This is a genomic window from Pseudomonas sp. SAS7, assembly GCF_052112345.1.
Classification (GTDB): Bacteria; Pseudomonadota; Gammaproteobacteria; order Pseudomonadales; family Pseudomonadaceae; genus Aquipseudomonas; species Aquipseudomonas putida_Q.
Genome location: NZ_JBEGGO010000009.1, coordinates 112453 through 166543, shown reverse-complemented (window position 1 = coordinate 166543; position 54091 = coordinate 112453). Strand labels below are relative to the sequence as shown.

General features: G+C 61.6%; 61 protein-coding genes and 2 tRNA genes (2 of these 63 running past the window's edge). 29 read left to right on the top strand and 34 right to left on the bottom strand.

Features of this window, described 5'->3' with window-relative positions; all coding sequences use genetic code 11:
* Window positions 1-113: the start of a FadR/GntR family transcriptional regulator gene (locus ABI582_RS16345; RefSeq protein WP_016487986.1), read on the bottom strand. 634 nt of this gene lie to the left of the window's left edge; the window shows 113 of its 747 coding nt (coding positions 1-113); its start codon is at window positions 111-113; its stop codon lies beyond the left edge, outside the window.
* 96 nt (window positions 114-209) lie between these two features.
* Between ABI582_RS16345 and ABI582_RS16340 the strand changes: the two genes are divergently transcribed.
* Both ABI582_RS16340 and ABI582_RS16335 read left to right on the top strand, forming a co-directional pair.
* Complete coding sequence (locus tag ABI582_RS16340; protein ID WP_442119709.1) at window positions 210-929, top strand: FadR/GntR family transcriptional regulator; 720 nt, start codon at window positions 210-212, stop codon at window positions 927-929.
* A gap of 170 nt (window positions 930-1099) precedes the next feature.
* Complete coding sequence (locus ABI582_RS16335) at window positions 1100-1738, top strand: TetR family transcriptional regulator (protein WP_016487984.1); 639 nt, start codon at window positions 1100-1102, stop codon at window positions 1736-1738.
* A 3-nt stretch (window positions 1739-1741) separates the two neighbouring features.
* On the opposite strand, the gene ABI582_RS16330 is transcribed toward ABI582_RS16335, so the two are convergent.
* The 4 genes from ABI582_RS16330 to ABI582_RS16315 all read right to left on the bottom strand — a co-directional run bounded on the left by ABI582_RS16330 (window position 1742) and on the right by ABI582_RS16315 (window position 7502).
* Entirely contained in the window at window positions 1742-5299 is a 3558-nt protein-coding gene (locus ABI582_RS16330; RefSeq protein ID WP_442119708.1) for a molybdopterin cofactor-binding domain-containing protein, read from the bottom strand.
* A complete protein-coding gene (locus ABI582_RS16325; protein ID WP_016498881.1) occupies window positions 5296-5769 on the bottom strand; it encodes a (2Fe-2S)-binding protein in 474 nt (157 codons plus the stop codon). Before ABI582_RS16325 ends, ABI582_RS16330 begins: the two co-directional genes overlap by 4 nt.
* Window positions 5770-5902: 133 nt before the next feature.
* Complete coding sequence (locus ABI582_RS16320; RefSeq protein ID WP_258653233.1) at window positions 5903-6379, bottom strand: MarR family winged helix-turn-helix transcriptional regulator; 477 nt, start codon at window positions 6377-6379, stop codon at window positions 5903-5905.
* A gap of 70 nt (window positions 6380-6449) precedes the next feature.
* Complete coding sequence (locus ABI582_RS16315; RefSeq protein ID WP_016498883.1) at window positions 6450-7502, bottom strand: 2,5-dihydroxypyridine 5,6-dioxygenase; 1053 nt, start codon at window positions 7500-7502, stop codon at window positions 6450-6452.
* A 323-nt stretch (window positions 7503-7825) separates the two neighbouring features.
* On the opposite strand from ABI582_RS16315, the gene nicC reads away from it, so the two are divergent.
* The 6 genes from nicC (at window position 7826) to ABI582_RS16285 (ending at window position 14154) form a co-directional block, all read left to right on the top strand.
* Window positions 7826-8974, top strand: coding sequence for a 6-hydroxynicotinate 3-monooxygenase (gene nicC, locus ABI582_RS16310; protein ID WP_442119707.1), 1149 nt, complete (start codon window positions 7826-7828; stop codon window positions 8972-8974).
* On the top strand, window positions 8971-9777 hold the full coding sequence (gene nicD / locus ABI582_RS16305) for an N-formylmaleamate deformylase (protein WP_442119706.1): 807 nt from the start codon (window positions 8971-8973) through the stop codon (window positions 9775-9777). The genes nicC and nicD overlap by 4 nt, the downstream gene beginning before the upstream one ends.
* Window positions 9778-9790: 13 nt before the next feature.
* The gene (locus ABI582_RS16300; RefSeq protein ID WP_442119705.1) at window positions 9791-10543 is read left to right on the top strand and encodes a maleate cis-trans isomerase family protein; all 753 of its coding nucleotides are present in this window, start codon (window positions 9791-9793) and stop codon (window positions 10541-10543) included.
* Window positions 10544-10559: 16 nt separating this feature from the next.
* On the top strand, window positions 10560-11201 hold the full coding sequence (locus ABI582_RS16295) for an N-carbamoylsarcosine amidohydrolase (protein ID WP_442119704.1): 642 nt from the start codon (window positions 10560-10562) through the stop codon (window positions 11199-11201).
* 207 nt (window positions 11202-11408) lie between these two features.
* Window positions 11409-12722, top strand: a complete 1314-nt coding sequence (locus tag ABI582_RS16290) for an MFS transporter (RefSeq protein ID WP_016498888.1) — start codon at window positions 11409-11411, stop codon at window positions 12720-12722.
* Between the two features lie 139 nt (window positions 12723-12861).
* Complete coding sequence (locus tag ABI582_RS16285; protein WP_442119703.1) at window positions 12862-14154, top strand: OprD family porin; 1293 nt, start codon at window positions 12862-12864, stop codon at window positions 14152-14154.
* A 172-nt stretch (window positions 14155-14326) separates the two neighbouring features.
* On the opposite strand, the gene ABI582_RS16280 is transcribed toward ABI582_RS16285, so the two are convergent.
* The gene (locus ABI582_RS16280; RefSeq protein WP_258653226.1) at window positions 14327-14512 is read right to left on the bottom strand and encodes a hypothetical protein; all 186 of its coding nucleotides are present in this window, start codon (window positions 14510-14512) and stop codon (window positions 14327-14329) included.
* Window positions 14513-15185: 673 nt separating this feature from the next.
* Between ABI582_RS16280 and ABI582_RS16275 the strand changes: the two genes are divergently transcribed.
* Window positions 15186-15380, top strand: a complete 195-nt coding sequence (locus ABI582_RS16275; protein ID WP_258908964.1) for a hypothetical protein — start codon at window positions 15186-15188, stop codon at window positions 15378-15380.
* A gap of 131 nt (window positions 15381-15511) precedes the next feature.
* Here ABI582_RS16275 and ABI582_RS16270 read toward each other — a convergent pair whose 3' ends face one another.
* On the bottom strand, window positions 15512-16417 hold the full coding sequence (locus ABI582_RS16270; protein ID WP_442119702.1) for a LysR substrate-binding domain-containing protein: 906 nt from the start codon (window positions 16415-16417) through the stop codon (window positions 15512-15514).
* 98 nt (window positions 16418-16515) lie between these two features.
* On the opposite strand from ABI582_RS16270, the gene ABI582_RS16265 reads away from it, so the two are divergent.
* Window positions 16516-17277 carry a sulfite exporter TauE/SafE family protein gene (locus tag ABI582_RS16265; RefSeq protein WP_016498893.1) on the top strand — a complete coding sequence of 254 codons (762 nt, stop codon included), beginning with the start codon at window positions 16516-16518 and terminating at the stop codon, window positions 17275-17277.
* Window position 17278: 1 nt separating this feature from the next.
* Here ABI582_RS16265 and ABI582_RS16260 read toward each other — a convergent pair whose 3' ends face one another.
* The 4 genes from ABI582_RS16260 to ABI582_RS16245 all read right to left on the bottom strand — a co-directional run bounded on the left by ABI582_RS16260 (window position 17279) and on the right by ABI582_RS16245 (window position 21447).
* Window positions 17279-18703 carry a diguanylate cyclase gene (locus ABI582_RS16260; RefSeq protein ID WP_442119701.1) on the bottom strand — a complete coding sequence of 475 codons (1425 nt, stop codon included), beginning with the start codon at window positions 18701-18703 and terminating at the stop codon, window positions 17279-17281.
* Window positions 18704-18840: 137 nt separating this feature from the next.
* A complete protein-coding gene (locus ABI582_RS16255; protein ID WP_442119700.1) occupies window positions 18841-20670 on the bottom strand; it encodes an SLC13 family permease in 1830 nt (609 codons plus the stop codon).
* A gap of 125 nt (window positions 20671-20795) precedes the next feature.
* The gene (locus ABI582_RS16250; RefSeq protein ID WP_016498896.1) at window positions 20796-21188 is read right to left on the bottom strand and encodes a glycine zipper domain-containing protein; all 393 of its coding nucleotides are present in this window, start codon (window positions 21186-21188) and stop codon (window positions 20796-20798) included.
* A 73-nt stretch (window positions 21189-21261) separates the two neighbouring features.
* Window positions 21262-21447, bottom strand: coding sequence for a hypothetical protein (locus tag ABI582_RS16245; RefSeq protein ID WP_016487966.1), 186 nt, complete (start codon window positions 21445-21447; stop codon window positions 21262-21264).
* A gap of 224 nt (window positions 21448-21671) precedes the next feature.
* On the opposite strand from ABI582_RS16245, the gene ABI582_RS16240 reads away from it, so the two are divergent.
* Entirely contained in the window at window positions 21672-22823 is a 1152-nt protein-coding gene (locus ABI582_RS16240; protein WP_442119699.1) for a GGDEF domain-containing protein, read from the top strand.
* Between the two features lie 10 nt (window positions 22824-22833).
* Here ABI582_RS16240 and ABI582_RS16235 read toward each other — a convergent pair whose 3' ends face one another.
* A complete protein-coding gene (locus ABI582_RS16235; RefSeq protein WP_016498899.1) occupies window positions 22834-23124 on the bottom strand; it encodes an RcnB family protein in 291 nt (96 codons plus the stop codon).
* A 116-nt stretch (window positions 23125-23240) separates the two neighbouring features.
* On the opposite strand from ABI582_RS16235, the gene ABI582_RS16230 reads away from it, so the two are divergent.
* Window positions 23241-23591 (top strand): hypothetical protein, encoded by a 351-nt coding sequence (locus ABI582_RS16230; protein WP_258908972.1) that lies wholly within the window; start codon window positions 23241-23243, stop codon window positions 23589-23591.
* A 260-nt stretch (window positions 23592-23851) separates the two neighbouring features.
* Window positions 23852-24673, top strand: coding sequence for a class I SAM-dependent methyltransferase (locus ABI582_RS16225; protein WP_442119698.1), 822 nt, complete (start codon window positions 23852-23854; stop codon window positions 24671-24673).
* Here ABI582_RS16225 and ABI582_RS16220 read toward each other — a convergent pair whose 3' ends face one another.
* The 4 genes from ABI582_RS16220 to ABI582_RS16205 form a co-directional block, all read right to left on the bottom strand.
* Window positions 24674-25441: an SDR family oxidoreductase gene (locus tag ABI582_RS16220; protein ID WP_338744533.1), complete on the bottom strand. Its 768-nt coding sequence runs from the start codon at window positions 25439-25441 to the stop codon at window positions 24674-24676.
* A gap of 36 nt (window positions 25442-25477) precedes the next feature.
* Window positions 25478-26545: a phosphotransferase family protein gene (locus ABI582_RS16215; protein ID WP_442119697.1), complete on the bottom strand. Its 1068-nt coding sequence runs from the start codon at window positions 26543-26545 to the stop codon at window positions 25478-25480.
* 185 nt (window positions 26546-26730) lie between these two features.
* Window positions 26731-27048, bottom strand: a complete 318-nt coding sequence (locus ABI582_RS16210) for an SCP2 sterol-binding domain-containing protein (RefSeq protein WP_016487959.1) — start codon at window positions 27046-27048, stop codon at window positions 26731-26733.
* 56 nt (window positions 27049-27104) lie between these two features.
* A complete protein-coding gene (locus ABI582_RS16205; protein WP_338744531.1) occupies window positions 27105-27815 on the bottom strand; it encodes a histidine phosphatase family protein in 711 nt (236 codons plus the stop codon).
* 198 nt (window positions 27816-28013) lie between these two features.
* Here ABI582_RS16205 and sohB point away from each other — a divergent pair, with 198 nt between their 5' ends.
* From sohB to ABI582_RS16190, 3 genes are all read left to right on the top strand, one after another.
* On the top strand, window positions 28014-29033 hold the full coding sequence (sohB, locus tag ABI582_RS16200) for a protease SohB (RefSeq protein ID WP_019470684.1): 1020 nt from the start codon (window positions 28014-28016) through the stop codon (window positions 29031-29033).
* Window positions 29034-29187: 154 nt separating this feature from the next.
* Window positions 29188-29261, top strand: a tRNA-Cys gene (locus tag ABI582_RS16195).
* Window positions 29262-29798: 537 nt separating this feature from the next.
* Window positions 29799-30269 (top strand): hypothetical protein, encoded by a 471-nt coding sequence (locus tag ABI582_RS16190; RefSeq protein WP_442119696.1) that lies wholly within the window; start codon window positions 29799-29801, stop codon window positions 30267-30269.
* Window positions 30270-30712: 443 nt separating this feature from the next.
* On the opposite strand, the gene ABI582_RS16185 is transcribed toward ABI582_RS16190, so the two are convergent.
* From ABI582_RS16185 to ABI582_RS16170, 4 genes are all read right to left on the bottom strand, one after another.
* The gene (locus tag ABI582_RS16185; RefSeq protein WP_442119695.1) at window positions 30713-31330 is read right to left on the bottom strand and encodes a hypothetical protein; all 618 of its coding nucleotides are present in this window, start codon (window positions 31328-31330) and stop codon (window positions 30713-30715) included.
* An 814-nt stretch (window positions 31331-32144) separates the two neighbouring features.
* On the bottom strand, window positions 32145-32456 hold the full coding sequence (locus ABI582_RS16180) for a hypothetical protein (RefSeq protein ID WP_442119694.1): 312 nt from the start codon (window positions 32454-32456) through the stop codon (window positions 32145-32147).
* A gap of 162 nt (window positions 32457-32618) precedes the next feature.
* Entirely contained in the window at window positions 32619-32948 is a 330-nt protein-coding gene (locus tag ABI582_RS16175) for a hypothetical protein (protein ID WP_338744527.1), read from the bottom strand.
* A gap of 28 nt (window positions 32949-32976) precedes the next feature.
* Window positions 32977-33696 carry an SOS response-associated peptidase gene (locus ABI582_RS16170; protein WP_338747516.1) on the bottom strand — a complete coding sequence of 240 codons (720 nt, stop codon included), beginning with the start codon at window positions 33694-33696 and terminating at the stop codon, window positions 32977-32979.
* Between the two features lie 102 nt (window positions 33697-33798).
* Between ABI582_RS16170 and ABI582_RS16165 the strand changes: the two genes are divergently transcribed.
* Together ABI582_RS16165 and ABI582_RS16160 are read left to right on the top strand one after the other, a co-directional pair.
* The gene (locus tag ABI582_RS16165) at window positions 33799-34227 is read left to right on the top strand and encodes a LexA family protein (RefSeq protein ID WP_338744526.1); all 429 of its coding nucleotides are present in this window, start codon (window positions 33799-33801) and stop codon (window positions 34225-34227) included.
* Entirely contained in the window at window positions 34217-35491 is a 1275-nt protein-coding gene (locus ABI582_RS16160; protein WP_338744525.1) for a Y-family DNA polymerase, read from the top strand. The genes ABI582_RS16165 and ABI582_RS16160 overlap by 11 nt, the downstream gene beginning before the upstream one ends.
* Before the next feature lie 95 nt (window positions 35492-35586).
* Here the strand turns inward: ABI582_RS16160 and ABI582_RS16155 are convergent, their stop codons facing one another.
* The gene (locus ABI582_RS16155; protein ID WP_442119693.1) at window positions 35587-35826 is read right to left on the bottom strand and encodes a hypothetical protein; all 240 of its coding nucleotides are present in this window, start codon (window positions 35824-35826) and stop codon (window positions 35587-35589) included.
* 615 nt (window positions 35827-36441) lie between these two features.
* Between ABI582_RS16155 and ABI582_RS16150 the strand changes: the two genes are divergently transcribed.
* A complete protein-coding gene (locus ABI582_RS16150; RefSeq protein WP_338744524.1) occupies window positions 36442-36696 on the top strand; it encodes a hypothetical protein in 255 nt (84 codons plus the stop codon).
* Window positions 36697-36829: 133 nt separating this feature from the next.
* Here the strand turns inward: ABI582_RS16150 and ABI582_RS16145 are convergent, their stop codons facing one another.
* The 3 genes from ABI582_RS16145 to adhP all read right to left on the bottom strand — a co-directional run bounded on the left by ABI582_RS16145 (window position 36830) and on the right by adhP (window position 38993).
* Window positions 36830-37099 (bottom strand): YceK/YidQ family lipoprotein, encoded by a 270-nt coding sequence (locus tag ABI582_RS16145; RefSeq protein ID WP_338744523.1) that lies wholly within the window; start codon window positions 37097-37099, stop codon window positions 36830-36832.
* Between the two features lie 442 nt (window positions 37100-37541).
* Window positions 37542-37748, bottom strand: coding sequence for a DUF6434 domain-containing protein (locus tag ABI582_RS16140; protein ID WP_442119692.1), 207 nt, complete (start codon window positions 37746-37748; stop codon window positions 37542-37544).
* Window positions 37749-37982: 234 nt separating this feature from the next.
* A complete protein-coding gene (adhP, locus tag ABI582_RS16135) occupies window positions 37983-38993 on the bottom strand; it encodes an alcohol dehydrogenase AdhP (RefSeq protein ID WP_442119691.1) in 1011 nt (336 codons plus the stop codon).
* A gap of 381 nt (window positions 38994-39374) precedes the next feature.
* Here adhP and ABI582_RS16130 point away from each other — a divergent pair, with 381 nt between their 5' ends.
* Entirely contained in the window at window positions 39375-39572 is a 198-nt protein-coding gene (locus ABI582_RS16130) for a hypothetical protein (RefSeq protein ID WP_063425561.1), read from the top strand.
* A gap of 1 nt (window position 39573) precedes the next feature.
* Here ABI582_RS16130 and ABI582_RS16125 read toward each other — a convergent pair whose 3' ends face one another.
* A complete protein-coding gene (locus tag ABI582_RS16125) occupies window positions 39574-39987 on the bottom strand; it encodes a DoxX family protein (RefSeq protein WP_016498950.1) in 414 nt (137 codons plus the stop codon).
* A gap of 104 nt (window positions 39988-40091) precedes the next feature.
* Window positions 40092-40176, bottom strand: a tRNA-Leu gene (locus tag ABI582_RS16120).
* A 201-nt stretch (window positions 40177-40377) separates the two neighbouring features.
* On the opposite strand from ABI582_RS16120, the gene ABI582_RS16115 reads away from it, so the two are divergent.
* From ABI582_RS16115 to ABI582_RS16100, 4 genes are all read left to right on the top strand, one after another.
* Complete coding sequence (locus tag ABI582_RS16115; protein WP_338744520.1) at window positions 40378-40653, top strand: hypothetical protein; 276 nt, start codon at window positions 40378-40380, stop codon at window positions 40651-40653.
* A gap of 82 nt (window positions 40654-40735) precedes the next feature.
* On the top strand, window positions 40736-41896 hold the full coding sequence (locus ABI582_RS16110; protein ID WP_442119690.1) for a two-component system sensor histidine kinase NtrB: 1161 nt from the start codon (window positions 40736-40738) through the stop codon (window positions 41894-41896).
* Window positions 41897-41901: 5 nt separating this feature from the next.
* On the top strand, window positions 41902-43347 hold the full coding sequence (locus tag ABI582_RS16105) for an ATPase domain-containing protein (protein WP_442119689.1): 1446 nt from the start codon (window positions 41902-41904) through the stop codon (window positions 43345-43347).
* An 11-nt stretch (window positions 43348-43358) separates the two neighbouring features.
* A complete protein-coding gene (locus ABI582_RS16100) occupies window positions 43359-43712 on the top strand; it encodes a response regulator (protein ID WP_016498954.1) in 354 nt (117 codons plus the stop codon).
* Window positions 43713-43754: 42 nt separating this feature from the next.
* Here the strand turns inward: ABI582_RS16100 and csrA are convergent, their stop codons facing one another.
* From csrA to ABI582_RS16060, 8 genes are all read right to left on the bottom strand, one after another.
* A complete protein-coding gene (gene csrA / locus ABI582_RS16095) occupies window positions 43755-43952 on the bottom strand; it encodes a carbon storage regulator CsrA (RefSeq protein WP_012051904.1) in 198 nt (65 codons plus the stop codon).
* 253 nt (window positions 43953-44205) lie between these two features.
* Window positions 44206-45228, bottom strand: a complete 1023-nt coding sequence (locus ABI582_RS16090) for a DNA topoisomerase IB (RefSeq protein ID WP_442119688.1) — start codon at window positions 45226-45228, stop codon at window positions 44206-44208.
* Between the two features lie 57 nt (window positions 45229-45285).
* The gene (gene modC / locus ABI582_RS16085; protein ID WP_442119687.1) at window positions 45286-46377 is read right to left on the bottom strand and encodes a molybdenum ABC transporter ATP-binding protein; all 1092 of its coding nucleotides are present in this window, start codon (window positions 46375-46377) and stop codon (window positions 45286-45288) included.
* A gap of 1 nt (window position 46378) precedes the next feature.
* Window positions 46379-47059, bottom strand: coding sequence for a molybdate ABC transporter permease subunit (gene modB / locus ABI582_RS16080; protein ID WP_442119686.1), 681 nt, complete (start codon window positions 47057-47059; stop codon window positions 46379-46381).
* A complete protein-coding gene (gene modA, locus ABI582_RS16075) occupies window positions 47059-47817 on the bottom strand; it encodes a molybdate ABC transporter substrate-binding protein (protein ID WP_258653202.1) in 759 nt (252 codons plus the stop codon). Before modA ends, modB begins: the two co-directional genes overlap by 1 nt.
* Window positions 47818-48005: 188 nt before the next feature.
* On the bottom strand, window positions 48006-49082 hold the full coding sequence (locus ABI582_RS16070; protein ID WP_442119685.1) for an NAD(P)H-dependent flavin oxidoreductase: 1077 nt from the start codon (window positions 49080-49082) through the stop codon (window positions 48006-48008).
* Between the two features lie 23 nt (window positions 49083-49105).
* On the bottom strand, window positions 49106-49276 hold the full coding sequence (locus ABI582_RS16065) for a hypothetical protein (RefSeq protein WP_016498959.1): 171 nt from the start codon (window positions 49274-49276) through the stop codon (window positions 49106-49108).
* A gap of 7 nt (window positions 49277-49283) precedes the next feature.
* A complete protein-coding gene (locus ABI582_RS16060; protein WP_016487931.1) occupies window positions 49284-49586 on the bottom strand; it encodes a DUF1883 domain-containing protein in 303 nt (100 codons plus the stop codon).
* 160 nt (window positions 49587-49746) lie between these two features.
* Between ABI582_RS16060 and ABI582_RS16055 the strand changes: the two genes are divergently transcribed.
* From ABI582_RS16055 to gorA, 5 genes are all read left to right on the top strand, one after another.
* Window positions 49747-50109, top strand: a complete 363-nt coding sequence (locus tag ABI582_RS16055; RefSeq protein ID WP_063425577.1) for a hypothetical protein — start codon at window positions 49747-49749, stop codon at window positions 50107-50109.
* A 77-nt stretch (window positions 50110-50186) separates the two neighbouring features.
* Window positions 50187-50837, top strand: coding sequence for a c-type cytochrome (locus tag ABI582_RS16050; protein WP_442119684.1), 651 nt, complete (start codon window positions 50187-50189; stop codon window positions 50835-50837).
* Window positions 50834-51748: a c-type cytochrome gene (locus ABI582_RS16045; RefSeq protein ID WP_338744510.1), complete on the top strand. Its 915-nt coding sequence runs from the start codon at window positions 50834-50836 to the stop codon at window positions 51746-51748. The genes ABI582_RS16050 and ABI582_RS16045 overlap by 4 nt, the downstream gene beginning before the upstream one ends.
* Before the next feature lie 236 nt (window positions 51749-51984).
* Window positions 51985-52824 carry a UTP--glucose-1-phosphate uridylyltransferase GalU gene (gene galU / locus ABI582_RS16040; protein WP_016487927.1) on the top strand — a complete coding sequence of 280 codons (840 nt, stop codon included), beginning with the start codon at window positions 51985-51987 and terminating at the stop codon, window positions 52822-52824.
* A gap of 99 nt (window positions 52825-52923) precedes the next feature.
* Window positions 52924-54091 carry the 5' portion of a glutathione-disulfide reductase gene (gene gorA, locus ABI582_RS16035; protein WP_442119683.1) on the top strand. It continues 188 nt past the right edge of the window, so 1168 of the gene's 1356 nt are visible here — the first part of the coding sequence; it begins with the start codon at window positions 52924-52926; its stop codon lies off the right edge, out of view.

Here is a 54091-nt window from a genome sequence, read left to right as displayed (position 1 = left end):
AGCTTGTCGCCACGCTTGAGTGTGCCTTCGCGCATGCGCTCGGCGAAGCGTTCGACCAGCGCTTCGGCCAGGCGGCGGGGCGGTTGAGAGGGGCTGGCGGTGTGGTCTGGCATTGCTGTGCTCGCGTCTGAACAGCGGCCAGTATAGTGCGTTTTGGCACCAGGCTGCGGGTATACTCCGGGGTCTTCCGCTTATCAAGGGTTCACACAATGGCATCCGCCACCCCGGAAAAACGCCTGAATCTCGCCCAGCAACTGGTGCATGACCTGTCGCAGCAGATTCGCTCGGGTGAATTGCCAGCGGGTAGCAAATTGCCCACCGAAGAAGCTGTGACCAAAGCGCGAGGCGTAAGCCGTACCGTGGTGCGTGAAGCCATTTCTCGGTTGCAGGCCGAAGGCCTGGTCGAAACCCGCCGTGGTATCGGCACCTTCGTTGTAGACGCCATCCCGGCAGGTGACTTCCAGAGTACCAGCCCTGGAATGGGCGATGCTTACAACGAGGTGGCGATCATCGAGCTGCGGCTTTGCCTGGAGGTCGAGGCGGCTGCCATTGCTGCCCAGCGTGCCACCCCAGAGCAACTGGCTGCCATGCGGGCGGCGCTGGATGAGGCTGTTGATACGCAGTCAGCGCCCTGCATGCGAACCGACTTCGAGTTTCACCTGCAGATAGCCCAATGCACGGGCAACAGTTTTTTCATCGACACCATGACCCACCTTGGGCATACCTTGTTGGCGGTGGCACAGCAGGCCATGCCGGCGTGCGATGCCCAGCAGCGGGCACTGGAGGCGCTGGAGCGCGAGCAAGTGCATGCCGCGATCACCCGCAAGGATGCCGGTGCTGCCCGTGCTGCCATGCGGCTGCACCTGGTCAACTGTCTGACACGCGCCCAGCGAAGCATCACCCAAGACGAACGGTGTGCCGAGCCGTAGGTGGCAGCACGGTGCACCGCCACACCGTGTCCCCGGCCCTGGCCCGTTGCCGTGCCTTGTCGCCTGTTCAGCTCCCCCGCGTATATCGTGTCAGCCCAGCCGAAAAAGCCGCGCAAAGGCCCAACGTCTGTGGCAGTGTTGGTTATCTGGCCAGCCCCTCAGGGACCGACATGCAAACTCGCAAAACCGGTGTTCGCGCCCAACAGGCCGACCGCACCCGGGACAACATTCTCAAGGCTGCGGTGAAGGTCTTCAGCAAGGAAGGCTTCACCGGTGGGCGCATCGAGCAGATCTCCACGCTGGCCAAGTCCAACGACCGGATGATCTATTACTACTTCGGCAGCAAGGAAAAGCTGTTCATCAGCGTGCTGGAGCATATCTACGCCAGCTTCAACCAGGCCGAGGCCAAGCTGCGCATCGACCTCGGCGACCCGGAACAGGCCCTGCGTGAGCTGGTGGCGTTCATCTGGGACTACTACGTGCGCCACCCCGAATTCGTCACCATCCTCGCCACCGAAAACCTTCACCAGGGCCAGCACGCGCGCAAGTCGCAGAACCTCAAGGCGCTGTCCGGTGAAGCGGTCGGCGTGCTGCGGCCGATCATTGAAGCAGGCCAGGCCAAGGGCCTGTTCCGCGACGACATCGACATCACCCACGCCTACCTGATGATTGCCTCGCTCTGCTATTTCTATAATTCCAACCGGCATACCCTCAGCTCGTTTCTGGCCGTGGACCTGGCCGACAAACAGGCCAAGGCCGACTGGCTGGTATTTATCAGCGACCTTGCCCTGCGCGGCCTGCGCCGCTGACGCTCAGTGGCTGCCGGGGTTGGCGCGCACCTGCGCGGCCTTGGCCGCCAGCCCTTGCCAGGCCGGCTTGTCGGCAGCGAAGCGCTGGCGCAGGTAAGCTGCCAGGTCGGCGACCTGGCGGTCCGACAGGCTGTCCTTGAAGCCGGGCATGTAGCCCAGGTCACGGGTGGCCGGGGTGGCAATGCCGTGCAGCACCACGCGCAGCAGGTTGTCCGGCAGGGCGCTGTGGACGTTGCTGTTGACCGCCATCGACGGGCTGACCCCAAACAGCTTCGGCCCCAGCCCATCGCTGTGGCAGGCCATGCACGCGCCTTTGAATACCCGCTCGCCGTTGCTCAGCGACACCTGCGTGTCCACCTGGGGCGCGGCCTTGGCGGCCACTGCCTGCGGCTCGCCGTCGAGTGAACCGAGGTAGTGGGCAATGGCACGCACGTCGCTCTTTGGCAGGGTGGCCAGTTCGCTGACCACCGGGCCCATGGGGCCGGCCGCCACACCGTGCTTTTCGGAGAAGCCGGTGCTCAGGTAGTTGAACAGTTCGTCTTCGCTCCACGGCGTGGATGATTTGCCCAGCGCATTCAGGGCCGGGGCTTCCCAGCCATCGACCATGCCGCCGGCCAGGTAGCTGCTGCCGCCTTTTTCTGCGCCCATCAGGTTGCGCGGCGAGTGGCAGGCGGTGCAGTGGCCCAGGCCGTCGACCAGGTAGGCGCCGCGGTTCCACTGGGCACTGCGCTGCGGGTCGGGCTGGTATTCGCCGCGTTGCAGAAACAGCGCATTCCAGCCGGCCATCAGTGGCCGCTGGTTGAACGGGAAGCGCATCTGGTTGGCGGGTGCTTGCTGGCGTACCGGGGTTTGCGACATCAGGTAGGCATACAGCGCCTGCATGTCGGCGTCGTTGATGTTGCGAAACGAGGTGTAGGGAAACGCCGGGTACAGGTGCCGACCGTCGCGGCTGATGCCTTCGCGCATGGCCCGCTCGAAGGCGCCGAACGACCAGCGGCCAATGCCGGTTTCCGGGTCGGGCGTGATGTTGGTGCTGTACAGCGTGCCGAACGGTGTTTCCATCGCCAGCCCGCCTGTATTGACCTTGCCGCCGCTGACCGTATGGCACACGGCGCAGTCACCGGCCGCCGCCACCTGGCGCCCACGCTCGAGCATCGCGGCGCTCCAGCTGCCAGCGCCTGGCGGGGTGACCGGGGCGATTTCGGCGCGCCAGGGCAGGGCTGTGGCGAGTACGCCCAATGCAGCGCCGAATACCCCGGCCAGCGAGCCGAACCACCACTTCGAACGCTTGGGTGTCGGCTGCGCTGGCGCTTCAGGGCCCTGACCTTGGCCATCGAGGGCGGCACGCACCCGCTCCGCCGTGATTGGCAGCTCGCGAAAACGAATGCCTGTCGCGTCGAAAATGGCATTGGCGATGGCCGCCGCGCTCGGTACCGAGGCCGACTCGCCACTGCCCATCGGCGCTTCGTGCTGACGCGGCAGCATCATCACGTCGATGGCCGGCAGTTCGGGGAAGGTCAGGATCGGGTAGCCACCCCACTCCTTGCTGGCCACGGTCGACTCTTCGAAGCTGACCTGTTCCTTGAGCACCCGGCTGGTGGACTGGATGACGTTACCGTGGATCTGGTGGCGCACGCCCTCGGGGTTGACCATCATCCCGGCATCGTGGCCGATCACCACGCGGGTGACGGCCACTTCACCGGTGCGCCGGTCAACCGCGACATCGGCCACCCATGCCGCCCACGCCGCGCCAAAACCGGGGAACTTGCTGTGGATGTAGCGTGCATAGGCAAAGCCTCTGCCGCGCAGCACATCGCCTTCGGCCTGCGCCTGCATGGGCCGGGTATGCGGCTGCCATTCGGCGCGTTCGGCGGTGGCCTTGACCAGGTCGATGGCGCGCGGGTCGGACAGGTGCCTGAGGCGGTATTCGACCGGGTCGACGCCAGCGGCAAAGGCCAGCTCATCGATGTACGACTCGTGGGCGAAGCTGTTGGGCATGGCCGACACGCCACGCATCCACGAGGCACGTACCAGTGGCGTCATGTCGTTGATGGTGACGCGCATGTGTTCGTAGTCATAGGGCGGTATAGAAGTGCGGTCGCCCATCTCGAACAGGGCCGGCACTGGCTCCACGGCGCCGGTCAACAGCAGGGCCAGGGTAGGTGCGCCATTGGACGGGTAGCTGGTCTGGAAGTCGTAGGCGGCCACGCTGCCGTCGGCGTTCAGGCCACCGTCGATTTCCATCAGCTGCGCGGTGCCCTTGGGCTCCCACACATGCTCCTGCTCGCGGGTCAGCTGCACCCGCACAGGGCGCTGTACCGCGCGCGACAGCAGCACCGCATCGGCGCACACGTCATCGGCACAGTTGCGGCCGTAGCAACCGGCGGCCTCCATGCGAATGATCTCGATGCGCTCCTCTGTGCACTCCAGCAGCCAGGCGAGGTCGGCGCGCAGCAGGTGCGGGTTCTGCGTGCCGGACCACACGCGGATTGGCCCATCGGTGAAGTCGGCCAGCGCGCATGACGGGCCGATCGATGCGTGCAGCTGGTACGGCCACAGGTAGCTGCGGCTCAGGCGCTGGGTGGCATTGGCGATGCCGCCGTCGACATCGCCCTGGTCCAGCACAGTGCGCTGTACCCGCGGGTTGTCGCGGATGGCCTGGGCGACATCGCTGAGGTCGGGCAGCTTGCCTGTGAATGGCTTCCAGCTGATTTTCAGCGCCTGGGCCGCGCGGATCGCTTGTTCTTCGCGCTCGGCCACCACGCCGACAAAGTCGCGAATGACGACCACGGCCACCACGCCGGGCAAATGGGCGATGGACGATTCATCTACCGCCAGCAGGCTGTTGCCGACGAAGTCGCCGCTGTCATGACCGGCGTAGGGCGGGCGGATCACCCGGCCGTGAAGCATGTCGGGCAGGCGCATGTCATGCACATAGGTCAACTCGCCGGTGGCCTTGCCGGGAATGTCTACCCGTGCAGCGCTGCGGCCGACCAGGCGGTAGTCGTCGATGGCCTTGAGCGGGGCATCGTCGGCAATGTGCAGCTGGTGGTTTTCGCCCTGTACCAGTTCGGCAAAACTCAGCGTGCTGCCGTTGCTGGCGATGACCGCGCCGTCTTCGATGCGCAGCACTTCGGGCGCGCAGCGAAGGCGTTGCGCGGCCTGTTGCAACAGGTGGCGACGCGCTGTGGCGGCTGCCTTGCGCAGGGGCACGGCGGAAATCTGCAGGGTGGCGCTGGCGATGGTCGCGCCCTGGTTGGGTGCCCGCTCGGTATCGCCCAGCACCATGTGTACCTGGTCCATGCGCAGGTCCAACTCTTCGGCGACGATCTGCGCCAGCGAGGTGCGGATGCCGGTGCCCAGGTCGACGTGGCCGTTGAAGGCGTAGACCATGCCGTCGTCGCTGACAGCGATGAACAACGCCAGCTCGCGCGCCTTGACCACAGGCGTCACACCCTTGGCCACCGGGCCCGAGGGTGGGGTGATCTGGTCGACGATCAGCAACACGCCAGTCTTGGCCAGCAACTGGTCGCGGCTGGGCACCTGTTGTGAGTGGTTCATGCTTTTCTCCGGGTCTCGGCGGCGCGGCGCACGGCGCGCAGGATTTCGACGTGTGTACCGCAGCGGCACAGGTTGCCGGACAGTTCCTGGCGAATCTGTTCGTCGCTGGGGTCGGGGATGCGGTCGAGCAAGGCCTTGGTGGTCATGATCATGCCGTTCATGCAGTAGCCGCACTGGGCTGCCTGTTCGTCGATGAACGCCTGTTGCACCGGGTGTGGCGCAGCCTTGCTGCCCAGCCCTTCGAGGGTGGTGATGTCGCGGCCGGCAGCGCCGGCCAGGGGGATGACGCACGAGCGTGCGGCCACGCCGTCGATGATCACCGTGCACGCCCCGCATTCGCCCAGGCCGCAGCCGTATTTGGGGCCGTTCAGGCACAGGTCGTTGCGCAGGATAAGCAGCAGCGGAGTGTCGGGCATGGCGCTGACTTCGACAGGCTGGCCGTTGACCCGCAGGGAGATGGTTGTTTGCATTGTTGGCTCATCTCTGGAGGTTGCTTGCGCTACCAAAGGACTCACATGACGCGAGAGTTTCGGTAAGTACTCACTACATGAAATGAGCGAGCAAGAAGCAGGCCAGAGATGGTTTGCCGGGCACCTCAGCTTGTCAGCCGGGGTTTTCGTCGCTGTCGATCATCTTGCGCAGGAGGTACAAAATGGCCACGCGTTCGCCGGCATTCAGGCTGCCCATGCTCAATTCGCTGATCTGCCGGGCGCAGGGGATCATTGCGTCGAGCAATGCCGCGCCGCTGTCGGTGAGTTCGACAATGACCTTGCGCCGGTCGCCCGGGTCTGGTGACAGCTGCACCAGCTCGCGAGTTTTCAGGCGCTCGACGATGCCGCGGATGGTTGCCTGGTCCACCGCGGTGGCCTTGATCAGTTCGGCCTGGGAGCTGGGGCCGTGGTCGCGCAGGGCACACAGGGTAACGAACTGGATCGAGGTAAGCTGCGGGTCGCAGGCCTGCTGCTGGAAGATTGCCGTGTGCCGTTGGTAAGCCTTGCGCAGCAGGTGGCCGACCTGTTCGGTGACGTCATAGGGGGTGGTGTCGAGCGGGGCGCTGCTGGGGGTGGTTTTCTTTGGCATGGGATGGCTTGGGCTGGGTGGAAAGGTGCTGGCCGGCCGCCAATAGCGGAGCGCCCGGCCAGTATAACCACTATCGCGCCCGCGATTCCTCTGGTGCGACCACGTCGCCGGCCAGCACCACGGCCTTGTCATCCAGGTAGATATCGCAGTTGCGCAGCGGGATGTCCAGGTGGCAGGGGGTCTTGCGCTTGCCGCCGACCTCGGTGTTCGGGCCGGTGGAGAACAGGAAGTTGCCGTAGAACGCGCGGGCGTCCATGCACATGCCGTCGTTGCGGTCGTGCAAGCCCATAGCCGTCCACTGCGCGCGCGGCTGCAGGCCCCAGCCGATGTGTGAGATGCCGTAGACCTCGGGGTCGTTGAAATACTTCATGTAGTCGCGCAGGTACTCGGCCTCGAAGCCGCCGTGGATGCCGGTGATAAAGCCTTTTTCAATCTCCAGGGTGATGCGCTCGCGGCAGTAGTTCTTGAACGGCAGGATGATGTCGCCCACGTCCAGCACCAGCGTGCCCTCGGCACTGTCCTCGTTGGGCCAAGTGAACAGAAAACCGCTGGGCCAGTGGTCCCAGCGCCCTGGTTCGTCGGCATAGCCGTACTCGGTCACGGCCGGGTACTGGCCGAGCGGGGCGTGGAAGTCGCTGCCAGCCTTGGACCGCACATGCATGCTGCGCGCCTGTTTCAGCAAGGTTTCGGCGGCCAGCACCCGGCGTTTGTCGTCTTCGCTCGGCAGCATGCGCGCCAGCACTTCGGGTGGCTCCACCGCCAGCAGTATGCGCGTGCCGGTCTTGAGGATCTGCTCCTGCTCGGGCGAGTGCAGCAGCATCATGGTATCGACGACCAGGTCGGCCGCTTCCAGCGCCCGCTGCGCCGCCAGGTTGCCGGTCAGTGCGGTGTCGCCGCAGTAGGCAGTCATGTCGTTACCCATGGCGGTCGGGTGGTTGAACGCCGGCAGCTCTACCGCATACACCTTCGCCTTCAGGCGCTGCGCGGCCTCCATCGCGGCGTTGACCGTGCGCGGGTCGGAGTAGTGGCTCTTGAGTACGGCCACGCTCTGCGTCTCGTCCACGCGGGACAGCTTCAGTACATGCTCGAACATCTGGGTCAGTTGTGCATTGCTCACCGGCATCGGGGTTCTCCTGGGTGGCGTTGGCAGGGGGTGCACCATGGCAGTGCCTGGCGCTTCATCTCGGTGCAAAATAATAGTGTGTACACCCTACTTTTGCAGATGAAAGCGCATCCGGACGGCGAGCGCAAGTTATCTATAAAACGTTACCTATTCACACAAATCGCCAATGTTTACGGTAACAGGTTGCCTGTATTGGTTTTCGCTCAGGTGTTTGAAAAATATTTTACCGGGCCTCTATCCAAAGTTCATTTACAGCGTATACGCTCTAAATCGTCAGGCGGTCGAACCGCTGGCCACATATCAGAACAAGAGGAGAGATACCCATGCGGGGTAGGCAGAAAATCGCAATCGTCGGTGCGGGTCTGGGTGGGGCGGCCGCCGCAACGTTGCTGCAGCAGGCCGGGTTCGATGTCGAGGTGTTCGAACAGGCGCCGGAGTTCACCCGCCTGGGGGCGGGCATCCATATCGGCCCTAACGTGATGAAGATCTTCCGCCGCATGGGGCTGGAGCAGAAACTGGAACTGATGGGCTCGCACCCGGACTTCTGGTTCAGCCGCGATGGCAATAGCGGTGACTACCTGGCGCGCATCCCGCTGGGCGAGTTTGCCCGCCGCGAGTACGGCGCGGCCTATATCACCATTCACCGTGGCGACCTGCACGCCCTGCAGATCGAGGCGATCAAGCCGGGTACCGTGCACTTCGGCAAGCGCCTGCAAAAGATCGTCGACGAAGGCGAACAGGTGCGCCTGGACTTCGCCGACGGCACCCACACCGTGACCGACATCGTCATCGGTGCCGACGGCATCCACTCCAGGATTCGTGAAGAACTGCTGGGCGCTGAAGCGCCGATCTACAGCGGTTGGGTCGCCCACCGTGCGCTGATCCGCGGGGTAAACCTGGCGCAGCATGCCGATGTGTTCGAGCCCTGCGTCAAGTGGTGGTCCGAAGACCGCCACATGATGGTCTACTACACCACCGGCAAGCGCGACGAGTACTACTTCGTCACCGGCGTACCCCATGCGGCCTGGGACTTCCAGGGTGCCTACGTCGACAGCAGCCAGGAGGAAATGCGCGCTGCCTTCGAGGGCTACCACCCCACCGTGCAGAAGCTGATCGACGCCACCGAGTCGATCACCAAATGGCCGTTGCGCAACCGCAACCCGCTGCCGCTGTGGAGCCGCGGCCGCCTGGTGCTGCTGGGTGATGCCTGCCACCCGATGAAGCCACACATGGCCCAGGGCGCGTGCATGGCCATCGAGGATGCAGCCATGCTGACCCGCTGCCTGCAAGAAACCGGGCTGTCCGACCATCGCACCGCGTTCGCCCTGTACGAGGCCAATCGCAAGGAGCGGGCATCCCGGGTGCAGGCGGTATCGAACGCCAACACCTTCCTCTACAGCCAGGAAGACCCGGCCTGGGTCTACGGCTATGACCTGTACGGCCAGGCGCTGAAAAGCGGGGAGGCGGCATGAGCACCTTCGTCGCCGGCGGCAACGTCTGCGCCAATGGCATCCGCCAGCATTACCTGCGCTATGGCGGCAAGGGCCATGCGCTAATCCTGGTGCCCGGCATCACCAGCCCGGCGATCACCTGGGGCTTCGTCGCCGAGCGCCTTGGGTTGTACTTCGACATCTACGTGCTGGATGTGCGCGGGCGCGGCTTGTCTTCAAGCGGCCCCGAACTGGACTACGGCACCGACGCCTGTGCAGCGGACATTCCGGCCTTTGCCGCAGCGCTGGGCCTGGACAACTACCACCTGGTCGGGCACTCGATGGGCGCGCGCTTTGCCATTCGTGCGGCTGCCCAGGGGGCACCGGGGCTGCAGCGGCTGGTGCTGGTCGACCCACCGGTGTCCGGGCCAGGCCGTCGTGCCTACCCGAGCAAGCTGCCGTGGTATGTGGATTCGATCCGCCAGGCCACTGTGGGCATGAGCGGCGACGACATGCGCGCATTCTGCGCCACCTGGAGCGACGAGCAGCTGGCGCTGCGAGCCGAATGGCTGCACACCTGCCACGAGCCGGCGATCGTGCGGGCGTTTGATGATTTTCACAACGTGGATATCCACCAATACCTGCCCGCGGTACGCCAGCCGGCATTGCTGATGGTGGCCGGGCGAGGTGGGGTGATCGAGCCCCGTGACATCGCTGAAATACGCGAACTCAAGCCGGATATCCAGGTCGCGCATGTCGACAACGCCGGCCACATGATCCCATGGGACGACCTGGACGGCTTCTTCGCCGCCTTTGGCGACTTCCTCGACCAACCCCTCGTCTGATGGAGCACGAGACATGACCAAGCTATACCGCATCGGCCAGATCGTGCCGAGCTCGAACACCACGATGGAAACCGAAATCCCGGCGATGCTCAACGCGCGCCAGGCGATCCGCCCCGAGCGCTTCACCTTCCATTCCAGCCGCATGCGCATGAAGCAGGTAAAAAAGGAAGAGCTGGCCGCCATGGACGCCGAGTCCGACCGCTGCGCAATGGAGCTGTCCGACGCCAAGGTAGATGTGCTGGGTTACGCCTGCCTGGTGGCGATCATGGCCATGGGCCTGGGCTATCACCGGCAATCGGAAAAGCGCTTGCAGCAGGCCACCGCCGACAACGACGCGCTGGCACCGGTAATCACCAGCGCCGGGGCGTTGGTCGAGGCCTTGCATGTGATGAAGGCCAAGCGCATTGCCATCGTCGCGCCGTACATGAAGCCGTTGACCGAGCTGGTGGTGAACTATATCCGCGAGGAGGGCTTCGAGGTGCAGGACTCGCGCGCGCTGGAAATCCCCGACAACCTCGCCGTGGCCCGCCACGACCCTGCCAACTTGCCAGGCATCGTCGCCGGCATGGACCTTGAGGGCGTCGATGTGGTGGTGCTCTCGGCCTGCGTGCAGATGCAATCGCTGCCGGCAGTGGCCAAGGTCGAGGCGCAAACCGGCAAGCCGGTGGTCACTGCTGCTATCGCCACTACCTACGCCATGCTCAAGGCGCTGGACCTGGAGCCGATCGTGCCGGGCGCCGGTGCGCTGCTGTCGGGCGCCTACTGAAAAGGGGGAGACGGACATGAGCGACGCACAAAGTGCCCGTGACAACTACCAGGGCGTATGGGGCCAGCGCATCGGCTTTGGCCGCAAGCCAGCCCTGTTGATGATCGACTTCATGCAGGGCTACACCACACCCGGCGCACCGCTGTTCGCCCCGGGCGTGGTGGTGGCGGTCGAACAGGCCGCCGGCCTGCTGGCGCTGGCCCGCGACTGCGGTACCTTGGTGGTGCATACCAATATCCGCTACCAGCCACCGCATTTTGCTGACGGCGGCGTGTGGGTACGCAAGGCGCCGGTGATGAAGGACATGGTCGAAGGCAACCCGCTGGCGACGTTCTGCGAGGCCGTTGCGCCACAGGCAGGGGAGGTGGTGCTGAGCAAGCAGTACGCCAGTGCCTTCTTCGCCACCAGCCTGGCCCCGCTGCTGCATGCTCAAGGCGTGGATACCGTGGTACTGGCTGGCTGCTCTACCAGCGGCTGCATCCGCGCCAGTGCGGTGGATGCCATGCAGCACGGGTTTCGAACCATCGTGGTGCGCGAGTGTGTCGGTGATCGCCACAACGACCCGCACGAAGCCAACCTGTTCGACATCGACAGCAAGTATGGCGATGTCGTCAGCCGCCAGGAGGCCATGCAGCAACTCAGGCACCTGGCCGGCTGAATGCCGGGTAGCCGTTACCAATAACAATCAAGGACCGGTGCGGGAAGCCCGTCCATGACCGCCTGCTGTCCGGGTGGTCGCCCCGCAGGAGCACTCGGGGTCTTCAGGCGCTGCCCCGGCACGCCGCGTATAGTGCGCGGGGTGCCCGGCGCGTCGAAAACTGCTGGCCTTAAAACAACCACAAAGTCGCCCGCCAGGAGACAGGAAATGCCAATTGCGAATGCAACCACGGTCCACAGTGACATCGACCATGGCACTAAAGCGCTGTACAGCAAGATCACCTGGAGGCTCATCCCCTTCCTGTGCTTCTGTTACCTCGCAGCTTATCTGGACCGCATCAACGTCGGCTTCGCCAAGCTGCAGATGCTCGAAGACCTGCAGTTCAGCACAGCGGCCTATGGCCTGGGTGCCGGGCTGTTCTTTGTCGGCTACATCATTTTCGAAGTGCCGAGCAACCTGATCCTGCAGCGCGTTGGCGCCAAGCTGTGGATCGCACGCATCATGATCACCTGGGGCCTGCTGTCGGCCTGCACCATGTTCGTTTCCACCACCACCCAGTTCTATGTCCTGCGTTTTCTGCTGGGTGCTGCCGAGGCCGGCTTCCTGCCGGGCGTGTTGTACTACCTGACCATGTGGTACCCCACCTATCGGCGCGGGCGCATCATTGCCTTGTTCATGATCGGGCTGCCTTTGTCGAGCGTGATCGGCGGGCCGATTTCTGGCTGGATCATGGGGCATTTCGACCAGGTGCATGGCCTGCACGGCTGGCAGTGGCTGTTTTTGCTGGAAGCGATCCCCAGCGTGCTGCTCGGCATTCTCACGTTCTGGGCATTGCCTAACCATTTCCAGCAGGCCAAGTGGCTGTCGGCTGACGACAAGGCGCAGTTGGCAGCGGACCTGGCGGCTGACGATGCCGAGGGCAAGGACAGCAAGCACAGCTTCCGCGATGGCTTTTTCAACCTGAAGGTGTGGATGCTCGGGGGCATCGACTTTTCGATTTTGCTCAGCGCCTATGCCATGGGCTTCTGGATGCCGACCTTCATCCGTGATGCTGGCGTCAGCGACACCTTCCACATCGGTCTTCTTACGGCCATTCCGAGCCTGGCCGCACTGGCCGGCATGCTGATGATCGGGGCCAGCTCCGACCGCCACCGTGAGCGCCGCTGGCACATCATCGTGCCGTTCATCATTGGTGCAATCGCCATGGCCAGCAGCACCTTGTTCAGCCAGAACCTGGTAATGACCGTGGCGCTGTTCGCCATTGCCTCGGCAGCGATCATCGGCGCGGTGCCGGTGTTCTTCAGCCTGCCGGCGACCTTCCTCAAAGGCACTGCGGCTGCCACAGGCTTCGCCCTGGCCTGCTCGGTGGCCAACATCGCAGGCCTGGTGAGCAACTCACTGATGGGCCTGGTCACCGACCTCACCGGTACCTCGCACGCCGCACTGTGGGTGTTTGCCGGCTGCCTGATCCTCAGCTGCTTCCTGGTCATCGCCTTGCCGGCGAAGCTGGTCAACCGCTAGCGGCCCAGCGCTTCAAGCAACGGCAGGGCAGGCGGGCCGGGTGCCCGCCTGCCGACCCTCTCTCGATGCAACCCGCACGTTGGCGGCCATACACGGCCGCCGCGCCGGGTTGCTGTTGCCCGAATCCAGGAGTAGCTCCATGCAAGGTTCCACTGCACCGCGTTTTTCTTCATCTGCGTGCCTGGCCGGCGGGTGTATTGCCGCCGCGTTGTGCGCCGAGGCCTCGGCAGAAGAGGCCGGTTTCATCGAAGGTGCCCGCGCCACGCTGCAGGCGCGCAATTACTTCTTCAGCCGCGATTATGCCGATATCAAGGGCGCGAGCACCCAGTCGCGTACCCAGGAATGGGCGCAGGGTTTTATCCTGAACGCAAGCTCTGGCTACACCCAGGGCACGCTCGGCGTCGGCGTGGATGTGACCGGCCTGCTGGGGTTCAAGCTCGACAGCAGCCCGCAGCATGCCAGGTCGGGTTTGCTGCCCAGCCTGGACAGCGGCAAGTCGGCGGACGAATACAGCCGCCTGGGGGCGGCGATCAAGTTCAAGGTCTCGCAAACCGAATTGAAGGTGGGTGAGTTGATGCCCAACCTGCCTGTGCTGCTGTTCAGCGATTTGCGCCTGCTGCCGCCGACCTATCAGGGCGCAATGCTGGAGTCGCGCGAGTTTGCCGGGTTGACCCTGAATGCCGGCCAGTTCCGCTCCACCAGCCTGCGCGACTCGTCCAACAGCCAGAAAATGTACGCGCTGGTCAACGACCCGATCAACCCGGCGCGGCTGGCGCGTTTCACCAGTGACCGCTTCAACTACGTTGGCGCCGACTATGCCTTCAACGGCAACCGTACCAGCGTCGGTGTGTGGCAGGCGCAACTGGAGGATATCTACCAGCAGCGCTTCTACAGCTTCAAGCACGCCGAGCCGCTGGGGGACTGGACGCTGGGGGTCAATGCCGGCTATTTCGATGCCCGCGAGGACGGGCGCAAGATTGCCGGTGACTACGACAACCATGCGCTGTTCAGCCTGTTCTCGGCCAAGACCGGCGGGCATACCTTTTACGTGGGCTACCAGCAGATCGGCGGCGATGATGGCTTTATCCAGGTGGGTGCCAACACCAACCCGATGGGTAATACGCTGCCGACCTATGAGTTTTCGGCGCCTGGCGAACGCTCGTGGCAGGTGCGGCATGACTACAACTTTGTCGCGTTGGGGCTTCCGGGACTGACTTCGACCCTGCGGTATGTGAAAGGGCGCGACGTGGAGACCGGGCTGGGCTTTGAAGGGCGGGACCGCGAGCGTGACCTGGACTTGGCCTACGTGGTGCAAAGCGGGCCGCTGGCCGGGCTTGGGGTGCGCGTGCGCAATGTGATGGCGCGCTCCAACTACCGCACCGACATCGATGAGAACCGCTTGATCCTCAGTTACACGGTCAAGCTGTTCTAAAGCCGCCCCCGCTGCGCGGCTTTTGTAGGAGCGGCCTTGTGTCGCGAAGGGCTGCGCAGCAGCCCCAGAGTTTCAGCGAAAATGCATAAATTGCTGGGGCTGCTACGCAGCCCTATCGCGACACAAGGCCGCTCCTACAGGTCCGGGGCATGCTTTGCGGGAGCAGTAGGGGTCACTGCAAGGTCACGGGCTTCAGGCTGTCCGGCAACTGCCTGATAGCCGCTTCAATCCGCGCTATAGGGCCAGCCAGAAGGTCCGCTTCCACGTCCTTGCCCTCACTTCTCAAGCGGTCACACTCAAGGCGCAGGTCCAGCAATTTTTTTTGTAGCTTCAGGGCCGAAGTATTGAACGGGTCCATGCTTCTCTCGTGCTGTAGGCTTCCGTGCCGTTGTAGGAAAAATGGACCGTAGCAGCTCGAATTAACTGGAGAAACTGATGTTTCATACAGGTTGGTGCCCCGACCGCGATACCTCCTACATCGCACAGTAAAAAGTCCTACAAACTGCGTTTCAATTCATGTGCTCCCAATCGAGCTCGACTTCCCGGGTCAGCTGGGTTTTGTCACCTTTCAAAGGGCATGCCATCCTCTGCGGTTGCAGCCGGAGCCTGTAACCCGTCTTGAAATCTCATGTAGCAATAATGTATCTGCGCCGCATCTGATCCGCTTTTTTTCCACAAACCTGAATCTGTAACCGTATCAGCCCAAGCCCGACAATATGTTCATCCCCGCATCACAACTGTAGAGGTTCCAATGGGCAAGCTGGCGCTGTTCCTGGGTGGTTTTCTGCTGCTGACCATTCTGATTGGTATTCTTGGCACCATTCCGCCAAGCTGACTTCAACTGCGTTCTTCCTGCGCGGCCCGTCTATTTCAACTGACGGGCCCAATGCCTGACCAATTGGCCAGTATTCCCCCTGCTTGCACTGCTGGACCAGCGGTAGCTGCAAGTCATTCTCAAGTGCAAAAGCCTCGTGTAGTCTGCCGCCGCCGCTCATTCGGGCCGGTCTTTTTGCCTTGGAGTCGATACATCAATGGAATACAAGAAAGGCACTTCAGCCATGCTGGAGTGGCGTAGCCGTTTTCTTGCCGAAGGCACACTTGATGAGCAGGGATATGACCAGGCATTGCGCGATGCCTTGGTGCTGGAGCAGGCTGGGGTGATCACTACGTCGGAGTGGATCGAGCTGGTCAAGCTGGCAAACACGGCGTTGCTGGTTGTGCGATAAGTCGTTCTTTGCGTTGGGAAATCTGTCCACAAAAAACGTGGGTAGGTCTGTGGATAAAGTGCTGTAAGCCAGGCCCGCGGCGGGCTCTGTTAAATTGAGCAGAAATTGAACAGTCATTTCGGGGGGCTGTTTCAGCAGGCGAGGCCGGCACGGCGCAATGCCGCTAGGAGGTCGCGTACCCGCGCTGGCAACTCACCGGCAGGGTACACGGCATGCATTTGCGGGTCTTGGCCGCTGCTGGAAGTCAGGCGGTAGTGCGGGCACACCCGGACCAGCCTCCCGGCCTTGACCTGCGCTTCGCCAACCCACGCAGCCAGGCGGGCGATGCCTGCCCCGGCCAGGGTGCTGTGGTACACGGCGTCACCTGAGTCCAGGCGCAGCCTGGGCCTGGGGCGCAGGCTGGTGATCTGGTCGTCGCGGCAAAAATGCCAGGCCTTGAGAATGCGCGGGGCGGTGTGCAGGATCAGGGCATGCCCTTCAAGGTCTTCAGGGTGCTGTGGCGTGCCGGCCATGGCCAGGTACGCCGGGCTGGCATACAGGTAGCGCTGGTAGGCCCACAGCGGGTATCCGATCAGCTCGCTCGATTGCGGAAAGGCCCCACGTACCACGAAATCGAACTTGCCTTGCAACGGGTCGAGGGTTTCGTCGCAGTACCTTACGTCCAGGGTGACTTTGGGGTGGCAGCGGGAGAACTCGGCGAGCACCTGTGGCAGCACATGCTCACCCAGCAGTTGCGGTACGGCAAAGCGTATCCAGCCCTCGGCGCTGCCACTAAGCGCGGCCAACTCGTCGGCCGCATCACGTTGCACATCCAGCAAGCGTTCGGCATGGGGCAGCAGGCGCTCACCGGCTTCGGTGAGGGTGACGGCGTTGGCGTTGCGGTTGAGCAGCTTGCTTCCGGCGTTGTCTTCAAGGGTTTGCACCGCACGGGTTACCGCGCTGGGTGAGCGCCCCAGCGCGCGGGCGGCGGCCACGAAGCTGCGCTTGTGCGCCACGCTGACGAACGCCTGGATTTCCCGCAACATGTCCAATGCCATTGCCTGCTCCTTGTTGCAGTTTTTGCAATATGGCATTTCAACACAAGCGCAGCTCTTTGATTAGCCTTGCAGGGGTCTTCTCTGCCTGGAACCGCGTCATGATGGATGTTGCTGTGCTTTCTGTGTTCGCCTTTGCCGCTGGGTTGATCGACGCCGCAGTGGGGGGCGGCGGGCTGATCCAGATCCCGGCCTTGTTCAACGTGCTGCCCACCGCGCAACCAGCGGCGTTGCTCGGCACCAACAAGCTGGCGTCTGTGTGTGGTACGGCCTTCGCGGCGCGCTCGTTCATTCGCAAGGTGACGCTGGACTGGGGGCTGATCGTGCCGGCGGCGCTCAGCGCCTTTGTCATGTCGTTCGCAGGCGCGGCCACGGTATCGCTGGTGCCGCCCAGTGTGATGCGCCCGGCAGTGCTGGTGATGATCGTGCTGATGGCCATCTACACCTTCTGCAAGAAAGACTTTGGCACGCTGCACAAACCCGCGAAAATCGGCCGCAAGGAGCAGTGCCTGGCGGTGCTGATCGGTGGTGCGATCGGTTTTTACGATGGCCTGTTCGGCCCGGGCACCGGCAGTTTCCTGATCTTCCTGTTCATCCGCTTCTTCGCCCTGGACTTCCTGCACGCCTCGGCCTCGGCCAAGGTGGTGAACATTGCCACCAACCTGGCGGCGCTGGTGTTCTTCGTGCCCTCGGGCAACGTGCTGTATGCCATCGCGCTGCCCATGGCCGCGTGCAATGTGCTCGGGGCACTTACCGGCACCTGGCTGGCGGTACGCAAGGGTGCAGGCTTTGTGCGCGGGCTGTTCCTGATACTGCTTTGCGTGCTGATCGCCAAGCTGTCGTGGGACTTGCTGGCCGGTTGAGTCAGATCACCTGGCGCTGCGCTTCGGCCTGCTCCACACGGTTGCGGCCATGGGCCTTGGCCCGGTACAGCGCCTGATCGGCGCTTGCCAGCAACGCGTCCAGGCTGGGGGCCGGGATATTCGCGTCGCAGCCGGCCAGGCCGATACTCACGGTAATCTGCAGGCGCTGATCGGCCTGCACCACGTGCAGGTCCTGTACCTCGCGGCGCAGGCGTTCGGCGGTGAACTTGGCACGTTCTGGGGCAAGGCCCGGGAGGATGACGACGAACTCCTCGCCGCCCAGGCGCGCGAGCAGTTCATCGTTGTGCAACTGGTCTTGCAGGGTGCTGGCGAACTGGCGCAGCACCTGGTCACCAACCCCGTGGCCGTGGGCATCGTTGATCGACTTGAAGTGGTCGATGTCCAGCATCATCAAGGTCAGTGGCAGCGCCTGGGCATGCTGCTGGCGGCTGTCCAGCAGCGCGTTGGCGCGGCGGGTGAAGGCACTGCGGGTGAGCACGCCGGTAAGGTGGTCGATGGTGGCCTGATGCGCCAGGCGAGCCATCAGGCTGCGGTTGGCCTGGCTGACACAGGCCACCACCAGCGGGCCGAGCACCAGCATGGCAATGCCCAGGCGCGCCGACATCAGCGTGGTCACCCCAGGCTCGCTTTGCGGCACGCTGAAGTGCATGAGGTTTTGCGCCACCGCCACAATCAAGGTGCTGCCGGCGGTGAGTGTCAGCAGCGAAACCATGAACGGCGAGTAGGTCCAGGCGCACCACAGCAAGGCGGCAATCGGGAAGGCAATGGCGCCAGGGCCGCCAAAGGCAATGCTCACTGCCAGCGAGACCAGCAGCACCAGCAGTGGCGCCAGGCGGATGGCCTGCGCGCCACCACGCACCAGGGCCCGTACCGAGGGCGCGGTGAGCAGCACCGGCAGCACCAGCACGCTGGTCGAGAACTGTTCGCTGAACCAGGCCAGCCAGGTGGCGCGCAAGGATTGCTCGAACCAGGGTGCAGCCATGACCGCTGCCATGCTGGCCGCCACCATGGCGGCTGCGGCACAGGCGGCGAACACGCTGAGAACGCCGTGCGGCGTGCGCATGCGCCGGTGCAGGCGGGGCAAGCGCGACAGCAGCTGCCAGAGGGTGACTACTACACCAAGATTGCACAAGTTGAACCACAGGGCCGGTACCCAGGCACTGCCACACAACAGGTCGGCGCCGACCATGGCCAGCCACACCAGGCTGAAGCCGGTCAGGGTGGCCTGGCGGGGGTAGCGCAACAGTACGCCGGCCAACACAGCGTTCACTGGCCAGAACAGCGACAGCGATTCGATCGGGCGTGCCAGGATGCCGCCCAGGGTGAGGGCAAAGGTCACGCAAAGCAGAACGACATAAGGCAACAAGCGCGATTGGGCTGGAAAAACCATGAACTCGACCGGCAAGCGGAAACGAAATCCAGGACAACGCCTTGAAGCACCTGGGGCAATAACCCGCAGTGTGTTTCGTCAGGCCACTTGATGTCAATCTGCCGCGATCGGTCGAGATAATGTCAAATTGCCTCTACTCTATGCTACTTTCCTCATAGCCCGAAGAACCACGGCACCATCACCACGGTGACCAACATCACCAACACGGTGAACGGCACGCCAATTTTGACGAAATCAGCGAAGCGGTATTGCCCCGGGCCCAGCACCAGTGTGTTGACCGGTGATGACACCGGGGTCATGAACGCCGCCGACGCGGCCAGCGCCACGGTCATGGCAAACGGGTAGGGCGACATGCCCAGTTGCGCTGCAGTGCTGACAGCCACCGGTGCCATCAATACCGCAGTGGCCGTGTTGGAAATGAACAGGCCAATCACCGCCGTGACGGCGAACAGGCAGGCGAGAATGACACTGGGGCCGGCCCCACCCAGCACGCTGACCAACCCGCCCACCGCCAGCTCGATACCACCGGTTTTTTGCAGTGCCTGGGCGAATGGCAGCATGCCGACGATCAGCACCAGGCTTTGCCAATGAATGGCCCGATAGGCGCTGTTCATGTCGATGCAGCGGCCGGCGCCCATCAGCAGGCAACCGATCAAGGCCGCGATGACATTGGGCACGGCACCGCTCACCATCAGCCCGACCATTACCGCCAGGCTAAACAATGCCTGTGGTGCGCGGGTGCGGGCTGGCGCGACCTGGTCGACCTCGGCGGGCAGGCTCAGTACAAGAAAGTCCTTGGGCTGGCCTTGCAACTGGCGCACGGCCTTCCAGGGGCCGACCACCAGCAAGGTATCGCCAAGGCGCAGTTTTTCTTCCACCAGTTGCTCTTCGATAGCGGCCTGTTCGCGGCGCAGGCCGACCACGTTGAGACCGAAGCGGGTGCGGAAGGCCAGTTCGAGAATGCTCTTGCCGATCAACTGCGAGCCCGGCGGCAGCGAAACCTCGGCCATGCCCAGCTCCTGAGACTGATCGATGAAATAAGCCGCCTTGAAGTGCAGTGGCTCCAGTTGCATGGTCTGGCACAGGCTGCGCAGGTCGTCGCGGTTGGCGAACAGGTCAAGCAGCAGCACGTCGCCCTCATGCAGCACGGTGTTGGAGTCGGCGGAGATCACCCGTGTGGTGAACTTGTGCTGGCGCTCGATACCGATCACGTTGGCGCCGTGCCGGGTGCGCAACTCCAGCTCGCCGAGGGTATGGCCGATAAGCGGTGAATCAGGGCGTATGCGCAGGCGCCGTTCACGGCCGTTGAGCTTGTAGTCCAGCACCAGGTCCAGCAGTGTGCGGCGAGTTTCCACGCGGCCGTCCTTGCGCACTTCGCCGTTCAGCCAGTGGCGGGTCAGCAGCATGTAGCCGATGCCCAGCACCAGCACCACCAGGCCGAACGGGGTAAAGCTGAAGAAGCTGAAGCCCGCTTCGCCATTGCGCACCAGCTCGCTGTGCACCACCACGTTGGGCGGTGTGGCCACCAGGCTTAGCATGCCGCTGATCAGCCCGGCAAACGCCAGTGGCATCATCAGGCGGCTGGGCGACAGCTGCAGGCGCGCGGCAATGCTCAGCACCACCGGGATGAAAATGGCCACCACACCGGTGGAACTCATCATCGACCCCAGCCCGGCCACGGCCACCATCAGCAGCACCAGCAGGCGTGTTTCGCTATTGCCGGCCCGCTCGCTCATCCATTCGCCAATACGGTAGGCAATACCGGTGCGCACCAGGCCTTCGCCGATCACGAACAGGGCGGCGATCAGTACCACGTTGGGGTCGCTGAAGCCGGCCAGGGCCTGCTCCACGGTAAGGATGCCGAGTAGCGGCAGGGCCAGAATCACCATCAGCGCGACCACGTCCATGCGTGGGCGATTGATGATGAACAAGACGACGACGATGGCCAGCAGGCCGAGGACCCAGAGCAGATCTTGGTTCATGGGGAGGGGGTGTTCCTTCACACGGGGCACGATAGACAGTAGCAGCCAGTGTGCCAGCTTGTGATGAAGGGGGTGTTGATGTGCTGCAACAAAAAGGGCCGCATGGCGGCCCTTGAGTCAGCTAGTCAGTGACGGTGACGGCGGTGCTTCTTGCTGCCGCGGTTGTCGTCACCCAGGTGGTTGCCGAGGGCACCGCCAGCGGCGCCGCCCAGGCCAGCACCGACGGTGGAGCCGGTCTTGCCGCCCACCGCGCCGCCCAGCAGCGAGCCGCCAGCCGAGCCCAGGCCACCGCCGATGGCGGCTTCGGTACGGTTGCCCTTGCGCGCACCTACCGCACTGCCGGCTGCGCCGCCGACGCCGGCACCGATGGCCGCGCCGGTCTTGCCGCCGAGTTGTTGACCGACAACGTTACCCAGCACACCACCCAGGCCACCGCCAATGGCGGCAGTACCGTCACCGGCGAAAGCACCCTGGCACAGCAGCAGGCCGAGGGCAAGGGAAGGCAGAGTCAGACGCATGATACGAACCTCAAAGGAATCATCAGGTTAAAGTGCCGCGCAGCGGGCGGCAGGTCAGGGGTGCAAAGACGCTTCAGCGGTAGTCGCGGTCACCGCGGTACTGACGATTGTCATCGTCATCGCGGTCATGCCGATGGTGGTGGCGGTGGCCACGGTCGCGGTCGCGCCAGCCATCGTCATCGTCATGGTAGCGGTGGCTGTGGCAGCCTGCGGTCAGCAGGACGGCAGCAATCAGCGAAAGGCTTGCAAGGCGGGTCATCACGATATAGGTCCTTGATCCGCAATGGTTTACGGGACACTTCCTGAGACTGGGAATGATCCATTTGGTTTCCCGGGCGGGCAAAAAATTGTCGCGTCGGTGATAAGTGGCGAGCTTGAGGGCTGCTGTTCTGTCCCATTCGGTCATGGTCGAGTGCGCAATGTCCCCCTAGACTGTGAGGTAAGCCGCAGCCAAGACGGCAATCTGCCACTCGGTGAATCACGATGATCGCCCACACTCCCACGTTGTTCGCCGCCGTTGCCTTGGTTGCAACCATTCTGGCCTTCTGCCTGTTGCTGGTCGGGCGCAGCAATCGCCGTGACAACCTGCTGCTCACGGGTTGCGGGCTGCTGGTGCATGCCCTGGCTTATGTCTGCTACACCGTCTATGCCCAGGCCCCGCTGTGGGTCAGCTACGGCCTGGGCAACAGCTTGCTGTCGCTGGCCTTGGCGTTGTACACCGCCAGCCTGTTCCGGGTGCGTGAGCAGGTGGTGCCCTGGCGTGTCATTTTCGTCATCCCCGCCTGCATGCTGGTGGGGCTGATGCTGCTGCTCGATACGCTGGAGCCGCGCATGCTGCTGGCGACGCTGGTATTGATGCTGCAGTGCTCGCTGATCCTTTACTGGGCGTGGCGCCATGCCGAGCGGCCGGGCAGGGCCCACCTGCTGCTGCAGATCGGTGCGTTGATCAGCCTGGTCGGCCTGGGCATGCGTGTGGTCGCAGTGGCCACTGGCACGGCGGTGGAAATGCGTTACGACACCAGCAACCTCAAGCAGAGCATATCCGTGGCAATCGGCACGGCCACGGTAATGATGTATTCGATCGGGCTGGTGCTGATGGCCAAGGAGCGCAGCGAGTCCCGTTTGCAGCACCTGGCCCTGCACGATGTGCTGACCGGCACATTCAATCGCAGGGCGATACTGGAACGGTTTGCCGTGGAGCTGGACCATGCTCGCCAGCAACAGGCAAGCCTGGCCGTGGCAATGATCGACATCGACCATTTCAAGCGCATCAACGACCTGTATGGGCACCTGGCCGGCGACGAGGTGCTGTGCCATTGCGTGCGCCAGTTGCAGCAGCGGCTGCGCCAGGGTGACAGCCTGGGCCGTTATGGTGGTGAGGAATTCTTGCTTTTGCTGCCGGGCACTGACCGCAGCGGGGCGATGGCTGCGCTGCAAGGACTGCGCGAGGCCATTGCGCGCAGCCCGGCGCGCTTTGCCGGTGACCAGATCGAACTGCGCTTCAGCGTCGGCTTGTGGTGTGGTGTGCCGGGCCCCAAAGACAGCACCGCCAACCTGCTGGCCCAGGCCGATGCGGCGCTGTACCAGGCCAAGGCCGCCGGGCGCAACACGGTGCACATGGCGGCAGTGGTGTAGACGGGTGGATTCAGGACGCCGGCTGAATCGCCAGCACTACCCCGTTGGTGATCTGCACCAGCACGTAGTGGTCACCCATGCGTACCCAATGGCTTTCCTTCTCCGGTGCTGGCAAGCCTTTGGCTTTCCAGTCCTTGATGGCCTCCTCGTCACGTTTGTACTGGTCCGGGGCCTTGTCGCCCACTTCAAGCGTGCGATTGTGGGTTTCCGGGGCGGTGATGCTTTCTTCGCTGGAAGGCGCGGCGCTGACGGCCAGGGGCAGGCAGGGCAGGGCGGCGAGTAGCAGATAGTGAAGCTTCATGTGGTGCTCCTTATGGCGGCATACCTTATCTGCGACAGCGGCATGCGCGTGACAATTCACTCGGGATGCCCGCGAGTGCTAGAGTCGCTTCTTTTTCGATACCCTAAGGATGGAACATGCGTGCGATTCTGCCGATGGCCGCGGCGCTGATACTGGTCGGTTGTGCTTCTGCGACCATGGAGACGGCCCGCGGCGGCAAGCCGACTGCGCAGCTCGATTCGCACAAGGCGCCGCAGCTGGTGGCGCAGTGCATTCAGTTCAGCTGGCAGGAAGAGAAGGTGTTCGGCGACGATGCCAGTGGTTACCTGGAACCCCGTAAGCAGGGCGGGTTTACCGTGTATACCCGTGAGGCCGAGGCATTTGTGGATGTTTACCCCCAGGCGGGCGGGGCGCGGGTCGACTACTACGCGCAGAAGAATGACGGCGTGGCGCTGCAGCGCCGGGCAGCGGCGGCGACCTGCCTGTAAGGGCTGGAGCCTGTACCGGCTTCATCGCCGGCCTGTAGGAGCGGCCTTGCGTCGCGATAGGGCTGCGAAGCGGCCCCAGGGTTTCAGCGCAAATGCACATATTGCTGGGGCTGCTTCGCAGCCCTATCGCGACGCAAGGCCGCTCCTACAAGGGCCAGTGCAGTCGAGTTGTTTGCTCTTTACAATTTTTAGCAAGGCAGTGGTGTCGTAGATGGTCAGGCGGCGGCTAGCATGAGCCGTCACCATTCAAGGAAGACACCATGGACCGCTCACTGCAACTCAACCGCACCAGTTGGGACGAACGCGCCCCGCTGCACGCTGCCTCGAAGGAGTACGAAGTCGAGATTCTGGTCCAGCGCTCCGGGCACCTGTCCGAAACCGTGCGCTTCGACCTGCCTTTGCTCGGCCATATCAATGGGCTGAAGACCGTCCACCTGCAGTGCCACATTGGCACCGACACCCTTTCGCTGGCGCGCCTTGGCGCCAAGGTTAGCGGCCTGGACTATTCCGCGGCTTCGCTGGCCGAAGCGCGGGCACTGGCCGAGCGCTGCGCGGTGCCCATCGACTATGTAGAGTCCGACGTCTATGCCGCCGACAAGGTGCTGCCGGCAGGCACGTTCGACCTCGTCTACACAGGTATCGGCGCGCTCTGCTGGTTGCCCCGCATCGAGCCCTGGGCACGCACGGTCGCGGCGCTGCTGAAACCGGGCGGGCGGTTGTTCCTGCGTGATGGGCACCCGATGCTGATGGCCGTGAATGAAGACCACCAGGACCGCCTGCAACTCGAATACCCGTATTTCGAGCACGAAGCGCCCACGGTGTGGCATAACGACCAGACCTACGTCGAGACTGAACAGCGCCTTGCCCACACCGAAACCCACGAATGGAACCACGGCCTGGGTGAAGTGGTTACTGCCCTGCTGGCGCATGGGTTGCAACTGACGGTGCTGGTCGAGCACCAGAGCATCCCTTGGGAGGCCCTACCGGGACAGATGGTCAAGGGCAGCGATGGTGAGTATCGCTTGCGTGAGCAGCCTGCACGCCTGCCCCTGAGCTACACCTTGGTGGCAATCAAAGCCTGATCAGGACAGGAAGCCGCCGTCGACGTTGAGTGCCGTGCCGGTGGTGTAGCTGGAGGCATCGCTGGCCAGGTACAACACCGCGCCGGCCATTTCCTTGGGGTCGGCCACGCGTTTGAGCGGGATCTGCTGCAGGGCGGCATTCAGGATGGCATCGTTTTTCACCAGTGCAGAGGCAAACTTGGTGTCGGTCAGGCCCGGCAGCAGGGCGTTGCAGCGAATGCCGAACTGGGCGCACTCCTTGGCGAAGACCTTGGTCATGTTGATGACTGCCGCCTTGGTCACTGAATAGATACCCTGGAAGTGGCCGGGGGACACGCCGTTGATGGATGCCACGTTGATGATGCTGCCGCCGCCATGCTCGCGCATCAGCTTGCCGGCTTCTACCGACATGAAGAAGTAACCGCGGATATTCACGTCCACGGTCTTCTGGAAAGCATTCAGGTCGGTGTCCAGCACGTTGCAGAACTGCGGGTTGGTGGCGGCGTTGTTGACCAGGATGTCCAGGCGCCCGAACTGTTCGCGGATGCCGGCAAACACCTGCTGGATCTGTTCCATCTCACCGATGTGGCAGGCCACCGCCGTCGCCTTGCCACCGGCCGCGATGATTGCCTCCGCCACCTGTTGGCAACCGTCGAGCTTGCGGCTGGAAACGATCACATGGGCCCCTTGCTGGGCCAGCAGGTGGGCGATGGCTTCGCCGATGCCGCGGCTGGCGCCGGAAACAAAGGCAATCTTGCCGTCGAGGTCGAACAGGTGGGTCTTGGACATGCTGTTTTCCTTGTTATCCGTCGTCGTGGGCGTTGTTCAGAGGCTGGACTTGGCTATGACCTGCAAACTCATCTGCTCCAGCAAGCGGTTCATGTGGATGAACTGGGCGAAACGCTTGTCCTGGGTCTGGCCGTGGAAGTAGCGGTAGTAGATTTGCTGGACGATGCCGGCCAGGCGGAACAGGCCATAACAATAGTAGTAATCGAAGTTGTCCAGCGGGATGCCCGCGCGCTCGGCGTAGTAATCCACGAACTGGCGGCGGGTGAGCATGCCCGGCGCGTTGCTCGGCTGGCGGCGCATCATCTGCACCGGCGCCGGGTCGTCGGCCTCGATCCAGTAGGCCAGGCTGTTGCCCAGGTCCATCAGCGGGTCGCCCAGGGTGGCCATTTCCCAGTCCAGCACACCGATGATGCGCATGGGGTTGTCGGCGTCGAGGATCACGTTGTCGAAGCGGTAATCGTTGTGCACGATGGCGGGTTTCGGATGGTCGGCGGGCATTTTATCGTGCAGCCAGGCGGTCACCTTTTCCCAGTGCGGGGCATCCGGGGTCAGGGCTTTTTCGTAGCGGCTGGTCCAGCCCTCGATCTGGCGCTGCACATAGCCTTCCGGCTTGCCCAGGTCGGCCAGGCCACAGGCGTTGTAGTCCACCTGGTGCAACTCGACCAGGCGGTCGATAAAGCTTTTGCACAGGGCCTCGGTGCGGCGGGCGTCCAGGTTCAGCTCGGCGGGGATGTCCGAGCGCAGGATGATGCCCTTGACCCGTTCCATGACGTAGAACTCGCCGCCGATCAGGCTGCTGTCGGTGCAGTGCACATACGCTTTGGGGCAGAAGGGGAAGCCGCTGTTAAGCTGATTGAGGATGCGGAACTCGCGGCCCATGTCGTGGGCCGACTTGGCCTTTTGCCCGAAGGGCGGGCGGCGCAGCACAAAGTCCCGGCCCGGGTAGCTGACCAGGTAGGTGAGGTTGGAGGCCCCCCCGGGAAACTGGCTTATGCTCGGCAGGCCGTCCAGGCCGGGGATGTTGGCCTTGAGGAAAGGGTCGATGACGGCCGCGTCGAGTTCTTCGCCGGGGCGTACCTGGGTGGACTGGTCGGTGAGCGTCATGCGTTTTCCTTATTCTCGATCGCAAGGACTATTGGCTAATCTAATGGCCTGCTGGCGTTGGAACAAGCGTGCCAGGTGCCATATAGGCGAGGGTGTTGCAGGTGGATCACTGCACCGAATGCAGGGCAAAAAAAAACCGAAGCCGGCAAGGCTTCGGTTTTTCGATCACCCGGTGTACCCAGCCCTCAGGACGGGAACAGCTCGCTGAGCTTCATCGACAGCATCATGTCGCCTTCAACGCGCAGCTTGCCGCCCATGAAGGCCTGCATGCCGTCGGTTTCGCCACTGACGATGCCCTTCAGGGTTTCGCTGTCCATCACCAGAGTGCAATTGGCGTCCGGATTTTCGCCTTCCTGCAGGTCGCAGGTGCCGTCTTTGACGATCAGCGCGTATTGCTTGCCTTCGTCGGTGATGTTGAAGCCGAACACCAGGTCCAGGCCGGCGGCAGCGGATGGGTTGAACTTCTCTTGCATCTTTTTGACGGCATCAGCTACGGAGGTCATGGCGCATTCCTTATAGAGTTATTTACACGTCCCCGCAGGGACACAACAAACCGGGCTCATCGATAGGTGACAAGCTCCGGTACCCTCAACAACTGCACATGGGCCTGGCTGTTGAAGGAGGCCAGTGCCACGTCGCGGCCGCGAAACTTCAGCTGGCTGAGCGACGTGTTGATGATCTGCCAGTTCAGCGCGAACGCCTGGCTGGGGGTAATACGGGTAACCAGGTGGAGCAGGGCGGCGATGGTGCCGCCCGAGGTGAAGATGGCGACATTGTCGCCGCTGCCAGCGGCATCCAGCACGCGCTGCAGGCCAGCTTGTACACGGCGGGTGAACGCCTGCCAGCTTTCCAGGCCATCGTCGGCATGTTCGCCCGCGTGCCAGCGCTGCACCATCAAGGCGAACAGGCGCTGGAACTCGCTGCGGTGCTGCGCAGCATTGCGCAGGATGTGCAGGGCATCGGGTTCTTCTGGCAGCAGCCCGGGCAAAAGGGCGCGGATGACGCCATCGGCATCGAACTCATTGAACGCGGCGTCGGTCTCAACAGCCGGCACCGGGCAGCCGCTGGCATGCAAGGCCTCCAGGGCCAGGCGTGCGGTATCCTGCTGGCGACGCAGGTCGCCTGCCACGCAGCGGTCCAGCCGAATACCCAGTTGGGCCAGATGCTCGCCCAGGGCCTGGCTCTGGCGCACGCCCACGGGCGAGAGGACGTCGTAGTCATCGGCACCGAAGGAGGCTTGGCCATGTCGGATCAGGTAGAGGTTGCCCACGAAAGGTTCCGGCCTGTTTGGAGGTTGCTGCGAGGTTAGGATGCAGCACACGGGCTGTCAACGAAAAAACATACAAGCGTTTGAAAAGGTTGTTTGAAAGGTGTTGCCAGCGTTTACACCGGCTGGCAGCGCCTCAGGTGCAGCGGTATGCTTGCAACAGCTACGCGCCGCTTTGGCGCAGGTATTTAAGGAGTCAACGTGGAGTTTCTTGCCGAGTACGCAAGCTTTCTCGCCAAAACCGCCACCCTGGTCATCGCCATCCTCGTGGTGTTGTCGGCCATCGCCGGGTTGCGCAGCAAAGGGCGGCGCAAACCGGGTGGGCAGCTGCAGGTCACCCGCCTGAACGAATTCTACAAGGACCTCCGCGAGCGCCTGGAGTCCGGCCTGCTCGACAAGGCCCAGCTCAAGGCCTTGCGCAAGCAGCAAGCCAAGGCGGAAAAACAGCAAAAGAAAGGCAAGGCCGAGGAAAAGGGCCGGGTTTTCGTGCTGGACTTCGATGGCGACATCAAAGCCTCTGCCACCGAAAGCCTGCGCAACGAGATTACCGCGCTGCTGACCCTCGCCACCGCGCGTGACGAAGTGGTGCTGCGCCTCGAAAGCGGTGGTGGCCTGGTGCACAGCTACGGCCTGGCGGCGTCGCAACTGGCGCGCATTCGTCAGGCGGGCATCCCGCTGACCGTGTGCATCGACAAGGTGGCCGCCAGCGGCGGATACATGATGGCCTGCATCGGCGAGAAAATCGTCAGTGCGCCGTTTGCCGTAGTGGGTTCGATCGGGGTGGTGGCGCAGTTGCCTAACGTCAACCGCCTGCTGAAAAAGCACGATATCGACTTTGAAGTGCTGACTGCTGGCGAATACAAGCGCACCCTGACCGTGTTTGGCGAGAACACCGACAAAGGCCGGGAGAAGTTCCAGGAAGACCTGGACATCACCCATCAGCTGTTCAAGGACTTTGTCGCCCGCTACCGCCCGCAGCTGCACATCGACGAAGTGGCCACTGGCGAAGTCTGGCTCGGCGTAGCCGCACTCAACCGCCAGCTGGTGGACGAACTGCAGACCAGCGACGAGTACCTCAGCGCACGCGCGCGCAACGCCAACCTGTTCCACCTGCACTATGCCGAACGCAAGAGCCTGCAGGAGCGAATCGGCATGGCAGCCAGCGGCACGGTGGAGAACACCGTGGTGGGCTTGTGGAGTAAACTCGGCCGCCTGCGCTAACACCTTGAACCCGTTGAAATTTTTTTTCGTTCAGGGGGTTGCAAGGTTAAAAGAATGAAGACATAATGGCGCCCATCGAAACGCAGCAAACTTTGAAAAAGGTTCAGCGTTTCAAGGAGATAGCAAAGCGCAAGCAGCTAGATCCGACCTTTGAGGCCGAGTAGCAAAGTGGTTATGCTCCGGATTGCAAATCCGTCTACGCCGGTTCGATTCCGACCTCGGCCTCCACCATTCGAAAGCCCCGCAGATTAACGTCTGCGGGGTTTTTATTTGCGCCCAGGAAAACCCGGTCGTTTCCGCATCCCGAGGCATCGTTCCGCATCAGCGAATTATTTGGCAGAAGAAACCACTTCGCCGATCCGCCAGTACGCCCGCTTCGTTATCCCCTCCTTGGAATGTTCGAGCAGCCTGCTCGCGTGACTGATGTCCTCGACTTCCGGCGCCGGCTCGCATACCGCTGCTATCGCCTGAGGCCACACAGCCACTCGCGCCGCCACGGTGCTCACGAGATGGCGATGTGCGCGCACCGACCGAGAGAAGTGGGTCCAGCTCTGAAGTGTGCCGAGGCTGCCTGCCTATAAGCAAACGAGGATGAGTGATGAGGGCGCTTCAGCAAGGGTGGTCCGAAATTGACCTCCCGTTGGTGCGCGTATCAAACATGAAGTGACGCCGCGTCAGCGAGATGTCAAAATGCCATGCTTTGCCAATATCCAATGAGACAGGCAAGCCATTCTGGTTGATTCACCTTGAGACAAGGTTAAGTAGATGTTTAAGATTTTCGGGTATGACAAGTCGTTGGTAATAGGCGTCAAGCAGACTGGCCTTGATGCGCTGTCAATCATGGTGGCCGCAGCCATTGGCGCTCTGCTGGCGTGGGTTACGTATGGCAGGGAAGTGTGGCTGGCGTTCGTAGCTTACACTATCGCCATTGTAGTTATGGTAATGGGGTTGTGGGTGTCAAAAAAACGTGGAAATGGCAAGACCTCTTACATGATTAATCTCCTGGTCGTGTCTCTGCTTTGCATAATGGCAACTGATAATCTCACACATTGCCTAGCTAAGGCTCTGACATACTTATACACCGGGCAAGATGTTCCCGCTTTTGTAACGGATAAATCCAGTGGTGGGGAGTTATGGTCGGACATTGTGTGGACTATCGTGCCGCTCGTCTGCGTAACTCTTGCGAACCGTTGGATGAATGCGCATCAGACTCGCGGGTCTGTGGGTGTAGCCTAATCGCGCTATTCTGCGTCGATCTCCTACTACAGATCATGCTCTATCAGTTGGGCGTAGCGGCCGGCACATCTCTGTGCAGCCGTTCACGCCCAGGCCGTGGGGGTGTACCGCCCAGGTCGAACCATTGCCCGAGATCTTGCTGACGTACGGCCTATTGGGAAGGGGCTAGGCTGGCGAGAAAATGCTAGTGAAGCGAATCGGGGTTTGGTTTCGGCAGAACGCCGGAGGACGGTTGTTTCGGTTGTCTAAAACCGCTGGAAAGCTTCTCGGTTTTGCTGGCGTAAGTCGCCGAAACTGGCCAAACCATACTAGACAGGCTCCGTTCACATGCCGCTACATGAGCGGCCTGAGGTCGGTTACTTCCGCTACTGCTGCAGTACTGGGGGTTGGGTGCGCAAGCCGGCCCAGTTCATCTAGTCGATCAAGCCACGATCGTCTTTAGCTCATCCATGACTGCCTGGTAGCCGATGCTTGTAAGGGTTTGGATCCAAGGAATTTACTTGTTTGTCTGTCGAGTTTTTCATCCGCCCCTCTTTGCCCAGTAGCTGATCAATTTTTTCCTTGAGCTTTCTGTTTTCATCAAGTGCAGATTGGTAGATCTTTCGGCTTTCCACGAGATCTCGTTCGAGGTCAGATGCTCGCTGTTCTATTTCGCGGACTAAATTGGTTTTTGATCTAATTGAACGCTGCGAGCACTCTTCGCTTCTATTCAGCTCCTCGATTATTTGCCTTTGCTCTTGGATCACCCGATGCGCTTCCGCGACCTCTTCCGAAGGAGGTTTTGGTTTTGGCGGCCTCTTGTAAATTCCGTAACTTTCTCTTTTCCTTAGATTCGCATGCGCGCCTCCGCCGAGGTGATATATTCTACTCTCCATAAGCGCTTTCAACTGAGTGGGCGTAAATTCCACCAAGATTTTAGGTTTAATCTTGCCCTCGAGCAAAACCTCAGCAATAGCTGTATACTTGACGTTGTGTAAAAAAAATAAGCTTTTAGGGAGCGCCAATCCATTAGCGAATTCTTTTCGCAAAGTCCTGCTCAGGGTTTTTCCCTTACGTGCCATTTTTGTACCCTCCGGCGTGAAGTCGAAGGATATCAAATGGATGCCACTTTGCCATTACTCTCCATCTAGAGACTCACGATGCGCTGCTTGGAGGCTTCCAAAATCTGGGTTCATGGGGCTTCAAGAAGCGCTGCGGCTTCCGCACTGAACAGGCGGAACTGGAACTGGCGAGCTTTGGTGAGCAGCTTAGCGTCGCCATTGGAGATCAACTTCCGAGCAGCTTTGTCTCCTGCTTCGCTGAAGCCTCAGCATCTCCCAGCTCATCCGCGAAGAAGCCGCGCTCTATCTCCTTGTTATGGCGAACCGCCAATCACGGATTGATCTCTGATAAAGCCCACTCCATAGTCATCAGCGACGCCATGGCGCTGTCCGACCTGCTCAGCCGGTGTGTCCCAACGCATCGAGAGCTGGCGCAAGCTTATGATCCGTCCAGGATAGCGGGGACCAGTGTGCAACGCAGTAGATTATCTCCACATACCGCTATAAAAAGATTGTTGAGCCAGACGCTTCTATTCAGGTTTCATATCCCGTTGTCAGCTTCGGGGATGACGGCGAAATTCTTATAATTTACGATAACGGTCGTGATTTCCACAGACAGATCCGCATCTCCAAGGTCGATGAGCATGAGCTCATCTCTGGAAAAAGCACGCCTTCTGTCAAAGTCGTCAGCGATCCAGCAAATTCCTAAAAAATATCAGTGAATGTATCCGTGCTGGTAATGGGCTGGCCCAACTCACGAAGCCCTGGATGCTGGTCTCCAGGGCGTTTAGCTAGCTGGCCCCATGAGTGGCAAGATAACGTTGTCCATAAGCCATCACCGTCTTTCGCGAATGGAATCAACCAGCTTGTTGAGAATGCCTTCCTGGTACTGGCGGTTGTAACAGCCAGGTTGATTTGGCGGGGTGTCATCGCACGCGATTTCATGTGGGCGGGTAGAGCTCTCATAAGCGCTACTGGAGTAGTGGGAGCAGCCGGTAAGCAAGCAGGTCACCATCCCAAACGCAAAAAATCCCTTTTTCATTGCCAATCTCATGCATGGGTACATGCAGATTGGACGTTCCATCAACATAAAAGACACATCGTTGCCTGCCGAGCGCGGGCTTCTCTTCCCCAGCAGAGAACTCATGTCCACACCATGCGGCACCCGCAAAACAACCCCGGCAATATCGACTTCAACCCTCGTAAAGTTTGCCAGGGCCAGCTTTACTGGGCTGCTTACCCGTTTAGTGGCCGAGGCACGCGGTAAGGCGCTTCCACCGCTCGGGTAGACTCGCCGGCAGACTACCTTCTACCCTTCAGAGAGCTTGTATTGAATGGTGTAGGACGCATCGGTTCTTGGTTCTATCATGATAGGTATGCCGAAGAGCTTCCCTCGACAATCACTGACACTGCAGCGATACACCGCCCCCTGTCGCAGCTGGGCCCACAAGCCTTCATCATGTATTGCGATACGCAACACACGATTGTTCGGATCATCTCTGACCTGAGCAGTGTGGTGGTCCAGGTCGCACCCGAAATCAGCACTGGTAAGCTCTGGATCGTAGCCGATCAGCACGCCGTGCCTTTTCAGATCGTCCCTGATACGCTCAATCACGTCGTCTGCTTCTTGTTTTAGCATGATCGTTGCCTCGCGGTGCTTCAACTCATCAAAACTCTAGCTGACCCTGATGATTTTCGCTGTCTATCGCCGCAATCAATGATTCACCCTCGGTCCTTGCATTACCCACCGCCTTGCCGACTGGATACCAACGAAAATCCTCAGCCGGCCTGCAGCCCCCGTCAACAATCGCTGCCGCGCGCGCTGGAGATGTTGCCGGGTCCAGCCATTCCTTGGCCGTCTCCGGTGTCAGCACCAGAGGCTTCCTGTCGTGTATGTCGACCAGCCCCTGATCCGCAGCTGCGGTGATGATTACAAACCCATCGCGCTCATCTGGCTCTATGCTCTGGTGTACCTCTGCAAGCGCAGCAAAGTAGAGCGGCCCTCCATCAGCGCTTGTGATGTAGTACGGCTGCTTGCGCTTCGGATCCACCGGGTCGGGTATCCACTCGAACCATCCGTTCGCCGGTGCCAGGGCTCTACCATCTGGCCACAGGCCTTTGAAGAATTTCCCCGTTACCACCGTTTCGGCCCGAGCATTAATCGGGTCCGGCCTCTTTCCCTTCGCCCAAAAAGGCGACCATCCCCACCTGACCCGATCCACACTGAGCGAGCCGTCTAGCTGGCGTATGATCTCGACGCGGGTCGACGGCGCCACGTTGTAGCGCCTGATTGACTCGTGGTCGTAGCCATTGATGACCACCAGGTCCAACGATAACTGGCGCAGATAGTGATCCATTGACTCGTAGATCGAGTACCGTCCGCACATATCCCACCTCTCGCCTGTCAGAAATTTCACCGCCCAGGATTGACCGGACACCCGATGCCAGATTTACTGTATATGCATACAGTTTGCATTGGACCTTCCATCATGACCATCACATTCCTGGGTACGCCAACCGGTGGTACCGAACCGTTACCGCTCTATTCGTTTCACGTTCCGGCTGGCTTCCCATCGCCTGCAGCGGACCATCTGGAAGGCCATATTTCCCTTGATGAACTGTTCGACCTCCGTGCGCCCCATGTGTATCTGGTGAAAGTTGAGGGCGACAGCATGCAAGGCGCAGGGATTTACTCGGGCGATATCGTCATCGTAGACCGCGGGCGCGAGGCCGAGCACGGCGATGTGGTCATTGCTGCCGTCAACAGCGAGCCGGTTTGCAAGCGTCTGCACCGTCGCGACGGTGTGGTGATACTGAAATCGGAGAATACGGCCTACCCACCGCGGTACATCATGGAGGGCGATGAACTCGTCATCTGGGGTGTCGTGCGTTACAGCGTTCGCGACCATGCGCAGTGACCAGGTATTTGCGCTGATCGATTGCAACTCGTTTTACGCGAGTTGCGAGCGCGTTTTCCGGCCAGACCTGACCAAGACCCCGATCATCGTACTGAGCAACAACGATGGCTGCGTGATTGCCAGGTCATACGACGCCAAGCCTTACGTGAAGATGGGCGAGCCATACTTCCAGGCGAAGGACAAGCTGCGACAGCACGGCATCATGGCCTTCAGCAGTAATTACGCGCTGTATGGCGACATGAGCGAGCGTGTCATGACGTTGATCGAGTCGATGGTGCCCGCGACAGAGGTTTACAGCATCGACGAATGCTTCGCTGACCTCTCCGGCATTCGGGAGAACCTGACGCAGTTCGGGCGAAAGCTGCGATCCAGGATCTTCCAGTGCACCGGTATTCCCGTGGGTGTCGGCATCGCCGGTACGAAGACCCTGGCCAAGCTGGCCAATCACACGGCCAAGCGCCTGCAAGCCCAGACTGGCGGTGTGGTCGACATTACCGATCCATTCAAGCGTGATTGGGTGCTGCGCAACACCGATGTGAAAGAGGTATGGGGGGTTGGCCGGCGGATGACCGCGCACCTTGAGGCGATGGGCATTTACACGGCGATGGATCTAGCCAAGGCCGATGCTTGGACCCTGCGGCAGAAATTCAGTGTGCTGGTGGAGAAGACGGCTCGGGAACTGGCTGGCACGCCGTGCCTTGAGCTCGATGAGGCCGAACCGCCGAAGCAGGAAATCTGCTGCAGCCGGATGTTCGGCAAACGTGTGACCGAGTTGGCGCCGCTCAAGCAGGCCGTGGCCACCTATGTGGGACGCGCGGCGGAAAAGCTTCGTGCCCAGGGATCGGTTTGCAAGCGCATGCGCGTCAGCATCCGTACCGGCATGTTCAACCCAGACGAGGCGCACCACGCCCAAGGCGCATTGGTAGAACTGCCATACCCAACCTGCGACACGCTGTTGCTGACCAGGCTGGCTACCGACGCGGTTGGCCGGATCTTCAGGCCAGGGTTTCGGTACAGCAAGGCAGAGGTGCTGTTGATGGACCTGCGGCAACCAGGCGAATTTTCAGAAGATTTGTTCGCGCTCAAGCAGTCGGTGGGATGTGACCGACTGATGCAGGTGATGGATGACATTAACCAGCGCTGGGGGAGAGGGACAATGCGGGCCGCCAGCGTGCCGGCGACACCGGACTGGGGTATGAGGAGGGAGATGATGAGCCAATCCTATACGACGCGGATTGATCAGCTGTGGACGGTCAAATGTTGAGCGTGCCATCGGCGTGGTTCGCCGAGTGCAAGAAGAGCGTTGAGCTTAGTGGGGCCGGCGGAGGATCTATCCCAGACCGCCGGCCATGAAGGTCTTTACTCTACGGTGCAGATCCAGCGGTGGTTGTACCTGTAAGGCGCTCTGGTAAATGCAACGTCTGATACCAGGGTCATGCCGTGCTTCTGTAGCGCCTCGGTCAGTTGAGCGAGTGTCTCTGCTTGGATAGTCATTGCTGTCACCTCGTCAGATTTACTGCGTTCATAATTCTTGACTGAACAGGCAACTACCAAATTCATTTTTTTCGAGGCTTTACGCACAGCTTGTAATTTTGTCATGCGCAAGCACTATCACGTTCAGTCTGTGGGCTCGGAACAGCCTCACGACCGAGCCGATGAATAGCGGTGATATGCTTTTGCGCTTACCAGACAGGGAGAGTGGTAATGCGGTTGCGGGGAAAGCACAGAGCATTCCAGCGGTGGTTCACCACGAAGCGCAGGCGCTGGGCTGGGGTAGCGCTGATTATTCTTGCCCTGATAGGGATGGTTCTGAACCCGGGAGCCAGGTGGCCTTGGGTGCTTGCCACGGGTGTTCTGTGGCTTATCGCTGCTTGGCTGCCTAAAAAGCATTGAATGCCTCCCTTGGCAGTGGCGCAAATGCGATGAACTTCCGAGAGCGGTGATCGCTCTGAGAGTGGCGTACTGCGTCAGACGCGTGGCGCACCTATCCCAACGCTTACCTGCGGAATAACTGACATGTTTTCGGAAGACTTTTACGGCGCGTTTCTGGTAGCCGAGGCTGTGCTGGCATTCACCATACTGGCTGTCGCCTTCCACTGGAACCGAAGCGCATAACGCCTCAGAAATGACTTCATGCGTGCCCTTTTTTCGATAGTGGCATTTTGATTTCAAATCGTGTTTCATCCGCACTGGCTTTCTATGGAGGGAACCGGAGTGCTGACCGTTGGCGTGGTTGAGAGGATGAACTTGGATCGCATTGCGATCTGGGTAGAAGGGCAGGGCGGCTACACAATCATCAAACTGGAGTCGCCTGCGCGGATTGAAAGGGGTGATGTCCTGTGCTGGCAGGATCGTTATTCGACGGGCTCATGCATCTACTGGAACGCGACCAAGGGCTGGGATTCGGTGGTGAGCGTACAGAATCACAACGTACCGGTTGACTGCCTTGGTCAGCAGCTTGTGGCTTGAACCCGTGCGAACTCAGATTTTGCTAGGCCGCTGTTGAACCGGGGAGGTCAGGTGGTTAAACACAACGTCCCTAGGGTGTGGGCGGTAGCTGCGCCCTGCGCCTGACGACTCCAGCGCCAAGGTCTGATGGCTGCTAAAGATCCGGCTCAGCCCGTGCCTGAGGCATCTGCGGGCTGAAGCTTGGTATGACCATGTTTCCGTGCTTGTATTGCTGATAACTGGTGTACGGCAGCACAACGGTATCAGCAATGCCAGACGCAGCCATGTCTACCAGGACTTGATAGGGGTCTGGATGTACTCCCGTGCGTTCCGGTGCAGTCAGGTTGCAGAACTGGTAGGCAACACCGCTATACATCCGCGGGATCTCCGGGCAGTAGGAATTCCATTGCGCCAGGTCGTCCATAGCCTTTGGTTCATTCGACACAGTGCGCATTGTCCCGCACCCACTCAGCGCGACTACGAGCGCCATTCCAATCCATAGTTTCACAAGGGCGGCCCCTACCTGTAATGGAAGAATCGTAATGCTTCAGCCTGTCTTTGCTGGCGTCAGGAAACTCGCCTGTGCTTCATGCGCCCGCTTTCGTCCACCTACGCATACACGGCATTTTGAACACTCAACTTGAACCTCGACCGCGAGGAGCCGGTCATTGGGAAGGGGGCGGGTGATTTCGTCCTCGCTCCCCATCAAAGTATTGAAACGTTCCCAAGCTATGGTTGAACTAAAGCCAAATCCAACATTGACGGAGTCAGGAAATGGATTATTCCAGCATGGTGGAATCATTGGACAAGATGCTGAAAGACGCGGCCACCGCACAACCTTGCTTGCAGGCCTCAGGCGCCGGCTGTCATCGATTGATTCGCTGCCATTCGTCCGCGACTTCGCCCATCGTTGAGGGTGCGCCGCTTTTGATCCAGGCCATAAAGGCGCGATCGAACCTGAATGCCTCCCCACATTCACTGAGCAGAAACTGACGAACCTTCTGCGTATTGCGGTAGTGCTTGTCCAGCGCAGTGGTGCGGGTAATCGGCCCGGCGTGCCAATCGAAGCTCATGGTCTGTCCCTTGACTATCGAGAGACCGCCAAGCCCGAAGATGATCATCTACGGGCTTGGCGGTCGAGCGAAATGATCTGCCCTAGGCTTTGTACGAAAAGTGCCTGCGCGACGATCATACTGCGTTGAAAATGGGCTGGGAATGCTCATTTGCAACTAGCAACCTCCGCTTACTCGCCTGTTTTCGCCTTGCCTGATCGCCGCTCGGCGACTTTTCGTACAAGCCTAAGGCTGTCAACCTTCGAACTGGATAACCATACGGCCCTTGATCTTGCCCTCCAGCATCTCATCAAAGATCTGGTTGATATCCTCGATTGGCCGCAGGGTCACCTTGGGCACTACTTTTCCTTCAGCCGCAAACTGGAAGGCTTCCTGCAGGTCCTGGCGTGTGCCTACCAGTGAGCCCACCACTTCGATCCCGTCCAGCACCAGGCGGGGAATGTTCAGGTCCATGGACTCCGACGGAAGCCCGACGGCAACCAGCCGCCCGCCAGCGCGCAGGGCGTCGACGGCCGAGTTGAACGCGCCTTTGGCGACGGCAGTCACCACGGCGGCGTGGGCGCCACCGGTCTTGGCCTGGATAACCTTCGCAGCGTCTTCGTTGAGCGGGTTGACCACCAAGTCTGCGCCCATTTCGCTGGCGAAGCGCAGTTGCTGCTCATTGACGTCGATGGCAATCACTTTGGCGTTGAAGACGTTCTTGGCATATTGCAGGGCCAGGTTGCCCAGCCCGCCGAGGCCGTAGATGGCAATCCATTGGCCTGGGCGGATGTTGGAGATTTTCACCGCCTTGTAGGTCGTGACGCCGGCGCAGGTGATGCTGCTGGCCGCAGCGGAATCGAGGCCGTCGGGTACTTTGACCGAGTAGTCGGCCTTGACGATGCAGGCTTCGGCCATGCCGCCGTCCACGGTGTACCCGGAGTTCTTCACTTCGCGGCACAGGGTTTCGTTACCGCTGTTGCAGTATTCGCAGTGCCCGCAACCCTGGTAAAACCAGGCAACACTGGCACGGTCGCCCGGCTTGAGCGAGGTAACGCCCGGCCCGACTTCCTGAACCACGCCGATGCCTTCGTGGCCCAGCACGACGCCGGTCTTGTCACCGAAATCGCCATTTTTCACGTGCAGGTCGGTGTGGCATACACCGCAGCATTGCATCTTCAGCAGCGCTTCGCCGTGTTCGAGGGGGCGCAGGGTTTTTTCTACTACGTCCACGCGACGGCCTAGTGCAACAACAGCAGCTTTCATAAGAGCCTCCGTGTCTATCCGAGTGAGCTTGGGTTATCGCTGGGTTAGCATAGCCCTTGCCGGGTCGGGCAAAACTGCTACAGGTCATGCTTCAAGAACACGTCGCAAAAAGAAAAGCCCGCGGCAATGATGCGGCGGGCTGCAAGAACGTACGGAGCGGGGCCAGTGTGCCAATCCGGTTGTCAGTATTTCGTGAAGCTCAGGTCATGAGGCTGTCATGCTCCCACAGCCATAAAAAAGCCCGCCATGAAAGGCGGGCAAAAGACGTTTGAAGGGAGAGCCTACAGGCTGCACCCGGCCGGTTAACCCAGGATTAAGCGAACGCATTGACCTAAGAACCTGTTCAGCCTATACAGGCCTGCCATCACGCCAGGAGCCAGCATGCACGACGAAGACGACCTGCACGAACCCGAGCACGATCACCTGCTTGACCATGAGTTTCTCTACGACGACATGGAGCCTGAGGCGGATGCCCAAGGCGCCGAGGATGAAGTGGAAGAAGACGAGGAAACGCTGGATGACCTCGATGACGAGGAGCGTGATCACCCAGCCTGGTTCGATGACTGCGAAGACGACTGACTCAGCGCCCGTCCACCGAGAAACGCCCTGGGCCGCTCACGGCCAGCAACAGCAGGCCGCCCATGATGCTCATGTTTTTCAGAAACTGGGTCATGTTGGCGCTGCGTTCAGGGTCGACCATGTTCCAGAACGGGTGGCCCAGCAGCGCCGTGCCCAGCACGAACAGCGCGAACAGAAACGCCAGCGGACGGGTGTAGAAGCCCAGGATCAGCAGGATGGCGACGACAAACTCCATGATTACGGCAATTGCAGCCGCCAGCATGGGGGCAGGCGCGCCCAACGACGTCATGTAGCCAACCGTGCCATCAAAGCCGGTGAGCTTGGCCCAGCCAGACAAGACGAACAGGATCATCAGCAGTACGCGGGCGATCAGGATAATGATGTCGCGTTGGCCATCGAACAGGGAGTAGCGCATGGTGGCGTTCCAGTGGACGGGGACAAGTTCCACTTTAGCAGCTGCGCAAGACATTGCTGGCAGGCAGCAAAAAGGCGCCGCAAGGGCGCCTTTTCAACGAAGTTTGGTGCGAGTGGCGGGACTCGAACCCGCAAGGCTCACGCCGACAGATTTTAAGTCTGCTGTGTATACCAATTCCACCACACTCGCACGCTTGAAAGGGCCGCAACGACCAGCTCGCTTCTAAGCAGAAGGGCTTTGCAATCAAGCGCGCTTTATAACCCATTGTTATAGTAGAGTCAACTGCAGCACCTATGATCAACAGAATGAAGGGTCGAACTACTGGGTAATTGACACCTTGCTGTCATTACGCCACTGTTGCCCCTTTATTGGATCCAAGAGTATGCGGCGATGGCTCAGTCCGACGCTAGCGAGCGTGTCGTGCGCCCACGGCTGTTCTGGCGGCTGTTGTTTGCGCTGGTGATCGTGTTGGGGGCTTTTCTTTACCTCAGCCTGATCAGCCTGGGTGGCTACCTCTTGATGCTCGGTTTCGATGCCGAGCACCCACAGCCGCAGCGGTGGATGGCTCTGGCTGGCGGCGGGGGGATCCTGCTGGTTGGCCTGTGGCTGCTCAAAGTTGCCATGCCACGCCGTATCAGCCCTGCGCTGGTCGAGCCTGAACGCTGACCATTGCTAGCCACAGGGGGCCGTTGGCGGTTACCCTCGGCTAAGGTCATATCGTCCCTCCTGCTGTGCCAGCGGAGTTTTCATGGTTTCAGCTGACTGTCTCGATCACCCCGTCATACCTGCCCAGCGCTATGAACAGCTGGTGCAGTCGGTGGTGGATTACGCCATCTATATGCTCGACCCGACCGGCCATGTGGTGTCGTGGAATGCTGGCGCGCAACGGATCAAGGGCTACCGCGCCGATGAAGTGATCGGCCAGCATTTCTCGCTATTCTTCACCCCCCAGGATTGTGCCGACGGCCGCCCCGAGCGCTTGCTGCGCCAGGCGCTGGAGCAGGGTGTGGCGCAGGATGAGGGCTGGCGGGTGCGCAAGGATGGCACACAGTTCTGGGCGCTGGCGGCGCTGGACGTGATCCGCGATGACCAGGGCCAGATCATCGGCCTGGCCAAGGTCACGCGGGACATCACCGACCGTCGCGAGTCGGCGATGCAGCTCGATGCCGTGCGCGCCCAGCTGTTCCAGGCGCAGAAGCTGGAAGCCCTGGGCCAATTGACCGGGGGGTTGGCGCATGACTTCAACAACATGCTGACCATCATCATCAGCTCGGCCCGCCTGGCGCTGGCCAGCCAGGACCCGGCGCGTATCCAGCGCATGCTGCAGCACATTCTCGATGCGGGGCAGCGGGGCACCGAACTGACCCAGCAGCTGCTCAGTTTTGCCCGTCACCGCCAGCTCGATGTGGCGTGCGTCGCACCGCAAGACCTTGTAGCCGCCACCCGTGGCCTGTTGGAGCACGCACTGCCCAGCTCGATTGAACTGCAGGTGCAGTTGCAAGCGGGCTTGCCGTTGATCGAAGTGGATGCCGGGCAGTTGCAGATGGTGCTGCTGAACCTGCTGTTCAACGCCCGCGATGCCATCGCAGGGGATGGCCGGATAAGCCTGACGGCCGAAGTGGTCGAGTTGGCTGGCGAGGTGGAAGGGCTGCACGGCAGCTTTGTGCGCTTCGTGGTGGACGACAGCGGTGAAGGGATAGCGCCAGAAGTACTACCGCGCATCTTCGAGCCATTTTTCACTACCAAGGCGTTCGGCAAGGGCACTGGCCTGGGCCTTAGCCAGGTGTATGGCTTTGCCAGGCAGAGCGGTGGCGCCATCCATGTAGACAGTGAACCCGGCCATGGAACTTCCATGCAGCTTTACTTGCCCACCTATCAGGTCAAGACCAACAGCCCACTCGACAGGTAAGCATCATGGTGCAGGCACTCAAGCGGTTGGTGACGGGTATCGAAGGGCTCGATGCGCTGCTCAAGGGTGGGCTGGTAGCCGGCGCCTCCTACATCATTCAAGGCCCCCCGGGTGCCGGCAAGACCATCCTGGCCAATCAGTTGGCCTGCGGGCACGTGCGTACGGGCGGCCGGGTGCTGGTGGCCACCTTGCTGAGCGAATCCCATGAGCGGCTGTTCCAGTACCTGTCCACCCTGGACTTTTTCGATCCGACGCTGGTCGGCGACCAGATCCAGTTCGTCAGTGCCTTCGACACCCTTGAGCAGGAAGGGCTGGATGCCGTGGTGCGGCTGCTGCGCCAGGAAATCGCCCGGCAGCAGGCCAGCCTGTTGATTGTCGACGGCGTGCTCAATGCCCGGGTGCGTGCCGAAACCGCGCTGGATACCAAGAAGTTTGTCTCCGAGCTGCAGGGCCATGCGGCCTTTGCCGGCTGCACCGTGCTGCTGCTCACCAGCGCACGGCTGGACGAGGGCAGCCCGGAGCACACCATGGTCGATGGGGTGATCGAGCTGGGTGAGCAACTGGTGGGCAGCCGCGCCATGCGCCATATCCAGTTGCGCAAGACCCGTGGCAGTGGGGCGTTATCGGGGCGCCACGAATGCCTTATCGATGAAAGCGGCATGCACGTCTACCCGCGCTTGGAGGCGATGTTCAGCCATCCCAGCCAGCCGGGCAGCTGCACCTCGGCGCGCGTCAGCAGTGGGGTGCCAACCTTCGATGAAATGCTTGGCGGCGGCCTGGCCACAGGTTCGGTCAGCCTGTTGATCGGGCCTTCGGGGATCGGCAAGACGTCATTGGGCCTGGCCTTCCTGGCGGCCAGCACCCCGCAGGCGCCGGGGTTGCATTTTGGCTTCTACGAAACGCCCGAACGCCTGCGCAGCAAGGCCGCGTCGTTGGGATACGATTTTGCCGCAATGGAACAAAGCGGTAGCTTGCAACTGTGTTGGCAGCCGACCACCGAGGGCCTGCTGGACCAGGTTGGCGCGCGGCTGCTCGAGCTTGTTGCTGCGCGGGGCAGCAAGCGTGTGCTGATCGACAGCCTGGGTGCGTTCAGTCGCCTGGCCATCGAGCCGACACGGCTCAACGCGTTTTTCCGCGCCATCGCTGGCGAGCTGCGCGCGCGTGATGTCAGCGTGATGCTGACCTGGGAAATGCGCGACATCTTCGGCGCCGAGATCAGCGCCCCGGCCCCGGACCTGTCGAGCATCGTCGACAACCTGATGCTGATGCGCTTTGTCGAGCTGGACTCGCAACTACGGCGCATGATGTCGATTCTCAAGGTGCGTGACAGCCACCACGACCCTGCCTTGCACGAGCTGCTCATCGGGCCGCAGGGCATTACCTTACACAGGGCATTCGAAGGTGCCTGCGGTGTGCTCTCGGGGACGCCGATACCGCAGGGGAGCGGGTGACGGATGAGCCAATGAACACCATCCTGATCGTCGATGACGAATACCTGATTGCCGATATCCTCGGTTTTGCGCTGGAGGACGAAGGCTATCTGGTGGAAAAGGCGAGCAACGGCAGCAAGGCGCTGGAGGCGTTGAGGGAGAAACGCGTTGAGCTGGTGATTACCGACTACATGATGCCGCTGCTCAACGGTGAGGAACTGGTACGTGCCATGCGCGAAGACCCGACGCTGTGCGAGTTGCCGGTCATTCTGATGAGCGGCGCGCAGGCCAGCCAAGGATGCCCGGCCCTGTTCGCCGCGATATTCGACAAGCCGTTCGACATGGACGAGATGATCGCCAAGGTGCGTCAGCTACTGGGCACCTGAGCCTGGCGATCGAGCGCATCCATGCACCCCGGGAGGGTAGGCTCAGTGTGAGTCTTCGTGCTTTTCCGGGGCCGGGCTGCCGGCCTGGATACGCTTGAAGATCTCTTCGCGATGGACCTGGACATCTTTCGGTGCATCGATACCGATCCTCACCTGCATCCCTTTGACGCCCAGAATGGTGACTTTGATGTCATCGTTGATGACGATGCTTTCGCCAACCTTACGGGTGAGTATCAGCATGTAGTTCTCCTTGGTGATGTAAAAGTCCGCAGGGCTTGTTGCCACAGCGGCGGGAGCTTGTCCCTCTTCCTTCTCATTAAAGACGCTTTCGGCGGATAGGAATTCCCCGACAGACAAATTCTGTTGCGTGTCTTCACTTGCAGGGGCTGAAGCAAACCGTCAACGGTTTGTCGGCCAAGGTGCTCGATGGCAAGAATAGGGGGGTTGGCGGCTAATGGGAAATTTCTTCGCATCATGGGCTAGATAGACACGCTTAATGGTCGTCCTGTTCCTCAAGCGCCTGAAGAAACAGCAACAGGGCCACTTCTTCCGGGTCCAGGCCTTTGCGCACACGGTTTTTTGGCAAACTGGCCAGGCGCCCCAGTGCATAGTGCTCGAGCACTGCCGGATGGATATAGCAGCGCCTGCATACGGCTGGCGTGTTGCCCAGGCGCGCTGCCACCTGGCGGACTATCGCCGCGACCTGGCGTTTGGCTTCATTCTCCGGCTCCCAGGCCAGTGGCTTCAGCAGGTCCAGCGCCAGGCTGCTACCGGCCCAGGTGCGGTAATCCTTGGCGGTAAAGTCCGCGCCGGTCAGCTGCTGCAGAAACTGGTTCACCTCGCCCGAGCCGACGCTATGGCGCTGGCCGTCTTCGTCCAGATACTGAAACAGCGCCTGCCCAGGCAGCTCCATGCAGCGTTTGAGCAGGCTGGCCAGGCGCCGGTCGTTGAGGGTGACATTGTGTTCGACGCCGCGCTTGCCACGAAACTGGAAGCGGATGGTGCTGCCTTTGACTTGTACGTGGCGGTTGCGCAGGGTGGTCAGGCCGTACGACTGGTTATCGCGCAGGTAGCGCTGGTTGCCGATGCGGATCAGGGTGTGGTCCAGCAGGCTCACCACGAGCGCCATTACCTTTTCCCGGTCCAGCCCTGGGCGCGCCAGGTGGGCTTCCAGCTGCTCGCGCAGCTTTGGCAGGGCCTTGGCGAAGGCCAGCATGCGCCCGTACTTGTGCTGGTCGCGCAATTCGCGCCACTGCGTGTGGTAGCGGTACTGCTTGCGGCCACGGGCATCACGGCCGGTTGCCTGCAAGTGGCCCTGCGGGTCGGTGCAGATCCACACGTCGGTATATGCCGGGGGGATTACCAGGGCGGCGATGCGCGCGAGGGTTTCGCTGTCGCGTACCCGTTGGCCATCGGTATCCAGGTAGATGAAACGGTCGCGCCAGCGTCGCCGGGTGAGGCCCGGCTGGCTGTCGTCAACGTAGTGCAGGGTGCGCGGCAGGGGGCAGTCGAGCATGGCGGGCAGGCCTCGAGCAGGTCATTGATCAATGGACAACACCTGTGCGCAGGATGCTCAGCCCAAAAGGGCCACCGACTTGATCTGGGCGAACAGTACCTGGCCTGGATGCAAGCCGAGCTGGTCTGCCGAGAAACGGGTAATGCGCGCAAGCAGGGCATTGCCACCGGCATCCAGGCTGACCAGCACATGCGCCGGGTTGGCCGCCGGGCGGCTTTCGCGCACTCGCACCGGCAGGCGGTTGAGGATGCTGGACGTGCTGTCTGCCGCCAGTGCCAGGCTTACGTCTCGGGCCTGCACCTTGACCCGCAGCGTGCTACCCATCACCTGCGCAGGGTGGGCGATGCGCAGCAACGGCCCGCTGCCGCCGGGCAGGCGCAGGTCGAGCAGGTCGTAGTGCGGATCGTGCCCAACCACCATGCCCTCGAATACCACGCCAGCATCCTCGCCCTGGGCCAGCGACAGGTCGAGGCGGGCCAGGGTTTCGCCAATCGGGCCGCTGGCGACCACCTGACCTTGTTCAAGCAACACCAGGTGGTCGGCCAGCCGCGCCACTTCATCCTGAGCGTGACTGACATACACCAGCGGGATGTCCAGTTCGTCGTGCAGGCGCTCAAGGTAGGGCAGGATTTCGCGCTTGCGCGGCCCATCCAGCGCCGCCAGCGGCTCGTCCATCAGCAGCAGGCGCGGGCTGCTGAGCAGAGCACGGGCAATGCCCACCCGCTGCGCCTCGCCACCCGACAAGGTCGCCGGGCGGCGTTGCAGCAAGTGGCCGATACCCAACAGCTTGCAAGCCTGGTCGAGGCTGACCTTGCGTTCGCCAGCCGCCACCCGGCGCCAGCCGAATTCCAGGTTGCCGCGCACCGACAGGTGCGGGAACAGGCTGGCCTCCTGGAACACGTAGCCCACCGGCCGCAGGTGCGGGGCCTGGAAGTAGCCGCGGGCGGTGTCTTCCCAGACTTCGCCGTTAACCTCGATGTAGGCGCTGGCGGCCCGTTCCAGGCCGGCCAGGCAGCGAAGGCAGCTGGTCTTGCCGGAGCCCGAGTGGCCGAACAGCGCGCTGATGCCGCGCCCGGGCAGGTGCAGGTCAACGTCCAGGGTAAAGTCGTCGCGCGCCAGGTTCAGGCGCGCCACTATCGATGCGGTCATGTCAGCTCCAGCCAGCTTTGCCGCGGCGTCCGGCGTACAGCAGGAGCAGCACCAGGAAGGAAAACATCAGCATGGCACCGGCCAGCCAATGGGCTTGCGAATACTCCATGGCCTCGACGTGATCGAAGATTTGCACCGAAACCACGCGGGTCTTGTCGGGGATGTTGCCACCGATCATCAGCACCACGCCAAATTCGCCCACGGTATGGGCGAACCCGAGGATGCTGGCGGTGACGAAACCGGGACGGGCCAGCGGCAGCACCACATGGACGAAGGTGTCCCATGGGCTGGCGCGCAAAGTGGCGGCGACTTCCAGCGGGCGCTGGCCGATCGCGCCAAATGCATTCTGCAGCGGCTGCACCACGAATGGCATGGAATACACCGTCGAACCGATCACCAGGCCCGTGAAGCTGAACACCACGCTGCCCAGGCCTAGCGCCTGGGTAGCCTGGCCGAGCCAGCCGTGCGGCCCGAGGGCGATCAGCAGGTAAAAGCCGATCACCGTGGGTGGCAATACCAGCGGCAGTGCCACCACCGCACCCACCGGCCCGCGTAGCCATGAGCGCGTACGCGCCAGCCACCAGGCGATGGGGGTGCCGATAACCAGCAGGATCAGGGTGGTCAGGCTGGCCAGTTTGACGGTCAGCCAGATTGCACCCAGGTCACTGGCGTCCAGTGGCATCAGAGTTCATAGCCGTAGGACTTGATCACCGCAGCGGCTTTCGGGCCTTTGAGGTATTCGACCAGCGCCTTGGCGGCCGCATTGTCCTTGCCTTTGTTGAGGATCACCGCGTCCTGGCGGATTGGATCGTGCAGGTTGGACGGTACGATCCAGGCCGAGCCGTTGGTTACCTTGCCGTCCTTGTAGATCTGCGACAGGGCGACGAAGCCCAGCTCGGCATTGCCGGTGGAGACGAACTGGAAGGCCTGGGTGATGTTCTGGCCTTCGACGATCTTGCCTTTGGTGGCTTCGGTGAGCTTCAGCTTGTCCAGCACCTGGGTGGCGGCCAGGCCGTAAGGAGCCGCTTTCGGGTTGGCGATGGACAGGTGTTTGTATTCGTTTTTCTTCAGTACGTCACCCTTGGCATCTACGTAGCCTTCCTTTGCCGACCACAGGGCCAGGGTGCCGATGGCGTAGGTGAAGCGCGACCCAGGGACGATTTCCTTTTCTTCTTCAAGCTTCTTCGGTGTGCTGTCGTCAGCGGCGAGGAACACTTCGAACGGTGCGCCGTTCTTGATCTGTGCGTAGAACTGCCCAGTGGCGCCGTAGGCTGCGACCAGTTTGTGGCCGGTGTCTTTTTCGAAGTCTTTGGCGATGGCCTGGATCGGGGCTGTGAAGTTGGCTGCGACCGCGACCTGAACCTCATCGGCCCAGGCAGTGTTGAAGGCGAACAGGGTGGCCAGGGCGGTAACGGCCAGGTGGGATGGGCGGATACGCATGAAGACAGCTCCTTGGGGTTATCGTTATGTGATGAACTATATAGCGATAGGCCATTTGCCGGGAAGGGGCTGGGTGATGCATTTGCAGGCCCGGCCTCTTCGCAGCACAAGGCTGCTCCTACAGGCGCCGCAACCTGTGTAGGAGCAGCCTTGTGCTGCGAAGAGGCCGAACCTGTATATGAAGATGCCTAACGATTGACCAAGGCCAGTGCCTTTTCGGCAATCTCCCGGGTCAGCTCCCCCGCAGGCATGTGCCGCCCCAGCCGCAACGCCTGCCCCGACCACAGGTTACTGAAGTCACTGTTACCCTGCGGATCGGTGATCGCCCGCAAAGGTATCAGTGCCCCACCCGCCAGCGGGAAGCGCGGTGCCAGGTCGCTCATCGGCCCCAGCTCGCGCATGATGCGGTTGTTGATGCCGCGCGCCGGGCGGCCGGTAAACAGGTTGGTCAACGCCGTGTCGCTGGCGGGCGCGCTGTCCAGCGCCTGGCGATGGGCCGACGAAACCTTGGCCTCGGGGCAGAACAGGTAAGCAGTGCCGATCTGCACTGCCGAAGCGCCCAGTGCCAGCGCCGCCACCAGGCCACGGTGGTCGCCGATACCGCCTGCGGCAATCACCGGCACGCTGACCGCGTCTACCACCTGCGGCACCAGGGCGAAGGTGCCAATCTGGCTGTTAATGTCGTCGCTTAGGAACATGCCCCGATGGCCGCCGGCTTCGTACCCCATGGCGATGATCGCGTCACAGCCATTGCGTTCCAGCCAGACTGCTTCTTCCACCGTAGTGGCGCTGGACAGTACCTTGGCACCGCTGGCCTTCACCCGTTGCAGCAGGTCAGCCCTGGGCAGGCCGAAGTGGAAGCTCACCACCTCCGGGCGCAGTTGCTCGATCAGCTGGCAGCTTTGTTCGTCGAACGGCGCACGGTTGGACACTGGCGTAGGGGCGGTGAAATCGGCACCCGTTTCGCTGTAATAAGGCTTCAGGGCCTGCTTCCAGCGTGCATCGCGCTCGGCATCGGGCGCTGGCGGCTGGTGGCAGAAGAAGTTCAGGTTCAGCGGGCGGCCCGGGCAAGCGTTTCGAAAGGCTGCAATCTCGCCCCGTACTTGTTCGCCTGTGAGCATGGCGCAGGGCAGGGCGCCAAGCCCCCCGGCGCTGGCCACGGCGATGGCCATCGCCGACCCGCTGGCGCCGGCCATGGGCGCCTGGAGGATGGGCAACTCGATGCCCAGCAAATCGAGGATACGACGGTCGGGCCAGTTGCTCATGCAGTTCTCCTTGGCGCGCAGCCTTACAGTGCCTTGCTCACCTGAATGTCGCTGATCTTGTCGGCGTCGTCGCCGTGGATCTTGCGCAGGGCATCGAGTGCCTGTTCCTGCGACGCGTCGGGCATGACGGCGAAGTCCCAGCGGCGCTGGCCGTCGAGCTTGTATTTGATGACGTACTTGATGTTCTGGGTCATGGCAGTCTTATCTGAGTTTCGACGACGAGCGACGGATGATCTTGATCTTGTGGCTCAAGGTGGGCTTGCGCGTTACCGAGATCGGGCGGGTGGTCACGGTGTCGATGGTGATGTTCCAGAAACCGGTGCTGGGTACCGTGATCTTGGCCGGGAAGTCAACGAACTGGCCGCCATGGTAGGTGTGACGGCCGCCGTTCTTGAAGCTGCGGAAATTTGCGTCGTTCATCAGGCGGATGTTGCAGCGCTGGGAGCATTCGATAACGACGATGTCGTCCTCGTTGAGGTGCTCGCGCTGGTGTACGAATTTCATGTGATGCTCCGCAAGGTTTGGATCTGTAAAGGCAAAAGATACCACGATGTGCCGTTACACTGGCGCGCTCGATGGCCAGGCCCCGATAAATCTGCCAATGCAGGGAGCAAAAGCGCCTGGCTGCGGTCGAACAGGATTCTTGAAGGCTGAGGTGCTCTAAATGAAGTGGATGGTGGCGGTGGTGTCTGTGGCGGCGCTGGGCGGTTGTGTCAGCGTTTCGGAGCTGGAGCAATCGCACGAAACGCTGGATGTGATTTCCGGCAAGACCCCGCGTGAATATGCCGACTGCATCAAGCAAAAGCTCGCCGATACGCGTGATCCGCTGGTGGAAGAGCCGCGTGGCGACGGCCTGCGCCTGATCGTGCCGCAGAAGCTCAGCTCCGGGGCGGGCCCGGCTGCGCTGGTGGACATCGACAAGCGTGGCAGCGGCAGCAGCATCAAGCTTCATGAGCGGCTGAATAACTTCCCCCTGCGCCTGGGCGATGTGCGCACGGCCGCCACCCAATGCATCTCCGGACATTGATCTGAGGCAACGGACCATCCTGTCTTTGCTTATATGTTTTAAGCCTAAACATATAACAAAAGAAAAGGAGATTCGTGATGACACCGTTCAGACGCGTCCTGATCGGCAGCCTGCTGATCCTGGCCTGGCCCACGGCGCATGCCGTCGACGGTCAGAAAGTCTTCAGCCAGGGTGGGGCCGACCCCGCCGCCATGGCTTGTCTCGGGTGCCATGGCCCGGACGGCAAGGGCATTGCCGCAGCGGGCTTCCCACGTTTGGCCGGGCTGCCGGCCGGTTACCTCAGCAAGCAATTGCACGATTGGCGCAGCGGTAGCCGCAAGCAACCGGTGATGGAGCCGTTGGCCAAGGCCCTGACCGAGGATGAAATCAAGGCGGTGAGTGCCTACCTCGCCAGCCTGCCGGCAGACCCTGCCGGCGACCTGTGGCGCCAGCAGATTGCCGATGACCCTACCACCCGCATGGCCCTGTACGGCGACTGGAGTCGGCAGATCCCGGGCTGTGTGCAGTGCCATGGCCCTGGCGGTGGTGGGGTGGGCGAACACTTTCCGCCTTTGGCCGGCCAGCCTGCCAGTTACCTGGTGGCGCAGCTCTATGCCTGGCGCGACGGTAGCCGCAGCAATGACCCCAACCAGCTGATGGTCGGTGTGGCCAAGGCCATGACCGATGACGAGATCAAGGCTGTGGCCGAGTTCTTCGCGCGCTCCGCCAGCCAGGAGGTCACGCCATGAAACCGATGATTCCAGCCGTGTTGCTGCTGGCCATGAGCAGCGCCCAGGCCGCCCCGATCGCCATGGAAGACCAGTCGCAGCTGAAGGTGCCCAGCATGCAGGCCGCGCCGCAGTTTGTGCCGCCCGCTGAAAGCGAGTTGCCCGCCAATGCCTTTGGCAAGATGGTGCGCGAGGGCCATGCCCTGTTCGTCGACACGCGCCGGCTGATGCCCGAGGCCGTGGGCAACGGCTTGAACTGCAGTAACTGCCACCTCGACCAGGGGCGCCTGGCGCATTCGGCGCCGATGTGGGGTGCGTACCCGATGTACCCCGCGTACCGCAAGAAGAACGACAAGGTGAATACCTATGCAGAGCGTATCCAGGGGTGTTTCCAGTTCAGCATGAATGGCAAGCCGCCTGCCGCCGACAGCCCGCAGATGACCGCGCTGGCAACCTATGCATACTGGCTGTCGACCAAGGCGCCAACGGGCGTGGAGATTGCCGGGCGTGGTTACCCGGAGGTGGCGCAGCCCGAGGGCGGCTATGACTTCAAGCGGGGCCAGCAGGTGTACGGCGAGCAATGCGCGATTTGCCATGGCGACAACGGCGAAGGGCAGAAGGTGGCCGGTGAGTACGTGATGCCGCCGCTGTGGGGCAAGGACTCCTACAACTGGGGCGCCGGCATGCATCGTATCAACACGGCGGCGTCGTTCATCAAGTCCAACATGCCGCTGGGCAAGCCGGGTAGCCTGAGTGATCAGCAGGCCTGGGACGTTGCTGCGTGGATCAACCGCCACGAACGGCCGCAGGATCCACGGTTGGTGGAGGGCTCAATCGAGAAGACACGGGTGAAATTCCATGCCAACGACGGTGTTAACCTATATGGTCAGACAGTAGAGGGGGTGCTGATCGGGCAGGGGACTGGCAGCTGATGTAGCGCCCGTGCCGGCCTCTTCGCGGTTGAACCCGCGAAGAGGCCGGCACGGGCACCTTGATTTTGCTGTCATCCGCCCGTCATGTATGCCGGTAAAATTCACGATCCCCCGGAACTATCTACACTGGGGTATCTCTATGATGGCATCGGTCGCTATCAGGGGCATTGTAAGGTCAGTGCCGCCTGATTAGACTGCGCCGAATTCCACAGGCCTAGCCTTTGTTAAGGACGTATATGATCAAAAAATGCTTGTTCCCGGCGGCCGGCTACGGCACTCGCTTCCTGCCCGCTACCAAAGCCATGCCCAAGGAAATGCTGCCGGTGGTCAACAAGCCACTGATCCAGTATGGCGTTGAAGAAGCATTGGACGCCGGTCTGAACGAAATCTCCATCGTGACCGGTCGCGGCAAGCGCGCCCTGGAAGACCATTTCGACATCAGCTACGAGCTGGAAAACCAGATCAAGGGCACCGACAAGGAAAAATACCTGGTGGGTATCCGTCGCCTGCTCGACGAGTGCTCGTTCTCCTACACCCGTCAGACCGAAATGAAAGGCCTGGGCCACGCCATCCTCACCGGTCGCCCGCTGATCGGTGACGAGCCGTTCGCCGTGGTGCTGGCGGATGACCTGTGCGTCAACCTTGACGGTGACGGTGTACTGGCGCAGATGGTCAAGCTGTTCAAGCAATATCGCTGCTCTATCGTCGCGATCCAGGAAGTCGACCCGCAGGAAACCAATAAATATGGCGTCATCGCCGGCGAGGAGATCCGTGACGGTATCTTCCGTGTGGACTCGATGGTCGAGAAGCCCAAGCCTGAAGATGCGCCGTCGAACCTGGCCATCATCGGCCGCTACATTCTGACCCCGGATATCTTCGAGAAGATCGAGCAGACCGAGCCCGGCAAGGGTGGCGAGATCCAGATCACCGACGCGCTGATGAAGCAAGCGGCCGAAGGTAACGTGATCGCCTACAAGTTCAAGGGCAAGCGTTTCGACTGCGGTGGTGCCGAAGGCTACATCGAGGCGACCAACTTCTGCTTCGAGAACTTCTACAAGGCTGGCAAGGCTTACTGATAAGCCCCGCAGGTCCTAGAGAGCCACCCTTCAGGGTGGCTTTTTTGTTTGCGGTGGCCAACGGCGTTATGCTGTGCGCCTGCCTAGGAGACTGAATACATGGCTTACGATTTTGATCTGTTCGTGATTGGTGCCGGGTCCGGCGGTGTGCGCGCAGCGCGCTTTGCCGCGGGCTTTGGGGCGAAAGTGGCAGTGGCCGAAAGCCGCTACCTGGGGGGGACCTGCGTAAACGTCGGCTGCGTGCCGAAAAAACTCCTGGTGTACGGCGCGCATGTCGCGGATGAACTGGAGCAGGCCGCAGGTTACGGTTGGTCCCTGGAAGAAGGGCATTTCGACTGGGGCACCCTGATTGCCAACAAGAACCGCGAGATCGAGCGCCTCAACGGCATCTACCGCAACCTGCTGGTCAACAGCGGCGTCACCCTGCTGCAAGGCCACGCACGCCTGACCGGCGCCAATGAAGTGGAAGTGGAAGGCCAGCGCTACACCGCCGAGCACATCCTCATCGCGACCGGTGGCTGGCCGCAGATCCCGGACATCCCGGGCAAGGAACTGGCGATCACCTCCAACGAAGCCTTCTACCTCAAGGACCTGCCTCGTCGGGTGCTGGTAGTGGGTGGAGGTTATATCGCCGTCGAGTTCGCTGGCATCTTCCAGGGCCTGGGGGCCAACACCACGCTGCTGTACCGTGGCGACCTGTTCCTGCGCGGCTTCGATGGCTCGGTGCGCACACACCTGAAGGAAGAACTGGAAAAGCGCGGCCTCGACCTGCAGTTCAATGCCGATATCCAGCGTATCGACAAGCTTGAAGATGGCAGCCTCAAGGCCACCCTCAAGGACGGCCGCGAGCTGGTTGCAGATTGTGTGTTCTACGCCACAGGGCGGCGCCCGATGCTGGACAACCTGGGCCTGGAAAACACCGGGGTCGAGCTGGATGCGCGTGGCTACATTCGTGTCGACGAGCAGTACCAGACGACTGCGCCTTCGATCCTGGCCATTGGCGATGTGATCGGCCGTGTGCAGCTTACCCCGGTGGCCCTGGCCGAAGGCATGGCGGTGGCGCGGCGCCTGTTCAAGCCGGAGCAGTACCGGCCTGTGGACTACCAGAACATCCCGACGGCGGTGTTCAGCCAGCCGCCTATCGGTACTGTTGGCCTGACCGAGGAGCAGGCGCTGGAGGCCGGGCACAAGGTGCAGGTGTTCGAAAGCCGTTTCCGCGCCATGAAGCTGACCCTGACCGACATTCAGGAAAAGACCCTGATGAAAT

What these genes read in the sequence shown, in the direction of transcription:
- ABI582_RS16125 (WP_016498950.1), bottom strand. Translation starts at nt 39,987, where the DNA reads ATGCGCTACTCCCTGTTCGATGGCCAACGCGACATCATTATCCTGATC.
- ABI582_RS16280 (WP_258653226.1), bottom strand. Translation starts at nt 14,512, where the DNA reads ATGGACCCGTTCAATACTTCGGCCCTGAAGCTACAAAAAAAATTGCTG.
- ABI582_RS16230 (WP_258908972.1), top strand. Translation starts at nt 23,241, where the DNA reads ATGCGTGCGATTCTGCCGATGGCCGCGGCGCTGATACTGGTCGGTTGT.
- ABI582_RS16325 (WP_016498881.1), bottom strand. Translation starts at nt 5,769, where the DNA reads ATGCAAACAACCATCTCCCTGCGGGTCAACGGCCAGCCTGTCGAAGTC.
- ABI582_RS16160 (WP_338744525.1), top strand. Translation starts at nt 34,217, where the DNA reads ATGCGCAGTGACCAGGTATTTGCGCTGATCGATTGCAACTCGTTTTAC.
- ABI582_RS16235 (WP_016498899.1), bottom strand. Translation starts at nt 23,124, where the DNA reads ATGAAGCTTCACTATCTGCTACTCGCCGCCCTGCCCTGCCTGCCCCTG.
- galU (WP_016487927.1), top strand. Translation starts at nt 51,985, where the DNA reads ATGATCAAAAAATGCTTGTTCCCGGCGGCCGGCTACGGCACTCGCTTC.
- ABI582_RS16070 (WP_442119685.1), bottom strand. Translation starts at nt 49,082, where the DNA reads ATGAGCAACTGGCCCGACCGTCGTATCCTCGATTTGCTGGGCATCGAG.
- ABI582_RS16320 (WP_258653233.1), bottom strand. Translation starts at nt 6,379, where the DNA reads ATGCCAAAGAAAACCACCCCCAGCAGCGCCCCGCTCGACACCACCCCC.
- nicC (WP_442119707.1), top strand. Translation starts at nt 7,826, where the DNA reads ATGCGGGGTAGGCAGAAAATCGCAATCGTCGGTGCGGGTCTGGGTGGG.
- ABI582_RS16050 (WP_442119684.1), top strand. Translation starts at nt 50,187, where the DNA reads ATGACACCGTTCAGACGCGTCCTGATCGGCAGCCTGCTGATCCTGGCC.
- ABI582_RS16215 (WP_442119697.1), bottom strand. Translation starts at nt 26,545, where the DNA reads ATGACGCTCACCGACCAGTCCACCCAGGTACGCCCCGGCGAAGAACTC.
- ABI582_RS16045 (WP_338744510.1), top strand. Translation starts at nt 50,834, where the DNA reads ATGAAACCGATGATTCCAGCCGTGTTGCTGCTGGCCATGAGCAGCGCC.
- ABI582_RS16110 (WP_442119690.1), top strand. Translation starts at nt 40,736, where the DNA reads ATGGTTTCAGCTGACTGTCTCGATCACCCCGTCATACCTGCCCAGCGC.
- ABI582_RS16290 (WP_016498888.1), top strand. Translation starts at nt 11,409, where the DNA reads ATGCCAATTGCGAATGCAACCACGGTCCACAGTGACATCGACCATGGC.
- ABI582_RS16180 (WP_442119694.1), bottom strand. Translation starts at nt 32,456, where the DNA reads ATGAGTTCTCTGCTGGGGAAGAGAAGCCCGCGCTCGGCAGGCAACGAT.
- nicD (WP_442119706.1), top strand. Translation starts at nt 8,971, where the DNA reads ATGAGCACCTTCGTCGCCGGCGGCAACGTCTGCGCCAATGGCATCCGC.
- ABI582_RS16090 (WP_442119688.1), bottom strand. Translation starts at nt 45,228, where the DNA reads ATGCTCGACTGCCCCCTGCCGCGCACCCTGCACTACGTTGACGACAGC.
- ABI582_RS16190 (WP_442119696.1), top strand. Translation starts at nt 29,799, where the DNA reads ATGTTTAAGATTTTCGGGTATGACAAGTCGTTGGTAATAGGCGTCAAG.
- ABI582_RS16185 (WP_442119695.1), bottom strand. Translation starts at nt 31,330, where the DNA reads ATGGCACGTAAGGGAAAAACCCTGAGCAGGACTTTGCGAAAAGAATTC.
- ABI582_RS16340 (WP_442119709.1), top strand. Translation starts at nt 210, where the DNA reads ATGGCATCCGCCACCCCGGAAAAACGCCTGAATCTCGCCCAGCAACTG.
- ABI582_RS16055 (WP_063425577.1), top strand. Translation starts at nt 49,747, where the DNA reads ATGAAGTGGATGGTGGCGGTGGTGTCTGTGGCGGCGCTGGGCGGTTGT.
- ABI582_RS16140 (WP_442119692.1), bottom strand. Translation starts at nt 37,748, where the DNA reads ATGAGCTTCGATTGGCACGCCGGGCCGATTACCCGCACCACTGCGCTG.
- modA (WP_258653202.1), bottom strand. Translation starts at nt 47,817, where the DNA reads ATGCGTATCCGCCCATCCCACCTGGCCGTTACCGCCCTGGCCACCCTG.
- csrA (WP_012051904.1), bottom strand. Translation starts at nt 43,952, where the DNA reads ATGCTGATACTCACCCGTAAGGTTGGCGAAAGCATCGTCATCAACGAT.
- ABI582_RS16100 (WP_016498954.1), top strand. Translation starts at nt 43,359, where the DNA reads ATGAACACCATCCTGATCGTCGATGACGAATACCTGATTGCCGATATC.
- ABI582_RS16115 (WP_338744520.1), top strand. Translation starts at nt 40,378, where the DNA reads ATGGCTCAGTCCGACGCTAGCGAGCGTGTCGTGCGCCCACGGCTGTTC.
- ABI582_RS16060 (WP_016487931.1), bottom strand. Translation starts at nt 49,586, where the DNA reads ATGAAATTCGTACACCAGCGCGAGCACCTCAACGAGGACGACATCGTC.
- ABI582_RS16245 (WP_016487966.1), bottom strand. Translation starts at nt 21,447, where the DNA reads ATGACCCGCCTTGCAAGCCTTTCGCTGATTGCTGCCGTCCTGCTGACC.
- ABI582_RS16170 (WP_338747516.1), bottom strand. Translation starts at nt 33,696, where the DNA reads ATGTGCGGACGGTACTCGATCTACGAGTCAATGGATCACTATCTGCGC.
- modC (WP_442119687.1), bottom strand. Translation starts at nt 46,377, where the DNA reads ATGACCGCATCGATAGTGGCGCGCCTGAACCTGGCGCGCGACGACTTT.
- ABI582_RS16210 (WP_016487959.1), bottom strand. Translation starts at nt 27,048, where the DNA reads ATGACCTCCGTAGCTGATGCCGTCAAAAAGATGCAAGAGAAGTTCAAC.
- modB (WP_442119686.1), bottom strand. Translation starts at nt 47,059, where the DNA reads ATGCCACTGGACGCCAGTGACCTGGGTGCAATCTGGCTGACCGTCAAA.
- ABI582_RS16250 (WP_016498896.1), bottom strand. Translation starts at nt 21,188, where the DNA reads ATGCGTCTGACTCTGCCTTCCCTTGCCCTCGGCCTGCTGCTGTGCCAG.
- ABI582_RS16265 (WP_016498893.1), top strand. Translation starts at nt 16,516, where the DNA reads ATGATGGATGTTGCTGTGCTTTCTGTGTTCGCCTTTGCCGCTGGGTTG.
- ABI582_RS16145 (WP_338744523.1), bottom strand. Translation starts at nt 37,099, where the DNA reads ATGGACGACCTGGCGCAATGGAATTCCTACTGCCCGGAGATCCCGCGG.
- ABI582_RS16155 (WP_442119693.1), bottom strand. Translation starts at nt 35,826, where the DNA reads ATGACAAAATTACAAGCTGTGCGTAAAGCCTCGAAAAAAATGAATTTG.
- ABI582_RS16065 (WP_016498959.1), bottom strand. Translation starts at nt 49,276, where the DNA reads ATGACCCAGAACATCAAGTACGTCATCAAATACAAGCTCGACGGCCAG.
- ABI582_RS16175 (WP_338744527.1), bottom strand. Translation starts at nt 32,948, where the DNA reads ATGCTAAAACAAGAAGCAGACGACGTGATTGAGCGTATCAGGGACGAT.
- ABI582_RS16130 (WP_063425561.1), top strand. Translation starts at nt 39,375, where the DNA reads ATGCACGACGAAGACGACCTGCACGAACCCGAGCACGATCACCTGCTT.
- ABI582_RS16240 (WP_442119699.1), top strand. Translation starts at nt 21,672, where the DNA reads ATGATCGCCCACACTCCCACGTTGTTCGCCGCCGTTGCCTTGGTTGCA.
- ABI582_RS16315 (WP_016498883.1), bottom strand. Translation starts at nt 7,502, where the DNA reads ATGCCGGTGAGCAATGCACAACTGACCCAGATGTTCGAGCATGTACTG.
- ABI582_RS16255 (WP_442119700.1), bottom strand. Translation starts at nt 20,670, where the DNA reads ATGAACCAAGATCTGCTCTGGGTCCTCGGCCTGCTGGCCATCGTCGTC.
- adhP (WP_442119691.1), bottom strand. Translation starts at nt 38,993, where the DNA reads ATGAAAGCTGCTGTTGTTGCACTAGGCCGTCGCGTGGACGTAGTAGAA.
- ABI582_RS16335 (WP_016487984.1), top strand. Translation starts at nt 1,100, where the DNA reads ATGCAAACTCGCAAAACCGGTGTTCGCGCCCAACAGGCCGACCGCACC.
- ABI582_RS16270 (WP_442119702.1), bottom strand. Translation starts at nt 16,417, where the DNA reads ATGGCATTGGACATGTTGCGGGAAATCCAGGCGTTCGTCAGCGTGGCG.
- ABI582_RS16220 (WP_338744533.1), bottom strand. Translation starts at nt 25,441, where the DNA reads ATGTCCAAGACCCACCTGTTCGACCTCGACGGCAAGATTGCCTTTGTT.
- ABI582_RS16275 (WP_258908964.1), top strand. Translation starts at nt 15,186, where the DNA reads ATGGAATACAAGAAAGGCACTTCAGCCATGCTGGAGTGGCGTAGCCGT.
- ABI582_RS16105 (WP_442119689.1), top strand. Translation starts at nt 41,902, where the DNA reads ATGGTGCAGGCACTCAAGCGGTTGGTGACGGGTATCGAAGGGCTCGAT.
- ABI582_RS16225 (WP_442119698.1), top strand. Translation starts at nt 23,852, where the DNA reads ATGGACCGCTCACTGCAACTCAACCGCACCAGTTGGGACGAACGCGCC.
- ABI582_RS16285 (WP_442119703.1), top strand. Translation starts at nt 12,862, where the DNA reads ATGCAAGGTTCCACTGCACCGCGTTTTTCTTCATCTGCGTGCCTGGCC.
- ABI582_RS16165 (WP_338744526.1), top strand. Translation starts at nt 33,799, where the DNA reads ATGACCATCACATTCCTGGGTACGCCAACCGGTGGTACCGAACCGTTA.
- ABI582_RS16295 (WP_442119704.1), top strand. Translation starts at nt 10,560, where the DNA reads ATGAGCGACGCACAAAGTGCCCGTGACAACTACCAGGGCGTATGGGGC.
- ABI582_RS16330 (WP_442119708.1), bottom strand. Translation starts at nt 5,299, where the DNA reads ATGAACCACTCACAACAGGTGCCCAGCCGCGACCAGTTGCTGGCCAAG.
- ABI582_RS16300 (WP_442119705.1), top strand. Translation starts at nt 9,791, where the DNA reads ATGACCAAGCTATACCGCATCGGCCAGATCGTGCCGAGCTCGAACACC.